Below are 55,812 nucleotides of genomic sequence, written 5' to 3' on the forward strand. Positions count from 1 at the left end.
TTAAAATTTAAATTTTAAGTTATTGAATTTAAATGTTTTTATGAAATCTGTGTCGTATGGCTAACGTAATTCAAAATGTAATAAATATAATAATTTGTTACACCAAACATTTATCGAATAAATGTTTTAAATACCACTTAACTCAAATCAGACAACATAAGTCGCAGGCCGATTTATTTAGCCTGCGAATTATTTTCAGAGCAAAAGGGGAAGCGTGGCGCTGGCTGTTTGCTGGCTAATGTCGCCGTAATGACTATCCAGCGCAATCATGGACGTGGTCAGCAGCTCGACCAGCAGCATGACCCCAACCTTAGCATTGAGCGCGCCTGCACTTAGAGGGCCTTCTGGTTTGGCGGCAACCAGCTGCATGTCGCTCAGAGACGCCAGCGGGCTGCGGGGCGTATTGCTGAGCGCCAGAACCTTAACGCCGCGCTTGCGGGCAAGCTTCACCACGTGGAGTAAATCCCGCGTTGAACCCGAACTAGAGATGGCCACAACCAGCGTATCTTTCGAAAGCGTTGTCGCATTCATGGCTGCGCGGTGCATATCGCTAAACAGCTGTGCGGGCTTGCCCAGCCGCAACAGCTTGTAATGCAGATACTCTCCGAGGATCGCGCTGGCCGCGACGCCATAAATCTGCACGGATTGCGCCTGGTGCAGCGCCAGCGCCGCCTTTTCAAGCAGGGTGCGGTCGAGGAGTCTGGCGGTATCCTGCAAAGCCTGCACCGACTCATCCACCACGTTATCAATCTCATCCCCCGCCTGACGCGCGGGCTGGCCCTGCTGAATATCCAGCGCAAGCGCCATTTTAAATTCGTTATAGCCCTTGCAGCCCAGCGTCCGGCAAAGGCGCGTGACGCTGGCCTCGCTGGTGTGGCTCTCGCGCGCCAGCTCGGTGATAGTCAGGTAGAGCACCCGGGCTGGATCGCTGAGGACAAACTCACCGAGTTTTTGTTGCGTTGGGCTGTACCCGGAAGCCTCCTGGCGTAGCTTCAGCAGCAGGTTTTCATGGTCTGACATGCTCGATCCTTAATGCGTTTCTCTGCGACTAGTGTGGCGGAAAGCGGGGGAAAGATGCCAGTCATTTTGAAAAAGTATGATCGTCGTCCTGGTTTTTGATGATAATTTTCACTATTAGATTTTTATATGGTAAAAATTTTCATCGTTTAATGAGGGGATGAAAAAATGATGCAAATATTCAGTGGGGCTTCTTCAGGAGGATGGTTTGAAAAAGCGCAGCGCTTTGGCAAATCCTTTATGCTGCCGATTGCCGTGTTGCCCGCGGCGGGTCTGCTGCTGGGGATAGGCGGCGCGTTATCGAATCCCAACACGCTGGCAGCCTATCCGTTTTTAGACGTGAGCTGGCTTCAGGCCATTTTCACCATCATGAGCAGCGCAGGATCCATCGTGTTTGCGAACCTCTCGGTGTTGTTTGCCGTTGGGGTGGCCGTCGGGCTGGCAAAAAGCGATAAGGGCACGGCGGGTCTGGCGGCGCTACTTGCGTTTCTGGTGATGAATGCCACCATCAACGCGCTGCTGATCCTCACCGGCAAACTGGCGCATGAGAACCCGGGCGCCGTGGGGCAGGGTATGACGCTGGGTATTCAGACGCTGGAAACCGGCGTCTTTGGCGGCGTGGTGATTGGGCTGGTGACCTGCACGCTCCATCACCGGTTTAATAAAATTGCGCTTCCGCAGTTCCTCGGGTTCTTTGGCGGCTCGCGCTTTGTTCCCATCGTCAGCTCGCTGGCGGCGATACTCGTCGGCGCACTCATGACCGTGGTCTGGCCGCATTTCCAGAAACTGATTTTTGGTCTCGGTGGGCTGGTGGATGCCACCGGCTATCTGGGCACGCTGCTGTACGGCTTTATCTTACGCATGCTGGGCCCGTTTGGTTTGCACCACATCTTCTATCTGCCGTTCTGGACCACCGCGCTCGGCGGCAGTGAGATTGTTAACGGTCACCTCGTTGAGGGAACACAGCGGATTTTCTTCGCCCAGCTGGCCGACCCGAACACGCAGCATTTCTATGAGGGCACGTCGCGCTTCATGTCCGGGCGCTTTATTACGATGATGTTTGGCCTGCTCGGCGCGTGTCTGGCGATGTACCACACGGCAAAACCGGAGAACAAAAAGCGCGTTGCCGGGCTGCTGCTCTCTGCGGCGCTAACCTCGTTCCTGACCGGGATTACCGAGCCTATCGAGTTTTCCTTCCTGTTTATTGCGCCGGTGCTTTACGTCATTCATGCGCTGTTTGACGGCCTGGCGTTCATGCTCGCACACATGCTGCATATCACCATCGGGCAAACCTTCTCCGGCGGTTTTATCGACTTCGTGCTGTTCGGCATTTTGCAGGGGGAGGCCAAAACCAACTGGATGTTCGTTCCGCTGGTGGGCGTGCCGTGGTTCTTCCTTTACTACTTCACCTTCCGCTATCTGATTAACCGTTTCGATTTTGCCACGCCGGGTCGGGAAAAGGAGGCGATGGTCAGTGAAGCGACCTTCTCGCAGAGCGAGCGCGCCGTTGCGGTGATCGCGGGATTAGGCGGAAAAGAGAATCTGGAAGAGGTGGACTGCTGCGCCACGCGTCTTCGCGTTACGGTGAAGGACGGCAGCAAAGTGAATGACGCGGCGCTGAAAGCCACCGGCGCGCGCGGCGTTATCGTGCGCGGTAACGGTGTTCAGGTCATTTATGGCCCGCACGTCACGATTATCAAAAACGAAGTGGAAGAGATCTTATCGTAATGAAAACTGTACTGGATAACCTGAAGGGAAAACTGGTCGTCTCCTGTCAGGCGCTGGAAAATGAACCGCTGCACAGCCCGTTTATTATGTCGCGGATGGCGCTGGCGGCGGCGCAGGGCGGAGCCGCCGCCATTCGTGCCAACAGCGTGGTGGATATCGAGGCCATTAAGCAGCAGGTCTCTTTGCCTGTTATCGGCATCATCAAACGGGATTACCCGGAAAGCGAGGTGTTTATCACCGCCACGATGAAAGAGGTGGATGAGCTCATGGCCGCCTCTCCGGAAATCATTGCGCTTGATGCGACGGCGCGTGAGCGTCCCGGTGGAGAATCCCTGGAAACGCTGGTCACGCGCATTCGCTCGCGCTACCCCTCGGTACTGCTGATGGCGGATATTTCCACCGTGGGCGAAGCCGTGACGGCGCAGGCGCTTGGCTTTGACTGCGTCGGCACCACGCTTTACGGCTATACGGCGGAAACGGCGGGCCATTCGCTTCCGGAAAATGACTGCGCGTTCCTGAAGGCCGTGCTGGCCGCCGTGACGGTTCCCGTGATTGCCGAAGGCAACGTGGATACGCCTGAACGTGCGGCCAGATGCCTGGCGCTGGGCGCGCATACGGTCGTCGTCGGCGGCGCGATCACCCGTCCACAGCAAATTACCGAGCGTTTTATGGCGGCGATTGGCGCGCAAAGCACCGATGGAGCATGACCATCCGGCGGGGATCTGCGATACTTATCGTTTATCCCCTTTACTGAGATGACTATGCAGTACCCGATTAACGAGATGTTCCAGACCCTGCAAGGCGAGGGTTACTTTACCGGCGTTCCCGCTATTTTCATTCGTTTACAGGGATGCCCGGTTGGCTGTGCCTGGTGTGATACCAAACATACGTGGGACAAGCTCGCAGATCGGGAAGTGTCGCTGTTTAGCATTCTGGCGAAAACCAAAGAGAGCGATAAGTGGGGCGCGGGCAGTTCTGAAGATCTGCTGGCCATTATTGGTCGTCAGGGCTGGACGGCGCGCCACGTCGTGATCACCGGCGGTGAACCCTGCATCCACGATCTGACGCCGCTGACCGAGCTGCTCGAAAAGAACGGCTACAGTTGCCAGATTGAAACCAGCGGCACCCATGAAGTGCGCTGTTCACACACGGCCTGGGTGACGGTATCGCCAAAAGTGAATATGCGCGGCGGGTATGACGTGCTGTCTCAGGCGCTGGAACGCGCGGATGAGATTAAGCACCCGGTAGGGCGCGTGCGTGATATTGAAGCGCTGGATGAACTGCTGGCCACGCTGACGGATGAAAAGCAGCGCGTCATTGCGCTACAGCCGATCAGCCAGAAAGACGACGCGACGCGTCTGTGCATTGAAACCTGTATTGCGCGTAACTGGCGCCTGTCGATGCAGACGCACAAGTACCTGAATATTGCATAAAAAAGCCCGGTGGCGCTAGCGCTTACCGGGCCTACGGTTCGAGGCTCTTGTAGGCCGGGTAAGCGTCAGCGCCACCCGGCAAGCATCACTCCCCGCGATAGATACAGCCAGCGGTGCAGGTCTCTTTGATCATCACCGCGCTCAGCAGCGGCACCAGCGGCTTCATCTGATCCCAAATCCATTTCGCCAGCACTTCGCTGGTCGGGTTTTCAAGGCCCGGAATATCATTCAGGTAGTAATGATCCAGACGATCGTAGGTCGGCTTAAACGCCGCCTTCAGCTCGGCAAAATCCATGATCCAACCGGTATGCGGATCAACTTCACCGGTGATCTCAAGACGCACCATGAACGAATGCCCGTGCAGACGGCCGCATTTATGCCCTTCAGGGACATGCGGAAGGTGGTGGGCGGCTTCGAAGGTGAAATCTTTAAACAGTGTGGTGGACATGATCGCTCTCAGTAATGCGGAAAAAACCGCCGCATAGTACCGGAAAGCACAATTTTTAGCATTAACTAAAACGGCTCTGAAGCCAGGTGTCTCGTTAACAGGCGTTTTTTGTGGTTTTTATCGATAATTTTCAGTGGGTTAATTAATCGTTTTTATCGCTAAGTATGACAACTAAAACAGGTTAGTCCATTTGGTTATTTATTATTTCCATCCCTTCTTTAATTGTTATTATCCTCGCCGTTAACCTTATCTTCAGTTTGGATTTATTCGCTTAAAGTCCGCTTGGCTACTGGAACATAACGACGCATGACAACACAGGCCCCACCTTCAAATTTGCTTCCCCTGAACCCGGAGCAACTGGCGCGCCTTCAGGCTGCCACCTCTGATTTTTCTCCCACTCAGCTTGCCTGGGTCTCCGGTTATTTCTGGGGAATGCTCAATCAGCAGCCTGGCGCTGTGGCGGGTGCACCGGCAACGGCCGTTGAAATTCCGGCCATTACCCTGATTTCCGCCTCGCAGACGGGCAATGCGCGTCGCGTGGCCGAAGCGCTGCGTGACGACCTGCTGGCCGCCAAACTGAACGTGAACCTGGTCAACGCCGGGGATTATAAATTTAAGCAAATCGCGTCAGAAAAACTGCTGGTGATGGTCGCCTCTACCCAGGGCGAAGGTGAACCTGCTGAAGAAGCGGTGGCCCTGCACAAGTTCCTGTTCTCAAAAAAAGCGCCGAAGCTGGATGGCACGGCGTTTGCGGTATTTGGCCTTGGCGATACCTCGTATGAATTCTTCTGCCAGTCCGGTAAAGACTTCGACAGCAGGCTGGCGGAGCTGGGCGCGGAGCGCCTGCTGGACCGCGTTGACGCGGATGTCGAATACCAGACCGCCGCCGCCGAATGGCGTGCCCGCATCGTTGAAGTGTTGAAAGCGCGCGTGCCGAAAGAGACGTCGGCGCAGGCCGCGTTCACCGCGACGGGGGTCGTCAACGACATTCACACCAGCCCGTACACCAAAGAGGCGCCGCTGACGGCGAGCCTGTCGGTGAACCAGAAAATTACCGGCCGCGATTCGGAAAAAGACGTGCGCCATATCGAAATCGATCTCGGCGACTCTGGCCTGCGCTATCAGCCGGGCGACGCGCTGGGTATCTGGTACCAGAACGATCCGGCTCTGGTGAAAGAGCTGGTTGAGCTGCTATGGCTGAAGGGTGACGAGCCCGTCACCGTTGATGGCAAAACCCAGCCGATTTCAGAGGCGCTGCAGTGGCATTTCGAACTGACGGTGAACACCCCGAATATCGTCGAAAATTATGCCACCTTAACGCGCAGCGAATCCCTGCTGCCGCTGGTGGGCGACAAGGCGAAGCTGCAGCATTACGCCGCGACGACGCCAATTGTCGATATGGTCCGTTTCTCTCCGGCTCAGCTGGATGCCGATGCGCTAATCGGCCTGCTGCGACCGCTGACGCCGCGCCTGTACTCCATCGCCTCTTCGCAGGCCGAAGTGGAGAGTGAAGTGCATATTACCGTCGGCGTGGTGCGCTACGACATCGAAGGCCGCGCCCGCGCGGGTGGGGCTTCTAGCTTCCTGGCGGATCGCGTGGAAGAAGAGGGCGAAGTGCGCGTCTTTATCGAGCACAACGACAACTTCCGCCTCCCGGCGAACCCGGAAACACCGGTCATCATGATTGGCCCGGGCACCGGCATTGCGCCGTTCCGCGCCTTTATGCAGCAGCGCGCGGCAGATGAAGCGCCGGGTAAAAACTGGCTGTTCTTCGGCAACCCGCACTTTACCGAAGATTTCCTCTACCAGGTTGAGTGGCAGCGCTACGTGAAAGAAGGCGTACTGACCCGCATCGATCTGGCCTGGTCCCGCGACCAGAAAGAAAAAGTATACGTACAAGACAAACTGCGCGAACAGGGCGCAGAGCTGTGGCGCTGGATCAATGACGGTGCCCACATTTATGTCTGCGGCGACGCCAATCGCATGGCGAAAGACGTTGAGCAGGCACTGCTGGAAGTGATTGCCGAATTCGGCGGTATGGATGCCGAAACGGCGGATGAATTTTTAAGTGAGCTGCGCGTTGAGCGCCGTTATCAGCGAGATGTCTACTAATGAGCGAAAAACATCCAGGGCCACTGGTGGTCGAAGGTAAACTGACAGACGCCGAGCGCATGAAGCTGGAAAGCAACTATCTGCGCGGCACCATTGCTGAAGATCTGAATGACGGTCTCACCGGCGGCTTCAAAGGCGACAACTTCCTGCTGATCCGCTTCCACGGTATGTACCAGCAGGACGATCGCGACATCCGCGCCGAGCGTGCCGAACAGAAGCTGGAGCCGCGTCATGCGATGCTGCTGCGCTGCCGTCTGCCGGGCGGGGTGATCACCACCAGGCAGTGGCAGGCCATCGACAAGTTTGCCGGTGAAAACACGATTTATGGCAGCATCCGCCTGACCAACCGTCAGACCTTCCAGTTCCACGGCATTCTGAAGAAGAACGTGAAGCCGGTGCATCAGATGCTGCACTCGGTCGGGCTGGACGCCCTGGCGACCGCCAACGACATGAACCGTAACGTGCTTTGCACCTCGAACCCGTATGAGTCCGAGCTGCACGCCGAAGCCTATGAGTGGGCGAAGAAGATCTCTGAGCATCTGCTGCCGCGCACCCGCGCCTATGCGGAGATTTGGCTCGATCAGGAAAAAGTCGCGACCACGGACGAAGAACCGATCCTTGGCCAGACCTATCTGCCGCGTAAGTTTAAAACCACGGTGGTGATCCCGCCGCAGAACGATATCGATCTGCACGCCAACGACATGAACTTCGTGGCGATTGCCGAAAACGGCAAGCTGATTGGCTTTAACCTGCTGGTGGGCGGCGGCCTGTCCATTGAACACGGTAATAAGAAAACCTACGCCCGCACCGCGAGCGAGTTCGGCTTCCTGCCGCTGGAGCACACGCTGGCCGTGGCGGAAGCGGTAGTGACCACCCAGCGCGACTGGGGCAACCGTACCGACCGTAAAAACGCGAAAACCAAATACACCCTGGAGCGCGTGGGCGTGGAGACGTTCAAAGAGGAAGTGGAACGTCGTGCAGGCATCAAGTTTGAGCCGATCCGCCCTTACGAATTCACCGGTCGCGGCGATCGCATTGGCTGGGTGAAGGGTATCGATAATAAATGGCACCTGACGCTGTTTATTGAAAACGGCCGTATTCTGGATTATCCGGGCCGTCCGCTCAAAACCGGTCTGCTGGAAATTGCTAAGATCCATAAAGGCGAATTCCGCATTACCGCTAACCAGAATCTCATTATTGCCGGCGTGCCGGAGAGCCAGAAGGCGAAGATCGAGAAGCTGGCGCGCGACCACGGGTTAATGGATGCGGTTAAGCCGCAGCGTGAAAACTCGATGGCCTGCGTGTCGTTCCCGACCTGCCCGCTGGCGATGGCCGAAGCGGAACGTTTCCTGCCGTCATTCACTGACAAGGTTGAAGCGATTCTGGAAAAACATGGTATTCCGGACGAGCATATTGTTATGCGCGTCACCGGCTGTCCGAACGGCTGCGGTCGCGCGATGCTGGCCGAGCTGGGTCTGGTGGGGAAAGCGCCGGGGCGCTATAACCTGCACCTGGGCGGTAACCGTATCGGCACGCGCATTCCGCGTATGTTCCGCGAGAACATTACCGAGCCGGAAATCCTTGATTCCATCGACGAGCTTGTCGGGCGCTGGGCGAAAGAGCGCGAAGCGGGTGAAGGCTTCGGCGACTTTACGGTGCGTGCGGGCATCATTCGCCCGGTGCTCGATCCCGCAAGGGATTTCTGGGAGTAACCACGAGAGGTAATTATGTCCGTACTCGATCTAAACGCCCTTAACGATCTGCCTAAAGTCGAACGCATTCTGGCGCTGGCAGAAACCAATGCCCACCTTGAAAAGCTGGACGCTGAAGGGCGTGTGGCGTGGGCGCTGGAAAACCTGCCGGGAGACTATGTGCTCTCGTCGAGCTTTGGTATTCAGGCGGCGGTCAGCCTGCATCTGGTGAATCAGATCCGTCCGGACATTCCGGTGATCCTCACCGATACCGGCTACCTGTTCCCGGAAACCTACCAGTTTATTGACGAGCTGACGGACAAGCTCAAGCTGAACCTCAAAGTGTACCGCGCGACGAAAAGCGCGGCCTGGCAGGAGGCGCGCTACGGTAAGCTGTGGGAGCAGGGCGTTGAGGGCATTGAGAAATACAATGAGATCAACAAAGTCGAACCGATGAACCGGGCGCTGAAAGAGCTCAATGCGCAGACGTGGTTTGCGGGCCTGCGTCGCGAGCAGTCCGGCAGTCGTGCAACCTTACCGGTTCTGGCGGTCCAGCGCGGGGTGTTTAAAGTGCTGCCGATTATCGACTGGGATAACCGGACGGTGTATCAGTATCTGCAAAAACACGGGCTGAAGTACCATCCGCTGTGGGACCAGGGCTATCTGTCGGTGGGCGACACCCACACCACGCGCAAATGGGAACCGGGAATGGCGGAAGAAGAGACGCGATTCTTTGGGCTGAAGCGCGAGTGCGGGCTGCATGAAGGGTGATAACCTTTTTGCCCGGTGGCGCTGCGCTTACCGGGCCTACAAAGGCTTATCGAGAGGGGTGGGGTGAGGGCATCAGGCCTTAAAAACCTCAGGCTTTCGCCGCCTTCGCCAGCTCCTTCACCAGCGGCAGCATGACTTTCACCACATCACGACTGCGGTGCTCAATCCGCTGAGGCAGCGCGCTGTCAATGTGCTGCTGATTATCCAGCATCACGTTGTGCCAGCTTGTCCCGTCCGGGAAGGGTTTCGATTTAGCCCGCTGCTGATAGCCATCTTTCTTGCCCAACGCCCAGTTTGTCGCTTCCACGTACAGCACCGGAATGCCCGCCTTATCGAAGACTTCCCCGTCGTTGCAGCAGCCTGTTCCGCGTGGGAAAGCAGGATTCCCGCCCGGATTGGTCGTGGCATAAACGCCATGGCTGCGGGCAATCGCCAGCGCCCGGTCGCGCGTCAGTTTCCGCACGGTACCCGGCGTACTCTGCCCGCTGTTGAAATAAAGTTTATCGCCGACGATCAGGTTATCGAGGTTGATCACCAGCAGCGTATTTTTCTTCTCCTCAGCGCTCATGCGCTTAAGGAGATTCTCAGCCCCGAGTTTGCCCTCTTCTTCACCGCTTGTGGCCACGAAACGAATGCCATACCGGGTTGGAATATCTTTCATCCGCTCGGCCAGTTCGAGCATCACGCCCAGGCCCGCCGCGTTGTCGTCCATGCCCTGCAGCGTCAGCCCGCCGAGGTTGTTATCCGTATCGGCATCGCTCATCGGGGCGTAGGTATCAAGGTGCGCCATAATAATAATCTGTTCAGCCGCGCTACCTTCATGCGCCGCGATAACCGTACTGCCGGTCACGTTATGCCAGTTTTTCGTTTTATTTCGTGAGGTATAGACGTAGCGGCTGTGAAACGACCGGATATCGCTCTGATAGCCCATCCCGGCAAACTGCTGGCGAAGATAGTCCGCGGAGAGCATCTCCGCAGGCGAGCCGGTCATGCGGCCAGGAAAGACGGTGGCGATATGCCGCGCCTGCATAGTGGCGATTTCACCATAAGGTTGGTTTTTTGCCTGGGCAGGAAGAATAAAGCAAACGCCGAGCGCCAGGGCAGCAATACGGTGGCGCGTTGCGGAAAACATAGTGAGTCCTTAAAAACAGAGCAAAATATTAACCCGCCTAGTATGAAACTGTGATCGCCCATACACAATTTGAATTGCTCTTAAATGCCCGATATTTCGCATGTTAAGCACTTTTTGGTATTAGCTTTTTCACGGCGTTATTCCATTGAGTAACTACTCATTCCAATTCGTAATTTCATTCGGTCTAAGCCGCCCCCTATAGTCCCTTTATTCCTCGTTGTTAGTGAGTTGTTGCTTGTGGACTATCTGCCCTTATTTGCCGCGATAAAAGAGAAGCCGGTGCTGGTTGTAGGCACGGGTGAAATTGCCGATCGCAAAATCGCGTTTTTGCAGCGCGCAGGGGCGCAGGTGCGGGTAGTGGCAGAAGCGGATTTTGACGAATCACAAATCGATACCGTAGTGCTGGTGATTGCAGCGACCGAAGATCGCGACCTGAACCGGCGGATTTCCGACGCCGCTCAGGCCCGTTACCGCCTGGTGAACGTGGTGGACGACCAGCCGTTATGCTCGTTTATCTTCCCGTCGATCGTTGACCGTTCTCCGCTGCTGGTGGCGATCTCCTCCGGCGGTACCGCACCGGTGCTGGCGCGCGTGCTGCGTGAAAAAATCGAAGCGCTGCTGCCGACCAGCCTCGGGCGCATGGCGGAAAAAGCCAGCTACTGGCGCAACCACCTGAAAACGCGCCTGACCAGCGTAACGGAACGTCGTCGCTTCTGGGAACGCGTATTTCGCGGCCGCTTTGCCAGTCTGATGCATGCCGGTAATGAGACGGCGGCGCAGAAGATCCTTGAGGACGAACTGGATAACCCCGGCAGCACGGGCGGGGAGATCATTCTGGTGGGGGCAGGGCCGGGCGATGCCGGACTTCTGACGCTGCGCGGCCTGCAGGTGCTGCAGGACGCGGACGTGGTGTTCTACGACCATCTGGTCACCGACGGCGTGCGCGAGCTGATCCGTCGCGACGCGGAGCAAATCTGCGTCGGCAAACGGGCTGGCGAGCACTCGGTGCCGCAGCACGACACCAACCAGATGCTGGTTGACGCCGCCAAAGCGGGTAAAACCGTGGTGCGCCTGAAAGGGGGTGATCCGTTTATCTTCGGCCGCGGCGGCGAAGAGTTGCAGGCGGCAGCCGAAGCGGGCATACCGTTCCAGGTGGTGCCCGGCATCACGGCGGCCTCTGCGGTGACGGCCTACGCCGGTATTCCGCTGACCCACCGCGATTACGCCCAGAGCGTCACCTTTGTGACCGGCCACTACAAGGCCGACAGCACGCCGTTCGACTGGTCGCATCTCGCCCAGAGCCGCCAGACGCTGGCGATCTACATGGGCACGATGAAGGCCGCGGACATCAGCGAACAGCTTATTCAGCACGGTCGCGAGGCGACGACGCCCGTTGCCGTCATTTCTCGCGGCACGCGCGTCGATCAGCACGTTGCGACGGGCACGCTGGAACATCTTGCAACCCTGGCGAAAGACGCCCCGATGCCCGCCCTGATCGTGGTGGGTGAAGTGGTGCAGCTGCACAGCACGCTCGCCTGGTTCCAACACACAACCGATACAGAAGGCTTTGGTTCTTCTGTCGTAAATTTGGCTTAAGGAACGGTTATGGACCAAAAACGTCTTACACACCTGCGGCAGCTCGAAGCGGAGAGTATCCATATCATCCGCGAAGTGGCCGCCGAGTTTTCTAACCCGGTGATGATGTACTCCATCGGTAAAGATTCCAGCGTCATGCTGCATCTGGCGCGTAAAGCGTTTTATCCGGGCACGCTGCCGTTCCCGCTGCTGCACGTGGATACCGGCTGGAAATTCCGCGAAATGTACGAGTTCCGCGACCGTACCGCGAAAGCCTATGGCTGCGAGCTGCTGGTGCATAAAAACCCGGAAGGGGTGGCGATGGGCATTAACCCGTTCGTGCACGGCAGCGCCAAGCACACCGATATAATGAAAACTGAAGGGCTGAAGCAGGCGCTGAACAAATACGGTTTTGACGCGGCCTTCGGCGGCGCGCGCCGTGACGAAGAGAAATCCCGCGCCAAAGAGCGTATCTACTCCTTCCGCGACCGCTTCCACCGCTGGGACCCCAAAAACCAGCGCCCGGAGCTGTGGCATAACTACAATGGTCAGATTAATAAAGGCGAAAGCATTCGCGTCTTCCCGCTCTCCAACTGGACCGAGCTGGATATCTGGCAGTACATCTATCTGGAAAACATCGAAATCGTTCCGCTGTATCTGGCCGCCGAGCGCCCGGTGCTGGAGCGCGACGGCATGCTGATGATGATCGACGACGATCGCATCGACCTGCAGCCGGGTGAGGTAATCAAAAAACAGATGGTGCGTTTCCGTACCCTCGGCTGCTGGCCGCTGACCGGCGCGGTGGAGTCCAGCGCGCAGACGCTGCCGGAGATCATCGAAGAGATGCTGGTGTCCACCACCAGCGAGCGACAGGGGCGCGTGATTGACCGCGACCAGGCAGGCTCCATGGAGCTGAAGAAACGTCAGGGTTATTTCTAAGGAGCCGCCATGAACACCACTATTGCTCAACAAATTGCCAACGAAGGCGGCGTGGAAGCGTATCTGCACGCGCAACAACACAAAAGCCTGCTGCGTTTTCTGACCTGCGGCAGCGTGGATGACGGGAAAAGTACCCTGATTGGCCGCCTGCTGCACGATACGCGCCAGATTTATGAAGATCAGCTCTCTTCCCTGCATAACGACAGTAAACGTCACGGCACCCAGGGTGAAAAACTCGACCTGGCCCTGCTGGTGGACGGCCTACAGGCGGAGCGCGAGCAGGGCATCACCATCGACGTGGCCTACCGCTACTTCTCTACCGAGAAGCGCAAATTTATTATCGCTGACACCCCGGGGCACGAGCAGTACACACGCAACATGGCGACCGGCGCGTCCACCTGCGACCTGGCGATCCTGCTGATGGACGCGCGTAAAGGCGTGCTGGATCAGACCCGTCGTCACAGCTTTATCTCGACGCTGCTGGGGATCAAACACCTGGTGGTGGCGGTCAACAAGATGGATCTGGTCAACTTCAGCGAAGAGAAGTTCGAGGAGATCCGTCAGAGCTACCTTACCTTTGCCGAACAGCTGCCGGGCAACCTGGATATTCGCTTTGTGCCGCTCTCGGCGCTGGAAGGGGATAACGTCGCCTCCCAGAGCGCGAACATGCCGTGGTACAGCGGTCCGACGCTGCTGGAAGTGTTGGAAACCGTTGAAATTCAGCGCGTGGTCGATACCCAGCCGATGCGCTTCCCGGTGCAGTACGTGAACCGTCCAAACCTCGATTTCCGCGGTTTCTCAGGCACCCTGGCGTCAGGCTCCGTGAAGGTAGGTCAGCGCGTCAAGGTGTTGCCATCCGGCGTGGAATCGACTATCGCCCGCATCGTCACCTTCGACGGTGACCTGCAGGAAGCGGGCGCCGGTGAAGCCGTAACGCTGGTGCTGAAAGACGAAATTGATATCAGCCGCGGCGACCTGCTGGTCGACGCGCAGGAAACGCTGGCGGCAGTGCAGGGGGCTTCCGTGGACGTGGTCTGGATGGCCGAACAGCCGCTGACCGCTGGCCAGAGCTATGACATCAAAATTGCCGGCAAGAAAACCCGCGCCCGCGTGGACGGTATTCAGTTCCAGGTGGATATCAACAACCTGACCCAGCGTGACGTCACCGAGCTGCCGCTGAACGGCATCGGTCTGGTCGATCTGACCTTCGACGAACCGCTGGTGCTGGATCCGTATCAGCAGAACCCGGTCACGGGAGGGCTGATCTTTATCGACAGGCTGACCAACGTTACCGTCGGGGCCGGTATGGTTCGCGAACCGATTAAACAGGCTGCCGCGACGTCTGAATTCAGCGCCTTCGAGCTGGAACTGAACGCGCTGGTGCGTAAACACTTCCCGCACTGGGGCGCACGCGATCTGCTGGGAGGCAAGTAATGGCCGCCCATGATGAGAACGTCGTCTGGCATCCTCATCCGGTGACCGTCGCCCAGCGCGAACAGCTCCACGGTCACCGTGGGGTTGTGCTGTGGTTTACCGGGCTGTCCGGCTCGGGTAAATCGACGGTGGCAGGCGCGCTGGAAGAGGCGTTGCATCGGCAGGGCGTAAGCACGTACCTGCTGGATGGCGATAACGTGCGTCACGGCCTGTGCAGCGATTTAGGGTTTAGCGACGATGACCGCAAAGAGAACATCCGCCGGGTGGGCGAAGTCGCCAGCCTGATGGCTGACGCCGGGCTGGTGGTGCTGACCGCGTTTATCTCCCCGCACCGCGCCGAGCGCCAGATGGTGCGCGAACGCGTGGGCCAGGATCGCTTTATCGAGGTGTTTGTCGATACGCCGCTGGAGATTTGCGAAGCGCGCGACCCGAAAGGGCTGTACAAGAAAGCGCGTGCCGGAGAGCTGCGCAACTTCACCGGAATTGACGCGGTATACGAAGCGCCTGAATCGCCTGAAATTCACCTGGAAGGTCAACAATTGGTAACAAATTTAGTAAGCCAATTATTAGACCTGCTCAGGCGGGACGATATTATCAGATCCTGAGGCGGTATCGTTCGGGAGCTGTCTTCCCGAACGATGAGTCACGGTCACAGGATTAGCTATGCGCAACAGTGAACATTACATCACCACCACCGGGTCGGAGCCGCTAGCGACCGACGACGAAACGACCTGGTCCTTTCCTGGGGCCATCATTGGCTTCGTCTCATGGCTGCTGGCGCTTGGCATTCCGTTTCTTATCTACGGCGGCAACACGCTGTTCTTCTTTCTCTACACCTGGCCTTTCTTTCTGGCGTTGATGCCCGTGGCGGTTGTTGTCGGCATTGCGCTGCACTCTCTGCTCAACGGCAAGCTCCTCTACAGCACCGTGGTCACGATTATGACGGTGGTTCTGATGTTTGGTCTGTTATTTTTGTGGCTCATGGGCTAACTTCAGCCATAATTCAAACCGTAACCAACTGTGTAACGATATCGTGCAGGACGATTCTGCGGAAAAAATGTGGTACATTTGCCCGCGATGTTGCGGCATCTCTGTTACCCCGGCGTAGTGCTCTGGGGAAGTCTTGGGATGATGATGCCGTTTTTCAGGGGGCAGGATGGGTAAACTAACGCTGCTGTTGCTGGCTTTGCTAATCTGGCTGCAATATTCGCTGTGGTTCGGTAAGAACGGACTGCACGACTATAGCCGGGTGAGCGATGACGTCGCGGCTCAGCAGGCAACAAACGCCAAACTTAAGGCGCGAAACGATCAACTCTTTGCTGAAATTGATGACCTCAATGGCGGGCAAGAGGCGATTGAGGAACGCGCACGCAATGAACTCAGTATGACTAAGCCGGGCGAAACCTTTTATCGTCTGGTTCCGGATGCGTCTAAACGCAATCAGGGCTCAGCACAAAACAATCGATAATCAGGCCCAGGATTACGACATGGCAGTAACTTTTTCGGACGTATGCGCCGTGGTGCCGGCCGCAGGTTTTGGCCGGCGCATGCAGACAGAATGTCCCAAGCAGTACCTCTCTATTGGCGATAAAACGATCCTCGAGCACGCCGTGGCGGCGCTGCTGGCGCACCCGCGGGTGACGCGTGTGATCATCGCTATCAGCCCTGGCGATGCGCGCTTCGCGCAGCTGCCGCTGGCAAATCATCCACACATTACCGTCGTTGACGGTGGCGCCGAGCGCGCCGATTCCGTTCTGGCGGGCCTTCAGGCCGCCGGAAACGCGTCGTGGGTGCTGGTACATGACGCGGCGCGTCCTTGCCTGCATCAGGACGATCTTGCGCGTCTGCTGGCGCTAAGCGAAACAAGCAAGGTTGGCGGGATTCTGGCCGCACCGGTGCGCGACACCATGAAGCGCGCCGAGCCGGGCAAACAGGCTATCGCCCACACCGTAGATCGCGTCGATTTATGGCACGCGCTGACGCCACAATTTTTCCCCCGCGAATTACTCCACGACTGCCTAACGCGAGCGCTTAAAGAAGGTGCGACCATCACGGACGAAGCCTCTGCGCTGGAGTATTGCGGTTTCCACCCTGAGCTTGTTGAAGGACGCGCTGATAATATAAAAGTGACGCGTCCGGAAGATTTACAGCTCGCGGAATTTTATCTTACCCGTTCGACCCATCAGGAGAAGGCATAATGCGAATTGGACACGGTTTTGATGTACACGCCTTTGGCGGAGAAGGCCCAATTATCATTGGCGGCGTGCGCATTCCCTATGAAAAAGGACTGCTGGCGCATTCTGATGGCGACGTGGCACTGCATGCGCTGACCGACGCGCTGTTGGGCGCTGCCGCGCTGGGTGATATCGGCAAGCTGTTCCCGGACACCGACCCGGCATTTAAAGGGGCGGACAGCCGCGAACTGCTGCGCGAAGCGTGGCGCCGCATTCAGGCGAAAGGTTACACCCTCGGCAACGTCGACGTGACGATTATTGCCCAGGCCCCGAAAATGCTGCCGCACATTCCGCAGATGCGCGTGTTTATTGCAGAGGATCTGGGCTGCCATATGGACGACGTGAACGTCAAAGCGACGACGACCGAGAAGCTGGGCTTTACCGGGCGTGGCGAAGGGATTGCCTGTGAGGCCGTGGCGCTGCTGGTGAAGGCGAGCAAATGACGGACTTCGACAACCTGACATACCTGCACGGTAAACCACAGGGGAACGGGGTGCTGAAAGCCAGCCCGGAAGATTTCCTCGTGGTGGAGGATCTGGGCTTTGAGCCGGATGGCGAAGGCGAACATATCCTGGTGCGTATTCTGAAAAATGGCTGCAATACCCGCTTTGTGGCCGACGCGCTGGCAAAATTCCTCAAAATTCATGCCCGCGAAGTGAGCTTTGCCGGACAGAAAGATAAACACGCCGTCACGGAACAGTGGCTCTGCGCGCGCGTTCCCGGCAATACGATGCCTGATTTAAGCAAATTTGAGCTTGAAGGCTGTAAGGTACTGGAATTCGCCCGCCACAAGCGCAAACTGCGTCTGGGGGCGTTGAAGGGGAACGACTTTACGCTGGTGCTGCGTGAAGTGTCCCACCGCGAAGATGTTGAAAAACGTCTGAACGCTATCAGTGAACGCGGCGTACCGAACTACTTTGGCGCGCAGCGCTTTGGCATTGGCGGCAGCAACCTGCAGGGCGCGCTGCGCTGGGCGCAAAGCGATGCACCGGTGCGCGACAGGAATAAACGCAGTTTTTGGTTGTCGGCGGCCCGCAGCGCGTTGTTTAATCAGATTGTGAGCGAAAGGCTGAAAAAACCGGACGCGAATCAAGTTGTTGTTGGCGATGCGCTACAATTAGCGGGACGCGGAAGCTGGTTTGTGGCAACGGCCGAAGAAATGGCCGATGTGCAGTCGCGCGTGGACGCAAAAGCGCTGATGATTACCGCCGCGTTGCCGGGTACGGGCGACTGGGGAACACAGGGCGACGCGCTGGCCGCCGAGCAGTCAGCCGTAGCGGATGCGCCAGAATTACAATCCTTGCTTGTGCGGGAAAAAGTCGAGGCGGCACGCCGCGCGATGCTGCTCTATCCGCAGCAGTTAAGCTGGAACTGGTGGGATGACGTAACCGTCGAGTTACGCTTCTGGCTACCGGCAGGTAGCTTTGCCACCAGTGTTGTCAGGGAACTTATCAACACCTCGGGTGATTATGCGAATATTGCTGAGTAACGATGACGGGATCCACGCGCCAGGCATTCAGACCCTGGCGAAACACCTCCGTGAATTTGCGGACGTGCAGGTCGTGGCGCCCGATCGTAACCGCAGTGGAGCGTCTAACTCTCTGACGCTGGAGTCGTCGCTTCGCACCTTTACCTTTGAAAATGGCGATATTGCCGTACAGATGGGCACGCCAACCGACTGTGTTTTTCTGGGCGTGAACGCGCTGATGCGGCCGCGTCCGGATATCGTTGTTTCCGGCATTAACGCCGGTCCTAATCTCGGTGATGACGTGATTTACTCCGGCACCGTGGCGGCCGCAATGGAAGGGCGCCATCTGGGATTCCCGGCGCTGGCGGTCTCGCTGAACGGCCATACGCACTACGATACCGCCGCCGCGGTGACCTGTTCGATCCTGCGGGCGCTCGGCCGCGAGCCGTTGCGTACCGGGCGCATCCTCAACATCAACGTGCCGGATCTTCCCCTCGACGAAATTAAAGGCATTCGCGTCACCCGTTGCGGGAGTCGACACCCTGCCGATCAGGTCATCCCGCAGCAGGATCCTCGCGGCAACACGCTTTACTGGATTGGCCCTCCCGGCGATAAGTGCGATGCGGGTCCGGATACCGACTTTGCCGCCGTGGATGAAGGCTATGTTTCGGTTACCCCGCTGCACGTAGATTTAACTGCGTATAGCGCGCATGATGTGGTGTCGGGCTGGCTGGATCGCGCAGGAGTGAACGCGCAATGGTAAACAAACGTGTACAAACTCTTCTGGAACAACTCCGCGCGCAGGGGATCCGCGACGAGCACGTGCTTGAAGCGCTTGCTCAGGTTCCGCGTGAGAAATTTGTAGACGAGGCGTTTGAACACAAAGCGTGGGAAAACGTGGCGCTGCCCATCGGACAGGGCCAGACGATTTCGCAGCCTTACATGGTGGCGCGCATGACGGAGCTGCTGGAGCTGACGCCTGACTCCCGCGTGCTGGAGATTGGCACCGGGTCGGGGTATCAAACCGCGATCCTGGCGCATCTGGTTCATCATGTATGCTCCGTTGAGCGGATTAAAGGTTTGCAGTGGCAGGCGCGTCGTCGCCTGAAACAACTTGATTTACACAATGTTTCGACACGACACGGTGATGGATGGCAGGGTTGGAAGGCGCGCGCGCCGTTTGACGCGATCATCGTGACGGCGGCCCCGCCTGAAATTCCTGCGGCCCTGTTGTCGCAGCTGGATGAGGGGGGCATTCTTGTTCTGCCCGTTGGGGACGAGCAGCAGCTTTTGAAGCGCGTTCGTCGGCGCGGCGGCGAGTTTATTATCGACACCGTGGAAGCCGTGCGCTTTGTGCCTCTGGTAAAGGGGGAGTTGGCCTGAGACTCGGAATTATCCAGGGTTATTAAGGCAAATTCAGCGTATGGTGTGGCGCGAAAGATTCGTGTCATCACGGTAAATTTTAAGTCACTGGTAGTTAACACATTCCTGGGGGATAAATGAGCGCGGGAAGCCCTAAATTCACCATCAGCCGTGTTGCGGCATTATCACTGGTTTCGCTCTGGCTGGCAGGCTGTACAAGTTCTAACAACGCGCCTGCGCCCGTCAGTTCTGTCGGCGGAAACAGCGGCTCGGGTAACACGTCCAGCGGAATGTTGATCACTCCTCCGCCTAAAATGGGTACCTCTACGGCGCAACAAAATCCGCCAATCCAGCCGGTTCAGCGTCCAATGACGCAGCCGACACATATTCAGCCAGTGGAACAGCCTGTTCAGACCCAGAATGGCCGCATAGTCTATAACCGTCAGTATGGGAACATTCCGAAAGGCAGCTATACCGGTGGCAGCACTTATACAGTGAAACGCGGCGATACGCTGTTCTACATTGCGTGGATCACCGGGAACGATTTCCGTGACCTCGCGCAGCGCAATAACGTCCAGGCCCCGTATGGTCTGGAAGTGGGGCAAACGCTCCAGGTTGGCAACGCGACGGGCACGCCGCTTACGCCTGGCAACACCGTTTCAGCGGCCGATGTGACGGCTCAAAATAACAGCGTTAAGCCTGCACAAAAATCCACCACGGTGGTTGCTTCACAACCTGTAATTACGTATTCTGAGGATTCAGGTGATCAGACTGCTAACAAAATGTTGCCGAATAATAAAGGGACTGCGACTGTTGTCACAGCACCGGTGACGGCACCTGTGGTTAGCTCTACTGAACCGACTGCCAGCAGTATGACTTCCAGTTCGCCAATCTCTGCATGGCGCTGGCCAACTGACGGCAAGGTTATCGAGAACTTCTCTTCCTCCGAGGGGGGAAATAAAGGGATCGATATCGCAGGGAGTAAAGGACAGGCTATCATCGCGACCGCTGACGGACGCGTTGTGTATGCCGGTAACGCTCTGCGCGGTTACGGTAATCTTATTATCATCAAACATAACGATGATTACCTGAGTGCCTACGCCCATAACGACACAATGCTGGTCCGGGAACAACAAGAAGTTAAGGCGGGGCAAAAAATCGCTACTATGGGTAGCACCGGAACCAGTTCTACACGCTTGCATTTTGAAATTCGTTACAAGGGGAAATCCGTAAACCCGCTGCAGTATTTGCCGCAGCGATAATTTGACGGGGCATGCCAGCCAGGGTGTCTCGTTCAGGGATCACGGGTAGGAGCCACCTTATGAGTCAGAATACGCTGAAAGTTCATGATTTAAATGAAGACGCGGAATTTGATGAGAACGGAGTAGAGGCTTTTGACGAAAAAGCCTTAGTAGAAGAGGAACCCAGTGATAACGATTTGGCTGAAGAAGAGCTGTTATCGCAGGGTGCCACACAGCGTGTACTGGACGCGACTCAGCTTTACCTTGGGGAGATTGGTTACTCCCCACTGCTAACGGCCGAAGAAGAAGTCTATTTCGCACGTCGTGCTTTGCGTGGTGATGTAGCCTCGCGTCGTCGCATGATTGAAAGTAACCTGCGACTGGTCGTGAAAATTGCCCGCCGTTACGGCAATCGTGGTCTGGCTCTGCTGGATCTGATTGAAGAGGGCAACTTAGGTCTCATCCGCGCAGTTGAGAAGTTTGACCCGGAACGCGGGTTCCGTTTCTCAACCTACGCGACCTGGTGGATTCGTCAGACCATCGAACGGGCTATTATGAACCAGACCCGTACGATCCGCCTGCCGATTCACATCGTCAAAGAGTTGAACGTTTATCTGCGTACCGCACGCGAGTTGTCCCATAAACTGGACCACGAGCCAAGCGCAGAAGAGATTGCCGAGCAACTCGATAAACCGGTTGATGACGTTAGCCGTATGCTGCGTCTCAACGAGCGCATTACCTCCGTTGACACCCCGCTGGGTGGCGACTCCGAAAAAGCGCTGCTGGACATCCTGGCCGATGAAAAAGACAACGGTCCGGAAGACACCACGCAGGACGATGACATGAAGCAGAGCATCGTCAAATGGCTGTTCGAGCTGAACGCCAAACAGCGTGAAGTGCTGGCACGTCGTTTCGGTTTACTGGGGTATGAAGCTGCGACACTGGAAGACGTCGGCCGTGAGATTGGTCTGACCCGTGAACGTGTTCGTCAGATTCAGGTTGAAGGTCTGCGCCGCCTGCGTGAAATTCTGCAGGGGCAAGGTCTGAATATCGAAGCGCTGTTCCGCGAATAAGCAACCTTTCGTCAAAAAAGGCCCGTCGTGAGACGGGCCTTTTTCTTTTGCGCTACGGCTTAGTCGTTTCGTGCAGCAGACGCCACACTATCCGATCGCCTTCCTGATTGAGCACCGCGGTTGACCAGCGCACGTTGACGGGCAGGTCCGGCCGGGTTTGCGTCTCCCGGTAGTGGAGCACCGCGCCACGATCCCAGCGCTGGATCGTGGATAATTCGTCAATGACGATCTTCAGTCCTGGACGGCTTCCGCGCTGATTTTCCAGAAAACTGGCAAGACCGATATAGTCGATCTGAACGCCGCCCGGTGGGATCATCATAAAATCCGGGCTGAAGCGGGCGAGCAGGGCGTCGGAATCACCTTCACCTTTTCCTAACCAGCCTTCAAGCGCAATGTGGAGGTCGATAATGTCGTGTTCGAAAGGCGTCATGAATTCTCCTGTCGCAGCTGGGTGAGCACCTGCGTATTGTTAAGACGAAAAATGTACGGTACAACAGGCAGCAGGGTCATGCCTGCGGCAAAAATAAACATCCCGTGCCAGGCGGCGAGCGGTGGCAGCCAGGCCTGCGCCAGGCTCAGTGCCTGCGCCAGCAGCAGGGCTCCGGCAAAAAAGCTCAGCTGACGATTAAGATTCCACAGCGCGCTGGCATCCGGCATCTCTTCCCGGCGCGTCGTCAGAAAAGCGCTGCTCTGAGCCGTACTGCTGCACAGGCTTCCCCCAGCGCCCATTAAGGTAAACGCAACGGCAGGCAGCAGCGTAGCCGAACTGACGTTAATCAAAAGCAGGATACCCGTCGCCTGCAGCAGGCAGCCGATGACGATCAGCGGTCGGGGGCCGATACGGTTAAAATAGCGTCCCGTTGCCGTGATGGCGATAAACGATGCCACGGACCACGGCAGCATGAGCATCCCCGTTGCGGCTGGGCTCATGTTCGCCACGTGCTGAAGATAAAACATGCCCGTGACGTTCACCCCAATAAATACGCCGGGAACGCATAAATAAACAAGCATCGAAAAACGCAAAAGCGGGTCCGCGAGCAACGACAGGTTTAGCAGTCTGGCCGCTTTCATCGCGGGCATCTCGTGTTTAAGCCACAGGCAGGCCAAAACAAAGGTCACGACAGCGACCGGTAGCGTGGCGAAAAATATCCATCGCCAGCTTAGCGTCTGCACCAGCAGGCCTCCGATAGCAGGGGAGCAGGCCGGGGCAAGCAGCGCGACCAGCATCACCGCCGAGGAGAGTCGGGCACGCTCGTGAGGCTTAAACTGTTGCCAGGTCAGCGCCTGTCCGACGGGGATCAGTAAGCCCCCTCCCACGCCCTGGAGTACTCGCCAGGCGATCAGGCTTTCAAGCGTTGCAGACAGGCCCGCCGCTGCGGAGGCTGCGCTGAACAGAAAAAGCGAGAGGAGGATGACGCGCTTAGGCCCGATGCGGCGCGTGAGCACGCTGCTGAACGGGATCACCAGCGTCAGGCCGGCTATGTACCCGTTGCTGACCCAGGCGAGGGCTGAAGGCGTGGTGTTAAAGGCTTGGGCCATTGCCGGGAAGGCGACGCTGGCAATAAACATATTGATTAAATCAAGAAAAAAGCCCAGCAGATAAACAACGGCGACTTTGCTGCGATACGTCATGGTGGATCCTCCGGTGAGGTGGCGTATCGTATCGATCCGGGAAGCACGGATAAACCTGACAAAGCGCGATATACTGTCAAAAATATTTTGACAGTAAAGGGCGTGATGATGATTAACCTGCAGCGGGCTCAGATGTTTGTTGCGGTGGCCGACACGGGCAGTTTCACTGCCGCAGCCGAGGCAATGGGGCTGACAAAAGCCGTGGTCAGCTTCAATATTCGCCAGCTAGAAGATGAGCTGGGCGTTACGTTGCTGCTGCGCTCCACCCGCCGTCTGACGTTAACCGAGGCGGGCGCGCTATTTCATCAGCGCAGCGTGGCGCTTCTGAAGGATGCGGAACGGCTGCAGGATGATGTCCGCGCGAATCATGCGGGGCTCACTGGCGAACTGCGGATCACGACTACGCCCGAGTATGGCTCACAGGTGGTGGTGCCGCTGCTGGCCAGGTTTAGCCAGCAGCACCCGGATCTTCGCGTGCGGCACGTTTCGTCGTCCCTGCATGCCGACCTTATCTCGGAGCGCTTTGACGTAGCCATCCGTCTGGGAACGCTTGCCGATTCGCGCAACCACGCCGCGCTGATTTCGCACTTCTCTATTCTCCCCGTTGCGACGCCCGGGTGGCAGGTTAACCATCCGATCGAAACGCTTGCGCAGCTGGCCCACGCGGACTGGATTATTCACGAGCGTCTGGCCTCGCCGCTGCGCTGGCAGGTGAAGGATGCCAGCGGTGCGCCTGAAACGCTGGAGATAAAAAAAGCGCCGCGCCTGTTTGCCGACAGCGCTCAGGCCCTTATGGCCTTTGCACTTGCTGGCGGAGGTGTGGCGTTACTGCCGGAATGGCTGGCGCGCGATGCGCTTGATGCGGGAAAACTGGTCCCGGTTTTACCGGGATATACCTTTGCGCAGCAGGGCATATATGCGGTTTATCCCGATGCCCGGCACGTGTCGGCGAAGGTGCGCACCTTTATCGATTTTATGCGCGCCAGCGTGAATTAATCGTGCATCATCTTTTTGATGAGCGCGGAGAACTGCTCCCGCTCGGCCTTGTTAAGACGTCCTAAAAACGCCTCATCCACCTCGTTGCCAACCGGTTTACAGCCAGCAAGCAGGGCTTCACCTTCTGGCGTCAGGAAGACAAACCGGCGGCGCTTATCGGCCGGATCGTGCTCGCGTTTGACCAGACCGCGCGCCTCCATGCGGCTGAGCATCTCCGCCAGGGTCGCTTTCGTGCTGACCGCCACTTCGGTCAACGCCACCTGTTCAATACCCGGATGCTCGGCAATAGAGCGCATCACCGCATACTGTGGCTTGGTCAGTTCCGGTAAGGCATGTTGCCACTGCGCGGTATGCTGTTGAAAAAGCTGACGTAACAGGTGGAACGCCTCTTGTCTTAGTTCCATGAACACTCCGACGGAAAAAATCTCTCCCCTATGATAGCCGCTATTGCTCTCAATTTTAACGCGGCATCTTTTAGCCATTCGTGTGATCGTATGCGAACGATCTTGCCAGGAAAACGATCCTGGAGTAGCTTATTTAAAATGTTCGTATGCGAACAAATAATTGAGGTGATGAATGAGATTGATAGTAGGAATGACGGGGGCAACGGGCGCACCGCTGGGCGTGGCGCTGCTGCAGGCGCTGCGGGAAATGCCGGAGGTGGAGACGCATCTGGTGATGTCTAAGTGGGCAAAAACCACCATTGAGCTGGAAACTCCTTACACCGCGCAGGACGTTGCTGCTTTGGCTGACGTTGTCCACAGTCCGGCTGACCAGGCCGCCACCATCTCCTCCGGCTCGTTTCGTACCGACGGGATGATCGTCATTCCCTGCAGCATGAAAACGCTGGCGGGTATCCGCGCGGGCTACGCCGAAGGGCTGGTTGGACGTGCGGCGGACGTGGTGCTGAAAGAGGGGCGCAAGCTGATATTGGTACCTCGTGAAACGCCGCTCAGCACCATTCATCTTGAGAACATGCTTGCCCTTTCCCGCATGGGCGTGGCGATGGTGCCGCCCATGCCTGCCTATTACAACCACCCGCAAACCGCCGATGACATTACCCAGCACATCGTGACCCGCGTGCTCGACCAGTTCGGTCTGGAGCATAAAAAGGCGCGCCGCTGGAACGGGCTGCGGGAGGCGAAACATTTTGCACAGGAGAATAAAGATGGCATTTGATGATTTGAGAAGCTTCCTGCAGGCGCTCGATGAGCAAGGGCAACTGCTGAAAATTGAGGAAGAGGTTAACGCCGAGCCCGATCTGGCGGCGGCAGCCAACGCGACCGGCCGCATTGGCGACGGCGCGCCCGCGCTGTGGTTCGACAACATTCGTGGCTTTACCGATGCCCGCGTGGTGATGAACACCATCGGCTCCTGGCAGAACCACGCCATTTCGATGGGGCTGCCTGCGAACACCCCGGTAAAAAAACAGATCGACGAATTTATCCGCCGCTGGGATAAATTTCCCGTTACACCGGAGCGCCGCGCCAACCCGGCCTGGGCGCAGAATACGGTGGACGGTGAAGACATTAACCTGTTCGATATTCTGCCGCTGTTCCGGCTGAACGACGGCGACGGGGGTTTCTATCTCGATAAAGCGTGCGTCGTCTCGCGCGATCCGCTTGACCCGGATAACTTCGGCAAGCAGAACGTCGGCATCTACCGCATGGAAGTGAAGGGCAAGCGCAAGCTCGGCCTGCAGCCGGTACCGATGCACGATATCGCTCTGCATCTGCACAAAGCCGAAGAGCGCGGCGAAGACCTGCCGATTGCCATTACCCTCGGCAACGATCCGATCATTACCCTGATGGGCGCGACGCCGCTGAAATACGATCAGTCAGAGTATGAAATGGCTGGCGCGCTGCGTGAAAGCCCGTACCCGATTGCCACCGCGCCGTTGACCGGCTTCGATGTGCCATGGGGTTCTGAAGTGATCCTGGAAGGGGTGATTGAAGGCCGCAAGCGTGAAATCGAGGGGCCGTTCGGCGAGTTTACCGGACACTATTCCGGTGGTCGTAACATGACGGTTGTCCGTATCGACAAAGTCTCTTACCGCACCAAACCGATTTTTGAGTCGCTCTACCTCGGCATGCCCTGGACCGAGATTGACTACCTGATGGGGCCGGCTACCTGCGTCCCGCTCTACCAGCAGCTCAAAGCGGAATTCCCGGAAGTGCAGGCGGTGAATGCGATGTATACCCACGGTCTGCTGGCGATTATCTCCACCAAAAAACGCTACGGCGGTTTTGCCCGCGCGGTCGGTTTACGCGCCATGACCACGCCGCACGGCCTCGGCTACGTGAAGATGGTAATTATGGTGGATGAGGATGTCGATCCGTTCAACCTTCCGCAGGTGATGTGGGCGCTGTCGTCGAAAGTGAACCCGGCAGGCGATCTGGTGCAACTGCCGAACATGTCGGTCCTTGAACTCGATCCCGGTTCCAGCCCGGCTGGCATTACCGACAAACTGATTATCGATGCCACCACGCCTGTCGCGCCGGACACCCGGGGCCACTACAGCCAGCCGGTACAGGATCTGCCTGAAACCAAAGCCTGGGCTGAAAAACTGACCGCGATGCTGGCAGCACGTCAATAAGGAGGAAAAGATGATTTGTCCACGTTGTGCCGATGAGCATATTGAAGTGATGGCGACGTCGCCGGTAAAAGGGGTCTGGACCGTTTATCAGTGCCAGCATTGTTTGTATACCTGGCGCGATACCGAACCGCTGCGCCGCACCAGCCGCGAGCACTATCCGGAAGCGTTCCGCATGACGCAGAAGGATATTGATGAGGCGCCGCAGGTGCCGACAATCCCGCCGCTGCTGTAAAAAAAAAGCCCGGTGATGCTGCGCTTACCGGGCCTACGGTTTTGTAGGTCGGGTAAGACGAAGCCGCCACCCGACAAAACAGACCGCAGAAAACTAAACCAGACTCTTCAACCTGTAAATCCACTCCAGCGCCTGACGCGGCGTCAGTGAATCCGGGTCGAGGTTCTCCAGCGCTTCCACCGCAGGCGACGTCTCTTCCGCAGGCACCAGCAGCGACATCTGGGTGCCATCAATCTGCGTCGCCGCCGCATTCGGTGACAGGCTTTCCAGTTCACGCAGTTTCTGACGCGCGCGCTTGATCACGTCCTTCGGTACGCCTGCCAGCGCCGCGACGGCCAGGCCATAGCTCTTGCTCGCCGCGCCATCCTGCACCGTGTGCATGAAGGCAATGGTATCGCCGTGCTCCAGCGCATCCAGATGAACGTTCGCAACCCCTTCCATTTTCTCCGGCAGCTGCGTTAGTTCGAAATAATGGGTGGCAAAAAGCGTCATGGCCTTGATTTTATTCGCAAGGCTTTCCGCACAGGCCCATGCCAGCGACAGACCATCATAGGTTGACGTTCCGCGTCCGACCTCGTCCATCAGCACCAGGCTGTGCTCCGTCGCGTTATGCAGAATGTTTGCCGTTTCGGTCATCTCGACCATGAAGGTTGAGCGTCCGCTCGCCAGATCGTCCGCTGCCCCAACGCGGGTAAAGATGCGGTCGATGGGGCCAATCTCCACGTTTTGCGCCGGGACGTAGCTGCCGATATACGCGAGCAGCGCAATCAGCGCCGTCTGACGCATATAGGTACTCTTACCGCCCATGTTCGGACCGGTAATGATCAACATTCTTCTCTGCGGTGACAGGCTCAGCGGGTTGGCGATGAACGGTTCGTTCAGCACCTGCTCTACCACAGGGTGACGGCCTTCAGTGATGCGAATGCCGGGCTTATCGGTAAAGGTCGGGCAGGTGTAGTTCAGCGTTTCAGCGCGTTCTGCCAGATTGACCAGCACGTCCAGCTCCGCCAGCGCGCTGGCGCTCTGCTGCAGGTCGCCCAGGTGAGGCATCAGCATGTCAAACAGCTCGTCATAAAGCTGTTTTTCCAGCGCCAGCGCCTTGCCTTTCGAGGTGAGGACTTTGTCTTCGTACTCTTTCAGTTCAGGAATGATGTAGCGTTCGGCGTTTTTCAACGTCTGGCGACGCACGTAGTGAATCGGCGCCAGGTGGCTCTGCCCGCGGCTAATCTGAATGTAGTAACCGTGTACCGCGTTATACCCCACTTTCAGGGTGTCGAGCCCAAGACGTTCGCGCTCGCGGATTTCCAGCTTGTCGAGATAGTCCGTCGCACCGTCGGCCAGCGCGCGCCATTCGTCCAGCTCTTCGTTGTAGCCTGGGGCAATCACGCCGCCATCACGCACCAGAACCGGAGGCGCATCGATAATGGCGCGCTCCAGCAGTTCGCGAAGCTCGGTAAATTCGCCCATGGTTTCGCGCAGTTTCTGTACTGGCGCGCTGTCAACGTCACTCAGCTGCGCGCGCAGTTCCGGCAGCTGCTGGAAAGCATGGCGCATCCGCGCGAGGTCACGTGGTCGCGCTGTTCGTAGTGCCAGACGCGCAAGGATACGCTCCAGATCGCCTACCTGACGCAGGACCGGCTGCAGCTCGGTATAACGATCCTGCAGCGCGGCAATCGTCTGCTGACGGCAAACCAGCGTCTCGGTATTGCGGATCGGCATATGCAGCCAGCGTTTCAGCATGCGGCTGCCCATTGGCGTAACCGTACTGTCGAGGACCGACGCGAGCGTATTTTCTACGCCACCCGCCAGGTTCTGCGTGATCTCCAGGTTACGGCGCGTGGCGGCATCCATGATGATGCTGTCCTGCTGGCGCTCCATGGTGATAGATCGGATATGCGGCAGGGCGGTGCGCTGGGTATCTTTCACGTACTGCAGGAGGCAACCTGCCGCACACAGCCCGCGCGGTGCGTTTTCAACGCCAAAGCCAATCAGATCGCGGGTGCCAAACTGCAGATTCAGCTGCTGGCGCGCGGTATCAATTTCGAATTCCCACAGCGGACGACGGCGCAACCCGCGACGACCTTCAATCAGCGCTATTTCAGCGAAATCTTCGGCATAGAGCAATTCTGCAGGGTTGGTGCGCTGCAGTTCGGCAGCCATCGTTTCACGGTCAGCCGGTTCACTCAGACGAAAACGTCCGGAGCTGATATCCAGCGTCGCGTAGCCAAACCCTTTACCGTCCTGCCACAGCGCTGCCAGCAGGTTATCCTGGCGCTCCTGTAACAGGGCTTCATCACTGATGGTGCCAGGCGTGACGATGCGCACGACTTTGCGTTCCACCGGGCCTTTTGAGGTCGCCGGATCGCCGATCTGTTCGCAGATGGCAACGGACTCGCCCTGATTCACCAGCTTCGCCAGGTAGTTTTCTACCGCGTGGTGCGGGATACCTGCCATAGGAATGGGTTCGCCTGCCGATGCGCCACGTTTGGTCAGCGAGATGTCGAGCAGCTGCGATGCACGCTTAGCATCGTCATAAAACAGCTCGTAAAAATCGCCCATACGGTAAAACAGCAGGATTTCCGGATGCTGTGCTTTCAGCTTCAGATACTGCTGCATCATCGGCGTATGTGCGTCGAAATTGTCGATTGTGCTCATGGAGTTATGATGTCCATTTCTTTGAAAATAAACCGTTTTGATGGGCTCAATGGCCGTTTGTTCCTTCTATTGTCGCATGAAAAAAAGGTCCGGCGCAGAAAAATGTCGTGGCTTTACGAGGCATCTTCCGACATTAATTCGATGACAATTTTTCCATGCTCCACGCCCACCCTGACTCGGGAATGGGTCGTAAATCCCGCTTTTTCAAGCCAGTCACCTTTTAAGCTCAGCGCCGCATGCACGCTGTAGCGCTTCGGTATCTTGGTATTGCGGTCTTCATGGCGCTTTCTAAAATATCCCACTTTTAAATGGCGGTAGGGTTTGTTGATAGCAAGTTCTTGCATAGGGTCTCCCGACAACACGGATAAAAGTCATTACTGATGCCTGTATAAAATACCAGTGATTGTCGGGCGGTGCAGGGCTAAAACTGGAATCAGGCTTCAGAAAACCGCATGCAAAAACTGAAATTCTGCATTGAAAGGTGTATTATTTTTGCACTTTATTGTTCGGTAAGTCGCTATGTCCGGTAAACGAATTTCACGCGAAAAAGAGACCATCGCGAAAATGATCGCGCTGTATCAGAAGCAGTGTCCTCAGGCCTCTGCGGAAGAGGGGCACTATCAGGCGCTAAATGCCTATGCCGATAAGCGCCTGGATAAATGCGTTTTCGGGGAGGAAAAGCCTGCCTGTAAACAGTGTCCGGTCCACTGCTACCAGCCTGCCAAACGCGAAGAGATGAAGCAAATTATGCGCTGGGCAGGCCCGCGAATGCTCTGGCGTCACCCGATTCTGACCGTCCGTCATCTGATGGATGATCGTCGTCCCGTACCGGAACTGCCGGAAAAGTATCGTCCGAAAAAGTGACCGGTTCAGCTTCTGAGCGGGCGGCAAATCACGTTCATGGCCAGCGCGCTGCAGAGCGGGAAGAGGGCCAGCAGCAGCCAGGGAAGCATCGCCTGCGTGGAGGGCACCAGGGCGCGATCCAACAGACTGCCAAACAGCAAATTCCCCGTCAGGACCGCGACTCCGCCAGCGGTGGCGAGTGCGCCATAGTGCGCCCCCAGCGTGGACTCTTCGGCAAACCTTGGGATCAGATCCTTTGCCGAGGGTACCAGCAGCATCTGCCCCAGCGTCAACAGCGTCACGAAACAGACCGACGGCAGCAGGCGCAGCCAGCCCTCTGGCGGTGCCGTCGACGCAAACATTGCCACACTTGCAAAGGCGGCGGAGAGCAGCAAAAAGCCCACCGGCAGGATCCTCACCGCGCCCACGCGCCGGGCGAAACGCGCCAGCGGCAGCTGTAACGCCACGATCAGGACAGAGGCCAGCATAAAAAGCGGGCCGAGATCTTTCTCGTTACCGCCGGAACGCTGGATCTCTACCGGCAACGCCAGATAGAGTTGGTTATAGCTCAAAAGCCACGAGCTATAGGCAATAATAAAGGCGACAAAGCGGGGCTGGCGGAATGTCGTCCACCAGGGAACGAGCTTCAGCGTCCGCGAGGCGTGGCGTGACGCGGGCAGGCGAAAGTAGAGCACCACCAGCGCAACGATAAAGACCCCTGCGCCCGCCAGCGCCACCTGGCGAAAGCCCAGGCCGGTGAGCAGGGCGCCGGCAACCGGGCCCAGTACCGCACCGAGTTCCCCGCAGACCGCAAAGAGCGCGAACCACTCCGCCCGGCTTCGTTTACCTTTCGCCTCGCTGTGCGTGCCCGCTTTCGCCAGCAATGCTTCAATCGACGGAGAAAACAGCGCGCCGCCCACGCCTGTCAAACATGCGCCCAGAATAATCGGCCACAGCGATCCTCCGAACGCCAGCAGCAGATACCCCGCAACGCGAACAATACAGCCGCTCAGGATAACGACTTTCGCGCCAAACCTGTCCGAGAGCGCGCCGCCGACGATAAACATCCCCTGCTGAGAGAAGGTGCGCAGGCCGAGGATCAGCCCGATCAGCCCGCCGGAGAGCAGCATGTCGTCGCGCAGGAATATCGCCAGGAAGGGAACAACGGCGTAAAAGCCGATGTTAAAAACAAACTGGCTACCCAGTAAGACGGGCGGCCAGAGCGTGGTGGCAGGGCGAAGGGGCATCGTTGTTCACTCGCCCCTAAACGATAAAGTGAATGTGCTTTTTGCCATGGAACGGTGAGATCTCAATTTTGGTTTTGACCCGGAAGACGTCCCAGAGCAGCGACTCGGACAGGATGTCCTGCGGTGTTCCCGTCGCCACAATGTGCCCTTTCTGCATAACAATCAGCGAGTCGCAGAACATCGAGGCGTGGTTGAGATCGTGGATGGCGACAATGCTGGTGACCGGTAATTCGCTGATCAACTGCATCAGCTGCATCTGATGATGAATGTCCAGGTGGTTGGTCGGTTCATCCAGCAGGATTTCCGTCGGGGTCTGGGCCAGCGCGCGGGCAATGTGGACGCGCTGACGTTCACCGCCGGAGAGGCTCAGCCAGCCCTGGTCGCTTTTATCCAGCATATCCACGCGCTGCAGAGCGGCGGTGACGGTTTCGTCATCGTGCGTGCTCCAGTTGGAAAAGGCGGAGTGGTGCGGAATACGTCCAAGTTTCACCACGTCGCGCACGCGCATGTTGGCGTCAGTCATGCCGTGCTGTTCCACGAAGGCGACCCGGCGGGCAAGCTGTTTTTTGGCGATGCGGGTAATGTCCTGTCCGTCCAGGGTGACGCAGCCAGCATCCGGGCGACGCAGCCCCGCGAGGATACGTAAAAGAGAGGATTTACCGCAGCCGTTAGGGCCAAGCAGTCCTACCGTTTCGCCCCGTGACACCTTCAGCGAGACGTCATTAACGATGACTTTTTTGCCGACCTTCCAGGTAATATTTTCCGCGCAGATGCTCATCACTTATTCCTTGAACGGTAAATAATCACGGCAAAGAAGGGGACGCCAACCAGCGCGGTGACCACGCCGACGGGCAGGCTTTGCGGTGCAATCAGCATGCGTGAGGCAATGTCTGCCAGCACCATCAGGATCGCGCCTGCCAGCGCGCTGGCAATCAGCAGCGTGCGGTGCAGCGGCCCGAACAGGAAACGCATCACGTGCGGCACCACCAGCCCGACAAAGCCGATTGACCCCGCCATGCTGACGATGGTTGCGGTAATCAGCGCGGTGGTGGTAAAGAGCGCCAGGCGCACCCAGGGAACGGCAATGCCCAGCGACGCGGCTGCGTCGTCACCGAACGTAAAGGCATCCAGCGCCCGGGAATAGTAGAGGCAAATGGCTAACCCAATCAGCACCACGACCAGTGCCAGCTGGAATTCAGGCCAGCGTACGCCGCTGAAGCTGCCCAGCAGCCAGAACATCACGTCGCGCGCCTGCTGGGCGCTGGCGGAGGTGCTGATGGTGTAGGCGGTAATGGCGTTGAAAAGCTGCGAGGCGGCGACGCCTGCCAGAATAGTACGTTCATTCCCGCCGCGCGCGCCGTTCGTCAGAAACGCGACAAACGCAAACGCGGCGAATGCCCCGGCGAAGGCACCGGCAGAAAGGGAGACCGCACCGGTGCCGATCCCCAATACGACAACAGAAACCGCCCCGGTCGACGCGCCCGCGGACACGCCGAGCACGTAGGGTTCCGCCAGCGCGTTCTTCAGCAAGCTCTGCAATACGGCACCGCAGATGGCCAGCCCCGCGCCGCAGCAGGCCGCCACCAGCGCGCGGCTCAGGCGAAAGTCCCAGATCACGCTTTCATAGATGCGAGTGAGCGGAACCTCGGTGAGCCCCATTTTATTGCTGATGGCGTAAAACACGTTATCAAGCGGGATGGACAGCTCGCCGACGCTGACGCTCAGGGCGATCACCAGAAATAGCAGTACCAGGGCGAGCAAAGCCGAGGTCGTCAGAACCAGGCTCTGCCGGGCCTGAAGAACGGCGATTGTCATCAGTTCAGCCCCAGCTTTCTGAGCTGTTCGCCGACCTGCTCAGCCCCGTAAATCGTGCGAATCGTCGGGTTCATGGCCTGACCGTCCATCACCACGATGTGGCCTTTTTTCACCGCGTCCAGCTGGCTGACGGCAGGATCGCTCTTCAGGAATTTGATTTTTTCTTCCGCGTTATCCAGCGCCCAGCGGTTGCGGTCCAGGCTGGAGACCACAATCACATCCGGATTGGCGGCAATAATGCTTTCCCAGCCCACGGTTGGCCATTCGGTCTCGGAGGTGATGGCGTTATGCCCGCCCATCAGGCTCGCAATAAACCCGGAGGGGCTATTTTTACCGCCTACGTAGGCGTCCGCAGAGGGGGATGAGCTGGAGAACCAGAAGACAAACGAGAGGTCTTTTTTGTTCTTGCCGAATTCCTTACGCAGGTCGGCCTCACGTTTTTTGAAATCGGCAATCACGGCCTGACCGCGGTCTTCAACGTTAAAGATTTTGGCGAAATCCTCAATCTCCTGATAGAGATACGTCATACCCCACAGTTTCTGGCGGCTGCCGTACATATCGCCCGTGGCTTTTTTGGTCGCGCACATGCCCGGTGACACGTAGCTGTTCACGCCCAGGGTCATCAGATCGTCGCGTTTTGCGACCTTGCTTTCCGGCCCCAGCAACAGCGGCGTTTGGGCGGGGACAAAGTCGGGATTTTGCGCAAGCACGGATTCAAGGGTAGGGATTTCGACCGTCAGGGTTTTGATTTTTGCGTTCTGTTCCGCGAGCTGCGGCAACACTTTCGTCGGCCAGAAGGCGCTGGCCTTCACCTTATCTTCCAGCCCCAGCAGGAGCAAGATTTCGACGGTATTCTGACCCAGGGCCACGACGCGTTCCGGCGCTTTGGTGAATGTCTCTTTATAGCCACAGTTTTCAATGGTCAGAGGATATGTGGTTGCCAGAGCAGAACTGACCGACGCAACCGCCAGGCCTAACGCGCAGATGACCTTCTTCATGAAACGCTACCCTTGATTAATATTATTATTGATGCAAATGAAACTCATTATTAAGGCGGAATTTTATACAGAGGAAACGATTTTGTGTCAATGAGGGACATTGCGCAGGGTAACGAAAGGCGGTGTCAGAGCAACACCGCCGGATTGGGGGGCTTAAACCAGGCTCTCTTTATCAATCCCGAGACGCTTCATGCGTGACAGCAGGGTGGTGCGTTTTAACCCCAGGCGCTGGGCGGCACCTTTTGGCCCGGCGACCACGCCGTTGGTCTCTTTCAGCACGCGCATAATGAGCTGATATTCATCTTCTCCCTCTTTCGCTGTCTCGGCGGCGGGCGCGGTTACGTCAGGAAGCGTAACTTCAGGCAGGGAGAGTTGCAGCACGTTTCCGCGCGTCAGCAGCACCGCGCGTTCGATGACGTTTTCCAGCTCGCGCACGTTGCCGGGCCATTCCATCGATGAAAGGGTACGCAACGTCTCGGCAGGAATACTGTCAATGTTTCGCCCCATCCGGCGCGCGATCTTCGCGGTAAAGGCTTTGACCAGCAGGGGGATATCTTCCGGGCGCTCGCGCAGCGGCGGCAGGAAGATCGGGAAGACGTTCAGACGATAGTAAAGGTCGCTGCGAAACTCGCGGTCGGCGACCATTTTTTTCAGGTCCCGGTTGGTGGCCGCAATCAGCCGCACGTCGGTCTGGATAAGCTTGTTGCTGCCAAGACGTTCAAACTCCTGCTCCTGCAGGACGCGCAGCAGTTTCGGCTGTAGCTCCAGCGGCATATCGCCCACTTCGTCGAGGAACAGCGAGCTTTTGTCCGCCAGCTCAAACCGGCCCAGCCGCTGGCTGCTTGCCCCGGTAAAGGCACCTCGTTCGTGGCCGAACAGGTCGCTTTCCAGCAGCCCTGCGGGCATCGCGGCGCAGTTCATCTTCACCATCCGACGGCTGTTGCGGTTGCTCAGGTTGTGGATGGCGCGGGCAATCAGCTCTTTACCCGTACCGGTTTCGCCCAGAATCAGTACCGTGCTGTCGCTTTGCGCCACCATCTCAACCTGCTTGAGCACGTTGTACATGGCGTCGCTACGTCCGATGATTTCGCCAAACTCGCTGTCCACGTTGTTGAGTTGTTCGGTCAGGGCCAGGTTCTCATCCACCAGCCGCTCCTTCAGACGATGAATTTCCTGATAGGCGAGGGCGTTATCCAGGGCGATGGAAATACGCTCGGCAATCTGGCGCAGCAGCTTCAGGTTGGCGGTGGTGAACACGCCTTCCTCGCACTGCGCCAGCTTCAGCACGCCCAGCATGGTGTTACCGGACATCAGCGGCAGCAGGCACAGGGTCTGAATTTTATTGCCCCAGGTGTTAAACAGCATCCGCTCGTACGGCGCGACCGGGTCCTGCTCGTTCAGGTTGAGCAGGAGGATCTCTTTGCTTTTGAAGACCCGCTCAGAAAGGGTGCCCGCTTCGTCCACTTCGCTCTGCTCGTGCGCCGGGTTGGCTTCATCGAGATAATGCGTGGAGTAGATGTTCAGCTTGCCCTTGCGATGGCCGCGCAGCGCAATGCTGATGGCGTCTATTTTGAAATAGTGGTGGATCTCTTTCGAGACTTCGCTGACCAGCTCGTCCATGTCCAGGCGGGAGAGCACGGCGTTGGTGATGGCGACCAGAATGCGGAAGTTGTCGCGCTCGCGGCTCAGCAGGTCGTAATCGACGTTATTGGTGACGCGGCCTTGGATCTGCTCCGCGACGACGGCCACAATCTGGGTAAAGGTGTGCAGGCGCTCGTATTCCGCCTCGCTCCAGGGCTGGTCGGTCGTGCGGATAAACTCGCAGCCGCCAAAAATCTGGCCCTCAGCCGCCAGCGGCAGCATGCAGTAATGCCCGAAAGGCTGATAGAGGTCGCTCTCCGCCAGCTTCGGCCACGCCTGGCGGAACTCCGCAAAGCTGCAGTGCAGCACTTCAGGCCGGGAGAGTATGCGGCGCACCGGGCCGTGCGCCAGATACGTTTCGTCTTCGTATTCAAACGTTTTGCCATTATCACGCGTCGAGTAGTAGCTCGCGCGCTGCGTTCCGCTATGCCAGAGCACAATCGCGGCGCTGTCCGCCAGCGCCGATTGCCTGACCAGCCGCGTCAGGGCATCGCTCAGCGCACCGAGATCGGGCTGCTGTAAAAGTGTGCGCGTGATGTCAAACAGGCCCTGCTGTCCAAGATCGCTCATCGGTGTATACGGCATATTGCTTTCCAATAGAAACTGGCAAAAAAAGAGACATTCAGTGCTGACCGCTTTTGGCGCGGTTCTAGCAAATACGGGGTAAGGGTTCCGCGTGCGGCAGATCCAGCGTCCGCTTCACGCCATAAAGCCCGGCCAGGCGCACCCCTTTGCGCTCAACCACTTCACCAATCATCGCCGCCTCTTTTCCTGAGGGATGAGCCCGCAGCTGTTCAAGAACGGCTTCCGCGGCCGAGCGTTCAACGCCAATCACCAGTTTGCCTTCGTTGGCAAAGTTGAGCGGGTCAAGGCCCAGCAGTTCGCAAAGCCCGCGAACGGCAGGCTTAACGGGCAGGCTGCGCTCGGTGAGTTCAATCCCGTACCCGCAGCTTGCCGCAAATTCGTGTGCCACGGCATTCACGCCGCCTCGCGTGGCGTCCCGCAGGGCTTTCACGCCGGGAATACCCCGCAGCGTCTGGATCAGCGGGGTGAGCACCGCGCAGTCACTGCGCAGTTCCCCGTCCAGCCCCAGACCTTCGCGCAGGTTAAGGATGGTCGCCCCGTGGCAGCCCAGCGTTCCGGTCACGATCAGCACGTCGCCCACGCTAAGCCGCTTCGCCGCCCAGTGAATATCGGCGGGGATCGCGCCCATGCCGGCGGTGTTGATAAATAGCTTGTCGGCCGCGCCGCGCTGCACCACTTTGGTATCGCCGGTGACGATAGCTATCCCGGCCTCGCGCGCGGTCTGCGCCATGCTGTTGACCACTGTCGTGAGCGTCTCCATCGGTAATCCCTCTTCGAGGATAAACCCGCAGGAGAGGTAGCGCGGAACGGCACCGCTGACCGCCACGTCGTTGGCCGTGCCGCAGACGGCGAGCTTGCCGATATCGCCGCCGGGGAAGAACAGCGGGTCAATCACGTAGCTGTCGGTGGAGAAGGCCAGCCTGTCGCCCTGCGCGGTGAGGGTGGCGAGGTCAATGCGCGCCTGGTCTTCCTGTTCGGCGAGCCAGGGGTTGTTGAAGGCTTCCATAAACAGCCGGTTAATCAACTGCTGCATCGCCTGTCCGCCGCTGCCGTGCGCCATTTCAACCGTATTCATGCTTCACTCTCCTGGTTGCGATACTGATACCACGCGGCACATGCCCCTTCGGAGGAGACCATCAGCGCGCCAAACGCCGTTTGCGGGTTACAGGTATTGCCAAATAATGGGCATTGATGCGGTTTGCATTTACCGGTGAGCACGTCGCCGCAGCGGGCCCGGGGATCGTCGCAAACCTGCTGCGGCTGCGGGCAGAAATGCGCTTCGGCGTCGAACGCGCGATAGGCTGACGTCAGGCGCACGCCGGATTCGGCAATCAGCCCCAGACCACGCCACTCGCTGTCGCCCTCAACGCTGAACACGTCGGCGATCGCCTGCTGCGCCCGTTCATTTCCCTCATCCGGCACCACGCGGCGGTACTGATTTTCCACCGCGCTCAGGGCCGCTATTTTCTGCTCAACCAGCATGGTCACACCTTGCAGTAGATCAAGTGGTTCGAAACCAGCGACCACTAACGGACGATTGTACTGTTCAGCGATAAAACCGTAGGCGTCTGTGCCAATCACCATGCTGACGTGCCCCGGTGCCAGAAAGGCGTCAATGCCGTTTCCCGGCTCTTCCAGCAGGCTGCGCAGCGTGGGAATGAGCGTAATGTGCTGGCAGAAGAAGAAAAAATTCCCGACGCCGCGCGCTTTCGCCTGCTGCAGCGTGATGGCGGTGGCGGGCATGGTGGTTTCAAACCCCAGGCCAAAAAACACCACTTTGCGCGCGGGGTTGTCCTCCGCCAGCGTCAGGGCATCCATCGGCGAATAGACGATCCGGATGTCGGCCCCGCGCGCTTTCGCCTGCAGCAGCGAGCCGGTTTTCCCCGGCACGCGCATCGCGTCGCCAAAGGTGCAGAAAATGACGTCAGGCTGGCTGGCAATTTCGATGCAGCTGTCGATGCGCCCCATCGGCAGCACGCACACCGGGCAGCCGGGGCCGTGGATAAACTCGATGTTCTCCGGCAGCAGCTGGTCGAGGCCAAATTTGAAGATGGCGTGCGTATGTCCGCCGCACACCTCCATGATCCGCAAGGGGTTTTCCGCCGTGTAATCCAGCAGCGCGGCGCGCGTTTTCAGGTGCCCGATAAGCTGCAGCACCTGCTCGGGCGCGCGGTATTCATCAACGTAACGCATGGCTAAAGCTCCTCGCCGTACAGCAGCGCGCCCACGTCAGGCTCCACGTCGAACATGTTTTGCAATGCATCCAGCGTGTCGCGGGCTTCCGCTTCGTTAATCACGCTCATGGCAAACCCCACGTGGACGAGCACCCACTGGCCGAGACGCGATGCGCCCGTTTCATCGCTGCTGCCCACCAGCGTCAGGTCCACGTCGCGCAGGATGCCGCAGACCTCCACTTTGGCCTGGTTCCCGTCAATGGAATGGATTTGTCCCGGTACGCCTATGCACATCGTTCACTCTCCAGCCAGTTCAGCCAGGCATCCATGCCGTCGCCGCGCGTGGCGGAGACCAGCAGGATCTCAATCTCCGGGTTCACTTCCCGGGCGCAGGACAGGCACTTATCCACGTCGAAGTTCAGGTATGGAAGCAGGTCAACTTTGTTCAGCAGCATGATAGACGCGGCGGCAAACATATGCGGGTATTTCAGCGGTTTGTCTTCGCCTTCGGTCACTGAAAGCACCGCCACCTTGTGGCGTTCGCCCAGATCGAAGCTCGCCGGGCAGACCAGGTTGCCGACGTTTTCAATAAACAGAATGCCGTTATCCGCCAGCGGCAGACGCGGGGCGGCGTCGGCAATCATCTGCGCATCCAGGTGGCAGCCTTTGCCGGTATTGACCTGAATCGCCGGGGTGCCGGTTTCGCGAATGCGCGCCGCGTCGTTAACGGTTTGCTGGTCGCCTTCAATCACCGCGCAGGAGACGCGCCCGTTCAGGCGTTTGAGCGTTTCCGTTAATAACGTGGTTTTGCCGGAGCCGGGGCTGGAGACCAGGTTCAGCACCAGCTGTTTGCGGGCGGCAAAGCGCGCGCGGTTGCGGGCGGCGATCTGGTTATTTTTGTCCAGCACGTTGATTTCCACTTCCAGCATCCGGCGCTGGCTGATGCCCGGCGCGTGGGTACCCGCTTCGCCATGGCCGTAGTGCAGATCGCCCGCAGCGGAGCGTTGCGGGGCGAAGGTGATACCGGTCAGCGCCGCAGCAGGCCGCGGGGCAGGCGAAAAGGGCGCGGAGCGAAACGCGGAATGGGGACGGTGTTCATCCCCTTCTATATACAGGTTGCCTTCGGCGCAACCGCAGGTGCTACACATACTTTACTCCTTCTCGATTTCGAGGCGTTGGATCTGCATGCCGTCGTCCGCCACGATGCGAAGACCGGTGCTCTGACACTGCGGACAGCGCTGAACCTTTGATGACAGCAGGGTGACGTACTGCCGGCACTGCTCGCACCAGCACTCCGCCTGCTGCTCTTCAATATGGAGTTCGCAGCCTTCCGCCAGCGTGCCGCGACACACCAGCTCAAAACAGAAATGCAGGGCGCTGGGCTCGACGCAGGAAAACGCCCCGACCTTCAGCCAGACGCCGGTGACGCGCTTCGCGTGGTTTTGCACTGCCTGCTGTTCGATAAGTTCCAGAGCCCGCTGGCAGAGGGTGATTTCGTGCATGACGCCTCCTCAATGAATTGCGCCATTGAATGCAATAACGGTGCCAGCTTGATTTTTGTTAAGGCGTGACGATGTCAACGCTGTCGAAATGACACGTCGACACCGCGGCGTTGACAGCGGTTTTGTAATTAAATCTATTTAAAATCAGTAATATAAAAACTGGCATGGAATCTGCTTAACAGCCGCTATCTCCATTAACCGGATACCTTCTATGACTATTTGGGAAATCAGCGAAAAAGCGGATTACATCGCGCAGCGTCATCAGCAGCTGCAGGACCAGTGGCACCTCTACTGCAACTCTCTGGTTCAGGGCATCACCCTCTCGAAAGCGCGTCTTCACCACGCGATGAGCTGCGCGGCGCAGGGCGACATGCGCTTCGTCCTGTTCGGCCATTTCATCATCAACGTTACCCTGGCGGACAACTTCAACAGCCACACCATTGAGTACCACCTCGAGACAAAAGACGGCGAAAAACAGTGTATTGCGAAGGCGCAGCTGATGGCCGACGGCATGGTGGACGGCCACGTCAGCAACCGCGATCGCCAGCAGGTGCTGGAGCACTATCTGGAAAAAATAGCGCCGGTCTATAACGGCCTGTACGCCGCCGTTGAGCACGATCTCCCGGTCAACCTGAAGCAGCTGATGGATGGAAATACCTCAGCGAACGTGGCCTGACTCCTGCGTGTCGAGAAGTGTCGACAAGACAGTTTTTCGTCAAAAATGACTATCACCAGAGGATAACCCGGTGAACCGTTTTGTAATTGCTGACTCGACGGTCTGTATTGGCTGTCGAACCTGTGAGGCGGCGTGCTCGGAAACGCATCGCCTGCATGGGCTGCAGTCCATGCCGCGCCTGCACGTCATGCGTAATGAAAAAGAGTCTGCCCCGCAGCTCTGCCATCACTGTGAAGACGCCCCCTGCGCGGGCGTCTGCCCTGTGAATGCCATCACCCGCGTGGATGGCGCAGTCCAGCTGAACGAAAGCCTGTGCGTAAGCTGCAAGCTGTGCGGCATTGCCTGCCCGTTCGGCGCGATTGAATTTTCCGGCAGCCGTCCGCTGCATATTCCGGCGAACGCCAACTCGCCAAAAGCCCCGCCCGCACCACCGGCTCCGGCACGCGTAAGTACGCTGCTGGACTGGGTGCCCGGCATCCGTGCCGTTGCGGTGAAATGCGACCTGTGCAGCTTCGATGAGCAGGGGCCGGCCTGCGTGCGCACCTGCCCGACTAAGGCGTTGATTCTGGTTAACATTCGCGACATCGCCCGTACCAGCAAGCGTAAACGCGAGCTGACCATCAACAGTGATTTTGGCGACCTTTCTCTGCTACAGGCGCTTAACGAGGGGGCGAAATGAACGCGGCGATGATGATTACCAGTGCGGTAGCCTGTTTTGCTGGCGCCGCTGTTCTGGCGCTGATCTTCTCATTCCATAAAACCCTGAGCGGCGCGATCGCCGGGCTCGGCGGGGCGGTTGCTAGCCTGATGACGCTGGCAGCAGGCGGCGTTGTCCTGCTCGGCGGCCAGTCCGCTGAGACCGTGATGCCGCTGATTCGCCACAACGTGGAGATCACGCCCCTGAACGCCATCTGGCTGGTGACGTTTGGCCTGTGCGGACTGTTTATCAGCCTGTTCAATATCGACTGGCACCGCCATCCGCACGCCAGGGCTAACGGCCTGCTGGTTAACCTGCTGATGGCGACGGCGGTCTGCACCGTTATCGCCAGCAACCTCGGCGCGCTGGTGGTGATGGCGGAAATCATGGCGCTGTGCGGCGTGTTCCTGACGGGCTGCAGCGCCTCCGGCAAGCTGTGGTTTGCGCTGGGACGCCTCGGAACGCTGCTGCTGGCGCTGGCCTGCTGGCTGGTGTGGCACCGCTTCGGCACGCTGGACTTCGCTGCGCTCAACGGGCATCCGCTGGGGAACGACGTCTGGCTGCTGGGCGTGCTCGGCTTTGGCCTGCTCGCCGGCATCATCCCGCTGCACGGCTGGGTGCCGCAGGCGCATGCGAATGCCTCCGCGCCCGCCGCCGCGCTGTTTTCCGTGGTGGTGATGAAAGTGGGTCTGTTCGGGATTCTGGCGATTACGCTGACCGGCGGACAGCCGCCGCTGTGGTGGGGCGTCGTGCTGCTGATTACGGGCATGATCACCGCGTTCGTCGGCGGCCTGTACGCGCTGATGGAGCACAATATTCAACGCCTGCTGGCGTACCACACGCTGGAAAACATTGGCATTATCCTGCTCGGTATTGGCGCGGGGGTGACCGGGCTGGCGCTCAACCAGCCGGCGCTGATTGCCGCCGGTTTTATCGGCGGTCTTTATCACCTCGTCAACCACAGCCTGTTTAAAAGCACGCTGTTCCTCGGCGCGGGCAGCGTCTGGTTCCGCACCGGCCATCGGGATATCGAAAAGCTGGGCGGGATTGGCAAAAAGATGCCCGTCATTTCGCTGGCGATGCTGGTGGGTCTGATGGCAATGGCCGCGCTGCCGCCGCTGAACGGCTTTGCCGGGGAGTGGGTGATCTACCAGTCCTTCTTCGCGCTCGGCCAGAGCGACGCATTTATCGCACGCCTGCTCGGCCCGCTGCTGGCGGTCGGTCTGGCGATAACCGGGGCGCTGGCGGTGATGTGCATGGCGAAAGTCTACGGCGTGACCTTCCTCGGCGCGCCGCGCACCCGCGAAGCGGAAAACGCCTGCTGCGCACCGTTGTTGATGGGCGTGAGCGTGGTCGCGCTGGCGCTGTGCTGTATCGCGGGCGGCGTCGCCGCGCCGTGGCTGCTGCCGCTGCTGGGCAACGCCATTCCGCTGCCGCTGACCGTGGCGAATACCACCGTCTCTCAGCCCATGATCGCGCTGCTGCTGATTGGCGCACCGCTGCTTCCGTTCGTACTGATGCTGTTCTTCAAGCGCGACCGGCTCGCCTCCCGCTCGCGCGGTGCGGCGTGGGCCTGCGGCTACGAACACGAACAGTCGATGGTTATCACCGCCCACGGTTTTGCCATGCCGGTGAAGGAGAACTTCGCCGCCGTGCTGAAGCTGCGCCACTGGCTGAACCCGGTGGGCTGGGTACCCGGCTGGCAGAGCGCCGCCGCGCCCGCGCTGTTCCGCCGTCTGGCGGTCATCGAGCTGGCGGTGCTGGTGGTCATTGTGATTTCACGAGGAGCCTGACATGAGTCTGTTACTGGCAATTCTTCAGGCGCTGGTGCTGTTCGCCGCCGCGCCGCTGCTGTCGGGCATCACGCGCGTGGCGCGCGCCCGGATGCACAACCGTCGCGGGCCCGGGGTGCTCCAGGAGTACCGCGATCTCTTTAAACTGCTCTCCCGTCAGAGTGTGGCCCCGGACGCCGCAGGCTGGGTCTTCCGCCTGACGCCGTTTGTGATGGTGGGCGTGATGCTGACCATCGCCACCGCGCTGCCGGTGGTGACGGTGGCGTCGCCGCTGTCCGTGCTTGGCGATCTGATCACGCTGATTTACCTCTTCGCCATCGCCCGCTTCTTCTTTGCGATTGCGGGCCTGGACACCGGGAGCCCGTTTACCGGCATCGGTGCCAGCCGCGAGGCGATGCTCGGCGTGCTGGTCGAGCCGATTCTGCTGCTGGGGCTGTGGGTTGCCGCGCAGGTCGCGGATTCCACCCACATCAGCTTTATCACCCACACCGTTTACCACTGGCCGGTGTCCCGCTCGATCCCGCTGGTGCTGGCGCTGTGCGCCTGCGCGTTCGCCACGTTTATTGAGATGGGCAAACTGCCGTTCGATCTGGCGGAAGCCGAGCAGGAGCTGCAGGAGGGGCCGCTTACCGAGTACAGCGGCTACGGCTTCGCGGTGCTGAAGTGGGGCATCAGCCTCAAACAGCTGGTGGTGCTGCAGATGTTTGTCGGCGTCTTCTTCCCGTGGGGGCAGATGACGCACTTTTCCGCGGGCGGTCTGGTGCTGGCCGTCGTGGTTGCCGCCCTCAAGCTGCTGGTCGGCGTGCTGGTGATTGCCCTGTTTGAAAACAGCATGGCGCGCCTGCGTTTTGTGGAAACGTCGCGCATCACCTGGGCCGGTTTTGGTTTTGCATTTTTAGCGTTCGTCTCCTTGCTGGTGGCGTGATTAAAGAGAGTATTTATGTCTGAAGAAAAGAAAGGTCAGCAGTATCTCGCCGCGTTGCATCAGGCTTTCCCCGGCGTGGTGCTGGAGGACTCCTGGCAAACCAAAGACCAGGTAACCGTCACCATTAAGGTGAACTATCTGCCGGAAGTGGTGGAGTTTCTGTACTACCAGCAGGGCGGCTGGCTGTCGGTGCTGTTCGGCAACGACGAGCGCCAGCTGTGTGGCAACTATGCGGTGTACTACGTGATGTCGATGGAGCAGGGCGAAAAGTGCTGGCTCACCGTGCGCGTCGAAGTCGACCCGGCTAAGCCGGAATACCCGTCCGTCACGCCGCGCGTGCCCGCCGCCGTCTGGGGCGAGCGCGAAGTGCGCGACATGTACGGCCTGGTGCCGGTCGGCCTGCCGGACGAGCGCCGCCTGGTGCTGCCGGACGACTGGCCGGACGAACTCTATCCGCTGCGCAAAGACAGCATGGACTACCGCCAGCGCCCGGCGCCGACCACCGAAAGCGAAACCTACGAGTTTATCAACGAGCTCGGCAGCAAGAAGAACAACGTGGTGCCGATCGGCCCGCTGCACGTCACCTCCGACGAACCGGGCCACTTCCGCCTGTTCGTCGACGGCGAGAACATCATCGACGCCGACTACCGCCTGTTCTACGTCCACCGCGGCATGGAAAAGCTGGCGGAAACCCGCATGGGCTACAACGAAGTGACGTTCCTCTCTGACCGCGTGTGCGGCATCTGCGGCTTCGCCCACAGCACCGCCTATACCACCTCGGTGGAGAACGGCATGGGGATCGTGGTGCCGGAGCGCGCGCAGATGATCCGCGCCATTCTGCTGGAGGTGGAGCGCCTGCACTCGCACCTGCTGAACCTCGGCCTGGCCTGCCACTTCGTCGGCTTTGACTCCGGGTTTATGCAGTTCTTCCGCGTGCGCGAGGCGTCAATGAAGATGGCGGAGATCCTCACCGGGGCGCGTAAAACCTACGGCCTGAATCTGATTGGCGGGATCCGCCGCGACCTGCTGAAGGACGACATGATCCAGACCCGCCAGCTGGCGCAGCAGATGCGCCGCGACGTGCAGGAGCTGGTGGACATGCTGCTCAGCACGCCAAACATCGAGCAGCGTACCGTCGGCATCGGCCGCCTTGACCCGGAGATCGCCCGCGACTTCAGCAACGTCGGCCCGATGGTGCGCGCCAGCGGCCACGCCCGCGACACGCGTGCCGATCACCCGTTCGTCGGCTACGGCCTGCTGCCGATGACCGTGCACAGCGAGCAGGGCTGCGACGTCATCTCGCGCCTCAAGGTGCGCATCAACGAGGTGTTCACCGCCCTGAACATGATCGACTTCGGCCTCGATAATCTTCCCGGCGGCCCGCTGATGGTGGAGGGCTTCACCTACATTCCGAACCGCTTTGCCCTCGGCTTTGCCGAAGCGCCGCGCGGGGACGATATCCACTGGAGCATGACCGGCGACAACCAGAAGCTCTACCGCTGGCGCTGCCGCGCGGCCACCTATGCCAACTGGCCAACCCTGCGCTATATGCTGCGCGGCAACACGGTTTCCGATGCGCCGCTGATCATCGGTAGCCTCGACCCGTGCTACTCGTGCACCGACCGCATGACCGTGGTGGACGTGCGCAAGAAGAAAAGCCAGGTGGTGCCGTATAAAGAGCTTGAGCGCTACAGCATCGAGCGTAAGAACTCGCCGCTGAAATAAGGATTCGTCATGTTTACCTTTATCAAAAAAGTGATCAAAACCGGCACGCAGACCAGCCGCTATCCGCTGGAGCCGATGCCGGTCGACAAAAACTTTCGCGGCAAGCCGGAACACAACCCGCAGCAGTGCATCGGCTGCGCGGCCTGCGTCAACGCCTGTCCGTCGAACGCCTTAACGGTGGAAACGGATCTCAAAACCGGCGAGCTGGCCTGGCAGTTTAACCTCGGGCGCTGCATCTTCTGCGGCCGCTGCGAAGAGGTCTGCCCGACGGTCGCCATTCGCCTGTCGCAGGAATACGAGCTGGCGGTATGGAAGAAGGAGGACTTTCTGCAGCAGTCGCGCTTTGACCTGTGCAGCTGCCGCGTCTGCCAGCGCCCGTTTGCCGTGCAAAAAGAGATCGACTACGCCATCGCGCTGCTGCAGCACAACGGTGACGCCCGCGCGGAGCATCACCGTGAAAGCTTTGAAACCTGCCCGGAGTGCAAGCGTCAGAAGTGCCTGCTGCCGTCCGACCGTATTGATATCACCCGCCATATGAGAGAGGCCAGCTGATGGAAAATTTACTCGGCCCGCGAGACGCTAACGGCATTCCTGTGCCGATGACGGTGGAGGAGTCCATCGCCAGCATGAAGGCGTCGCTGCTGAAAAAAATCAAACGCTCGGCCTACGTCTACCGCGTGGACTGCGGCGGCTGCAACGGCTGCGAGATTGAGATCTTCGCTACGCTGTCGCCGCTGTTTGACGCCGAGCGCTTCGGCATCAAGGTGGTGCCGTCCCCGCGTCATGCGGACATTCTGCTGTTTACCGGGGCCGTCACTCGCGCCATGCGCTCGCCCGCGCTGCGCGCCTGGCAGTCCGCGCCGGACCCGAAAATCTGCATCTCCTACGGGGCCTGCGGCAACAGCGGCGGTATCTTCCACGACCTTTACTGCGTCTGGGGCGGCACCGACAAAATCGTGCCGGTGGACGTCTACATTCCGGGCTGCCCGCCAACGCCTGCCGCGACGCTGTACGGCTTCGCGATGGCGCTTGGCCTGCTGGAGCAGAAAATCCACGCCCGCGAGCCGGGCGAGCTGGACAACCGGCCTGCGGCCATCCTGCACCCGGACATGGTCCAGCCGCTGCGGGTGAAGATTGACCGCACGGCGCGCAGGCTGGCGGGCTATCGCTACGGGCGCCAGATTGCCGATGATTATCTGCGCCTGCTGAGCCAGGGCGACCATCAGGTGGCGCGCTGGCTGGAGGCGGAAAACGATCCGCGTCTCAATGAGATCGTGGCGAACCTGAACAGCATCGTGGATGAGGCGCGTATCCGATGAGTGAAACGGTGGTGTTCAGCCAACTGAGCCGTAAGTTTATTGATGAGAACGATGCCACGCCCGACGCGGCGCAGCAGGTGGTCTATTACAGCCTGGCGATTGGGCATCACCTCGGGGTGATTGACTGCCTGGAGGCGGCGCTGAGCTGCCCGTGGCCCGAGTACCTGGCATGGATCGCCACGCTGGAGGAGGGCAGTACGGCGCGGCGCAAGATGGAGGGCGTGCCGAAGTACGGCGAGATCGTCATCGACGCCAACCACATTGCAATGCTCGCCAACGCCTTTGACGCGGCGCTCGGCAGGCAAACCCCCGAGCAGCAGTCGTGGAGCAAAACGCTGCTTAGCATGCTGCACGATATTCATCAGGAGAGCGCCATCTACCTGATGGTGAGGAGATTACGTGACTGACGTTTTACTGTGTGTCGGCAACAGCATGATGGGCGACGACGGCGCGGGCCCACTGCTGGCAGAGATGTGCGCCGCGAATCCGCAGGGCAGTTGGGTGGTGATTGACGGCGGCAGCGCGCCGGAAAACGACGTGGTCGCCATCCGCGAACTGCGCCCGGAGAGGCTGTTAATCGTCGATGCCACCGATATGGGGCTGAACCCGGGCGAAATCCGCCTGATTGACCCGAACGACATCGCCGAGATGTTTATGATGACCACCCACAATATGCCGCTGAACTACCTTGTCGATCAGATCAGGGACGACGTGGGCGAGGTGCTCTTTTTGGGAATTCAGCCGGACATTGTCGGGTTTTATTACCCGATGACGCCGCCGGTGAAGGAGGCGGTGGAACGGGTCTATTCACGGCTTGCGGAGTGGGTTGAGGACGGTGGTTTTTCTCAGCTCTGAGCAGTGCCAAACCCCTCTCCCTGTGGGAGAGGGAGAGGGGTAAGGACAGGCTACTCCAGATCCGCCCCGTTACTCGCAATCACCTTCTTATACCATCCGAACGATTTCTTGCGTTTCCGCTCCAGCGTGCCGTTTCCGGCGTCGTCGCGGTCAACGTACACAAACCCGTAGCGCTTGCTCATCTCACCGGTTGAGGCCGAGACAAGGTCAATGCAGCCCCAGGTGGTGTAGCCCATCAGCGGCACGCCGTCCTCAATCGCGTCGCCCATCGCGCGGATATGCTCGCGCAGATAGCTGATGCGGTAGTCGTCGTTGATCTCGCCGTTTTCATCAATGACGTCCTTCGCCCCGAGGCCGTTTTCCACCAGGAACAGCGGCTTCTGGTAGCGGTCGTACATCATGTTCATGGTGATGCGCAGGCCGAGCGGGTCGATGCCCCAGCCCCATTCGCTCACCTGAATATGCGGGTTGCGCAGGGACTTCACGATGTTCGCCGCGCTGGTGTTGCCCACGTTCATGTCCGCCGACGCGCAGCGCGAGGCGTAATAGCTGAACGAGACAAAGTCGACGGTGTTTTTCAGCAGGTCGTCGTCGCCCGGATCTTTCACAATCACCACGCCTTTCTCGCGGAACACGCGGGCGGAGTAGGCCGGATAGCTGCCGCGCGCCTGCACGTCGATAAAGAACAGGTTCTCGCGGTCTTTCTCCAGCGCCATCCACACGTCTTCCGGCTTGCAGGAGTAGGGGTAGAAATTGCCGCCCGCCAGCATGCAGCCCACCTGGTTTTCCGGGTTCACCTCGTGGGCGATTTTGGTTGCCAGCGCGCTCGCCACCAGCTCGTGGTGCGCGGCCTGGTATTTCACCTGGTCTTCCTTTTCGCCTTCCTCAAACACCAGCCCCGCGCCGGAGAACGGGCTGTGCAGCATGATGTTGATTTCGTTGAAGGTCAGCCAGTATTTCACCAGCCCGTTAAATTCTTCAAAGCAGGTGCGGGCGTAGCGGGCGAAGAAATCGACCATCCTGCGGTTGCGCCAGGAGCCGTATTCCGTCACCAGGTGCATCGGCACGTCGAAGTGGCAGAGCGTTACCAGCGGCTCGATGTTGTACTTTTTGCACTCCTCGAACACCGCGCGGTAGAAGGCAATGCCCTCTTTGTTCGGCAGCGGTTCGTCGCCGTTGGGGTAGAGGCGGCTCCAGGCAATTGAGGTGCGGAACACCGTAAAGCCCATCTCCGCCATCAGGGCGATGTCTTCTTTATAGCGATGGTAAAAATCAATCGCTTCGTGGCTCGGGTAGAACTCGTCGTCACGCAGCGAAAAACGCTTTTCCTTACCGATCTTCACCGCCAGGCGATTCGCGCCGTGGGGGATCATATCGACGGTCGTTAGTCCTTTGCCGCCTTCACGGTAAGCACCTTCACTCTGGTTGGCGGCAAGCGCGCCGCCCCATAAAAATCCTTGTGGAAAAACAGACATTCTTACCTCGCTTTCAATTTATGCTTTTGCTGCGTTGTTCTGTACCGGTGCGGTCTGCAGGGCGCGCGCTTTTTCAGCCTCGTCTTCGACCGGGATATCCTCAAACCCTAAAAGCAGGGTCAGAACAAACGACAGCACCACTGCCAGCCCCATCACGCCGAACACCCAGACGATGGTCATCGGGTTGGCCGGGTCAAAGAACTGCACGCTGGTGAACAGCCCCGGTGCCGCCATTGAGTGGCTGGCAAGACCGGCCATGCCGGCGACCGCCCCGCAGATAAAGCCGCTGATCAGGCTCGCAATCAGCGGACGTTTCAGACGCACCGCCACGCCGTACAGGGCCGGTTCAGAGATCCCCGCCATAATGGCGGAGGCTGCCGCCGCCAGCGCCGTCTGGCGCAGCTCCGGGTTTTTGGTTTTCCACGCCACCGCCAGCGACGAGCCGCCGAGCGACAGGTTGGCGCCGATTTCCGACGGCATCACCATCCCTTCCTTGCCCGTTTCGGCAATGGTCTGAATGATGGTCGGCGTAAACACGCGATGCATCCCGGTCATCACCAGCAGCGGCCAGAGCGCGCCCATGATGGCGACGGAGAGCCAGCCCAGGTAGCCGTGAATGGTGTAGACCAGCGCGGAAATGGCGCTACCGATCCAGATCCCCAGCGGGCCAATCAGCACGATGGCGAGCGGGGCGGCAATCAGCACGATCAGCATCGGCTTGAGGAAGTTTTTCGTCACCGCCGGGGTAATACGATCCACCCAGCGTTCGATGTATGACAGGCACCAGGTCATCACCAGCGCCGGGATCACCGTGTAGGTGTATTTCACCGCCGTCACCGGAATAAAGGCGAACTCAACGTGCTCGCCCTGCGCGGCTTTCGCCATCAGCTCGATAAAGCTCGGGTGCACCAGCACGCCCGCGATGGCGATGGCCAGCGACATGTTGGTTTTGAATTTCACCGCCGCCGAGGCCGCCACCATCAGCGGCAGGAAGAAGAAGGCGCCGTCGCCGATGACGGTCAGAATAGTGAGCGTCGGCGCGCCTTTTGGCAGCACGCCGGTCATCTCGAGGATCATCGCCAGCAGCTTGACCATCGAGCCGCCGATGATCGCCGGGATCAGCGGAGACATGGTGCCGATCAGCGCGTCGAGGATCCCGGCGCCAACGCGGCGTAAGGTCAACTTCTGCGGACCTTCCGGCACCGCGGGCTGCAGGTCAGCGGGCAGCAGGCTTACCACTTCGCGGTACGCCTGTGAAACCGTGTTGCCAATAATGACCTGGCACTGGTTGTCGTTGCGTACCACGCCGAGCACGCCGCTGATGCTTTTCAGGCGCGCTGCGTCGGTCAGGCTTTCGTCTTTCAGTACGAAACGCAGACGCGTCATGCAGTGGGTGACGGCGACGATGTTCTCTTTGCCGCCCAGCGCGCTGATAACGTCGTTCGCCAGCGCAGCGTAATTTTTGGCCATCGGATGTGATCCTGTTATTGTTGTGAGACATGTAGGAAACCGGTTCCACATAATCATCATGAGTTTCTTTGGATGAAACAAGATCGCTTTTTGACCATTTTTTCGTTTCGTGATGCAGATCGCAATGGTGTAGCAAAAGCGTGATTTCACCGCTGCGACAATTTTTTTGCAGTGCAGTACACTGCGCTCCATCAGATTCAGACGGAATAATAATATGACCACGATGCTTGAAGTGGCGAAGCGGGCAGGCGTTTCGAAAGCCACGGTGTCCCGGGTGCTGTCGGGAAATGGCTACGTCAGCCAGGAGACCAAAGACCGGGTGTTTCAGGCCATTGAAGAGAGCGGCTATCGCCCGAATTTGCTGGCGCGAAACCTGGCAACCAAACGTACCCAGACGCTGGGGCTGGTGGTGACTAATACCCTCTATCACGGCGTCTACTTTAGCGAGCTGCTGTTTCACGCCGCGCGCATGACGGAAGAAAAGGGGCGGCAGCTGATCCTCGCGGACGGCAAGCACAGCGCGGATGAAGAGCGCGAGGCGATCCAGTACCTGCTCGATATGCGCTGCGACGCGGTGATCATCTATCCGCGTTTCCTGAGCGTGGAAGAGATGGATGAGATCGTCGAGAAGTGCGAGCAGCCCATAATGGTGCTCAACCGCCGCCTGCGGAAAAACAGCAGCCACTGCGTCTGGTCAGATCATAAAGCCTCCAGCCAGGAGGCGGTGTCGCAGCTGATTGCGAAAGGGCACCGGGAGATCGCGTTTATCACCGGCTCGCTGGATTCTCCCACCGGGGTTGAGCGTCTCTCCGGCTACAAGGACGCGCTGGCGCAGCACGATATTCCGCTGCGCGAGGGCCTTATTGCGCAGGGGAAGTGGAACCCCGCCAGCGGCGCGGCGGCGGTTTCCGAACTGCTTGCTCGCGGTGAGCGCTTTACGGCGCTGGTGGCGAGCAATGACGATATGGCAATCGGTGCCATGAAGCAGCTGCACGACAGCGGCGTGGCCGCCCCGGACGCGGTGTCGGTGATCGGTTTCGACGACGTGGCCATCGCGCCCTACATCGTGCCGTCGCTTTCCAGCGTGCGTATTCCGGTGACGGAGATGATCAAAGAGACCATCAGCCGACTGATCTTCATGCTCGACGGCGGTGAGTTTAAATATCAGCAAACCTTTTCCGGCGAGCTGGTGCTGCGCGACTCGGTTATTGATGGCCCGCACCGCTGATGTCGACAGCTGTCATCGTCATAAGTGACGATGACAGCGCCGTCGTAATTTTTAAATTCATCTAAATCAATAGGTTAATTATTGGCACGGTTTATGAATATCTCCGCGCATAACTGTAATGCTGGAGAAGCAGATGAACCGTTTTATTATGGCCGATGCCAGTAAGTGTATTGGCTGCCGTACCTGTGAAGTGGCGTGCGTGGTTTCCCATCAGGCGGAGCAGGACTGCGCGTCGCTCACCCCTGACACCTTCCTGCCGCGCATCCACGTCATTAAAGGCGTGAATATTTCCACCGCCGCCATCTGTCGCCAGTGCGAAGACGCACCGTGCGCGAACGTCTGCCCGAACGGGGCGATTAAACGCGAGAAAGGCTTTGTGCACGTCATGCAGGAGCGCTGCATTGGCTGCAAAACCTGCGTGGTCGCCTGCCCGTACGGCGCGATGGAGGTGGTTGTCCGTCCGGTGGTACGCAACAGCGGCATGGGGCTGAGCGTACGTGCGGAGAAAGCCGAAGCCAACAAATGCGATCTTTGCTATCACCGCGACGCCGGTCCGGCCTGCATGGAAGCCTGCCCGACGCATGCGCTGGTCTGCGTGGATCGCGACAAGCTTGAGCAGATGAGCGCCGAAAAGCGCCGTCGCGCGGCATTCGACACGTCGTCATCGCTGCTGTTCTGAACCCTATGTGCAGTAACGGCGTACAGCTGCGCGTGCGCGGCAAGGTGCAGGGCGTGGGGTTTCGCCCCTTCGTCTGGCAGCTGGCGCAGGCGCTTCAGTTGACCGGTGACGTCTGCAATGATGGAGAGGGCGTGCTGGTGCGCCTCGCGGGTAATGGGGGGGCCTTTACCGCGAGGCTGCATCAGGACTGCCCGCCGCTGGCACGCATTGACCACGTTGAAACGCAGCCGTTTACCTGGGCGCAGGTGCCGGAGGACTTTACCATCCGCCACAGCGCGGGCGGGGCGATGGACACCCAGATTGTTCCCGACGCCGCGACCTGTCCGGCGTGCCTGGCTGAAATGCGCGACCCCGGCGAGCGCCGCTATCGCTATCCGTTTATCAACTGCACCCACTGCGGGCCGCGGTTCACCATTATTCACGCCATGCCCTACGACCGCCCGGCCACGGCAATGGCGCCATTCCCGCTCTGTGTGCCGTGTGAAGCAGAGTACCGCAATCCTGCCGACCGCCGTTTTCACGCCCAGCCGGTAGCCTGCCCGGACTGCGGGCCTGCGCTGGAATGGCGTGCGGGCGACATCACCGCTTCCCGTGAGGCTGCGCTGAGCGCGGCGGTGGCGATGCTGAAAAGCGGCGGCATAGTCGCGGTCAAAGGGCTGGGCGGTTTTCATCTCGTCTGCGACGCGCGTAATCCGCAGGCGGTCGCGGCGCTTCGGGTACGCAAGCAGCGTCCCGCGAAGCCGCTGGCGGTGATGATCCCAAACGCGGACGGCGTGCCGGAGGCGATCCAGACGCTTTTATGCTCCTCCGCAGCGCCGATTGTGCTGACCCCAAAAGCCTCGCTTCCCGGGTTTCCCGAAGGGATTGCACCCGGGCTCGATTGTATTGGCATCATGCTTCCCGCTAACCCGCTGCAACACCTTCTGATGATGGACTGCCAGCGCCCGCTGGTGATGACTTCCGGTAACCTCAGCGGCAGACCGCCTGCCATGACCAACCAGCAGGCGCTGGATGAACTCGGCGACATCGCGGACGGCTTCCTGCTGCACAACCGCGATATCCTGCAACGAATGGACGATTCGGTGGTGGATCGGGACGGCGCGATGCTTCGCCGCGCGCGCGGTTTTGTGCCGGATGCCGTCACGTTGCCTGCGGGTTTTGAGAATCTCCCCGCCATGCTATGCACCGGCGCGGAGATGAAAAACACCTTCTGCCTGGTGCGTGGTAGCCAGGCGGTGCTGAGCCAGCATTTTGGCGATCTCGGTGACGAGGGCGTCGAAGCGCAGTGGCGAGGCGCGCTCTCGCTGATGCAGAAAATTTACGCCTTCCAGCCGAAGCGCGTGGTGTGCGACGCCCATCCGGGCTATCACACACAACGATGGGCGCAGGCGCAGGGGCTGCCGGTCGAAACCGTACTGCACCATCACGCCCACGCGGCGGCGTGCCTGGCGGAGAACGGCTGGCCGCTCGACGGCGGAGACGCGATTGCCCTGACGCTGGACGGGATCGGCATGGGCGAGAACGGCGCGCTGTGGGGTGGGGAGTGCCTGCGGGTGAACTATCTCGCGTGCGAGCGTCTGGGCGGGCTGCCTGCCGTTGCGCTGCCGGGGGGCGATCTGGCGGCGCGGCAGCCGTGGCGCAATCTGCTCGCCCACTGCCTGGCGTTTGTCCCTGACTGGCAGCTGTACCCGGAAACGCGCGCGGTTCAGCGTGAAAACTGGCCGCTGCTGGCAACGGCGATCCGGCGCGGCATCAACGCGCCGCAGGCCTCGTCCTGTGGTCGCCTGTTTGATGCGGTCGCCTGCGCGCTGGGTATTGAAACCCAATCCTGGGAAGGTGAAGCGGCCTGCCGGCTGGAAGCGCTGGCCTCGCAGTGCGCGGGCGTCGACCATCCGGTGACGTTGTCTGTCGACAACCTTGCGCTTTTCTGGCGGCAGTGGCTAGCCTGGCAGGCTGAGCCCTGCGAGCGCGCGTGGGCGTTTCACGACGCGCTGGCAAAAGGGCTGGCGGAACTCGCCGCGCGCCATGCCCGACGCCTGTCGCTGTCGACAATCTGTCTCAGCGGCGGCGTGCTGCACAACCGTCTGCTGCGCGCGCGCCTGCGTCATTATCTTTCTGACTTTACGCTTCTTTTTCCTTCGCGCCTGCCCGCAGGTGACGGAGCGATCTCCTTCGGGCAGGCGGCGATCGCCGCTGCCCGGTCATGTTCACAAAGGACTTAAAATGTTACGACTCTTACGCAATGAACCTCGCGCCGCGCTTCTGCTGCTGGCTCTGGTAATGGCAAACCTGCTGGCCTGGGGATGGGCATGGCACGCTTTTAGCGGCAGCACGGCGTTGATGGCCGCCAGCCTGCTGGCGTGGTGCTACGGGCTGCGTCACGCGGTGGACGCTGA

The 55,812-nt window shown here is 59.0% G+C and carries 57 protein-coding genes (1 of these 57 only partly in view); 37 read left to right on the forward strand and 20 right to left on the reverse strand.

Going from position 1 to position 55,812, the window contains the following annotated elements:
• Positions 1 to 195: 195 nt before the first annotated feature.
• Positions 196 to 1,020: a MurR/RpiR family transcriptional regulator gene (locus INF68_RS20700; protein WP_126785852.1), complete on the reverse strand. Its 825-nt coding sequence runs from the start codon at positions 1,018 to 1,020 to the stop codon at positions 196 to 198.
• A 165-nt stretch (positions 1,021 to 1,185) separates the two neighbouring features.
• Here INF68_RS20700 and INF68_RS20705 point away from each other — a divergent pair, with 165 nt between their 5' ends.
• Genes INF68_RS20705 through queE form a run of 3 tightly spaced genes read left to right on the forward strand, consistent with a single transcriptional unit; the run spans position 1,186 to position 4,178 of the window.
• Positions 1,186 to 2,745: a PTS transporter subunit EIIC gene (locus INF68_RS20705; RefSeq protein WP_126785853.1), complete on the forward strand. Its 1,560-nt coding sequence runs from the start codon at positions 1,186 to 1,188 to the stop codon at positions 2,743 to 2,745.
• Positions 2,745 to 3,452 (forward strand): N-acetylmannosamine-6-phosphate 2-epimerase, encoded by a 708-nt coding sequence (locus INF68_RS20710; protein ID WP_029741548.1) that lies wholly within the window; start codon positions 2,745 to 2,747, stop codon positions 3,450 to 3,452. The genes INF68_RS20705 and INF68_RS20710 overlap by 1 nt, the downstream gene beginning before the upstream one ends.
• 54 nt (positions 3,453 to 3,506) lie before the next feature.
• Positions 3,507 to 4,178, forward strand: a complete 672-nt coding sequence (queE, locus tag INF68_RS20715; RefSeq protein ID WP_126785854.1) for a 7-carboxy-7-deazaguanine synthase QueE — start codon at positions 3,507 to 3,509, stop codon at positions 4,176 to 4,178.
• A gap of 85 nt (positions 4,179 to 4,263) precedes the next feature.
• Here queE and queD read toward each other — a convergent pair whose 3' ends face one another.
• Positions 4,264 to 4,626 (reverse strand): 6-carboxytetrahydropterin synthase QueD, encoded by a 363-nt coding sequence (gene queD / locus INF68_RS20720; RefSeq protein WP_023309002.1) that lies wholly within the window; start codon positions 4,624 to 4,626, stop codon positions 4,264 to 4,266.
• Between the two features lie 306 nt (positions 4,627 to 4,932).
• Here queD and cysJ point away from each other — a divergent pair, with 306 nt between their 5' ends.
• From cysJ to cysH, 3 genes are read left to right on the forward strand one after another with little or no spacing between them, the layout of a single operon-like run.
• Positions 4,933 to 6,738, forward strand: coding sequence for an NADPH-dependent assimilatory sulfite reductase flavoprotein subunit (gene cysJ, locus INF68_RS20725; protein ID WP_126785855.1), 1,806 nt, complete (start codon positions 4,933 to 4,935; stop codon positions 6,736 to 6,738).
• Positions 6,738 to 8,450, forward strand: coding sequence for an assimilatory sulfite reductase (NADPH) hemoprotein subunit (gene cysI, locus INF68_RS20730; RefSeq protein ID WP_109844658.1), 1,713 nt, complete (start codon positions 6,738 to 6,740; stop codon positions 8,448 to 8,450). The genes cysJ and cysI overlap by 1 nt, the downstream gene beginning before the upstream one ends.
• Positions 8,451 to 8,465: 15 nt before the next feature.
• A complete protein-coding gene (cysH, locus tag INF68_RS20735; protein WP_109844659.1) occupies positions 8,466 to 9,200 on the forward strand; it encodes a phosphoadenosine phosphosulfate reductase in 735 nt (244 codons plus the stop codon).
• An 88-nt stretch (positions 9,201 to 9,288) separates the two neighbouring features.
• Here the strand turns inward: cysH and INF68_RS20740 are convergent, their stop codons facing one another.
• Positions 9,289 to 10,332 carry an aminopeptidase gene (locus INF68_RS20740; RefSeq protein ID WP_193525411.1) on the reverse strand — a complete coding sequence of 348 codons (1,044 nt, stop codon included), beginning with the start codon at positions 10,330 to 10,332 and terminating at the stop codon, positions 9,289 to 9,291.
• Positions 10,333 to 10,569: 237 nt separating this feature from the next.
• Between INF68_RS20740 and cysG the strand changes: the two genes are divergently transcribed.
• The 13 genes from cysG to rpoS all read left to right on the forward strand — a co-directional run bounded on the left by cysG (position 10,570) and on the right by rpoS (position 21,658).
• On the forward strand, positions 10,570 to 11,928 hold the full coding sequence (gene cysG / locus INF68_RS20745) for a siroheme synthase CysG (RefSeq protein WP_126785856.1): 1,359 nt from the start codon (positions 10,570 to 10,572) through the stop codon (positions 11,926 to 11,928).
• Between the two features lie 9 nt (positions 11,929 to 11,937).
• Complete coding sequence (cysD, locus tag INF68_RS20750) at positions 11,938 to 12,846, forward strand: sulfate adenylyltransferase subunit CysD (RefSeq protein ID WP_006811770.1); 909 nt, start codon at positions 11,938 to 11,940, stop codon at positions 12,844 to 12,846.
• Between the two features lie 9 nt (positions 12,847 to 12,855).
• Complete coding sequence (cysN, locus tag INF68_RS20755) at positions 12,856 to 14,280, forward strand: sulfate adenylyltransferase subunit CysN (protein ID WP_023308996.1); 1,425 nt, start codon at positions 12,856 to 12,858, stop codon at positions 14,278 to 14,280.
• Positions 14,280 to 14,885 (forward strand): adenylyl-sulfate kinase, encoded by a 606-nt coding sequence (gene cysC / locus INF68_RS20760; protein ID WP_126785857.1) that lies wholly within the window; start codon positions 14,280 to 14,282, stop codon positions 14,883 to 14,885. Before cysN ends, cysC begins: the two co-directional genes overlap by 1 nt.
• Before the next feature lie 58 nt (positions 14,886 to 14,943).
• On the forward strand, positions 14,944 to 15,270 hold the full coding sequence (locus INF68_RS20765; RefSeq protein WP_109844662.1) for a DUF3561 family protein: 327 nt from the start codon (positions 14,944 to 14,946) through the stop codon (positions 15,268 to 15,270).
• Between the two features lie 166 nt (positions 15,271 to 15,436).
• Positions 15,437 to 15,748 (forward strand): cell division protein FtsB, encoded by a 312-nt coding sequence (gene ftsB / locus INF68_RS20770; RefSeq protein WP_008499609.1) that lies wholly within the window; start codon positions 15,437 to 15,439, stop codon positions 15,746 to 15,748.
• A gap of 19 nt (positions 15,749 to 15,767) precedes the next feature.
• The gene (gene ispD, locus INF68_RS20775) at positions 15,768 to 16,478 is read left to right on the forward strand and encodes a 2-C-methyl-D-erythritol 4-phosphate cytidylyltransferase (protein ID WP_109844663.1); all 711 of its coding nucleotides are present in this window, start codon (positions 15,768 to 15,770) and stop codon (positions 16,476 to 16,478) included.
• A complete protein-coding gene (gene ispF, locus INF68_RS20780) occupies positions 16,478 to 16,957 on the forward strand; it encodes a 2-C-methyl-D-erythritol 2,4-cyclodiphosphate synthase (RefSeq protein WP_008499607.1) in 480 nt (159 codons plus the stop codon). Before ispD ends, ispF begins: the two co-directional genes overlap by 1 nt.
• Complete coding sequence (truD, locus tag INF68_RS20785) at positions 16,954 to 18,003, forward strand: tRNA pseudouridine(13) synthase TruD (protein WP_023308991.1); 1,050 nt, start codon at positions 16,954 to 16,956, stop codon at positions 18,001 to 18,003. The genes ispF and truD overlap by 4 nt, the downstream gene beginning before the upstream one ends.
• A complete protein-coding gene (gene surE / locus INF68_RS20790; RefSeq protein WP_023308990.1) occupies positions 17,984 to 18,745 on the forward strand; it encodes a 5'/3'-nucleotidase SurE in 762 nt (253 codons plus the stop codon). The genes truD and surE overlap by 20 nt, the downstream gene beginning before the upstream one ends.
• On the forward strand, positions 18,739 to 19,365 hold the full coding sequence (locus tag INF68_RS20795) for a protein-L-isoaspartate(D-aspartate) O-methyltransferase (protein WP_023333224.1): 627 nt from the start codon (positions 18,739 to 18,741) through the stop codon (positions 19,363 to 19,365). Before surE ends, INF68_RS20795 begins: the two co-directional genes overlap by 7 nt.
• Positions 19,366 to 19,481: 116 nt before the next feature.
• Positions 19,482 to 20,606, forward strand: a complete 1,125-nt coding sequence (gene nlpD / locus INF68_RS20800) for a murein hydrolase activator NlpD (RefSeq protein ID WP_126785859.1) — start codon at positions 19,482 to 19,484, stop codon at positions 20,604 to 20,606.
• 59 nt (positions 20,607 to 20,665) lie between these two features.
• Complete coding sequence (rpoS, locus tag INF68_RS20805) at positions 20,666 to 21,658, forward strand: RNA polymerase sigma factor RpoS (RefSeq protein ID WP_008499600.1); 993 nt, start codon at positions 20,666 to 20,668, stop codon at positions 21,656 to 21,658.
• A 52-nt stretch (positions 21,659 to 21,710) separates the two neighbouring features.
• Here the strand turns inward: rpoS and INF68_RS20810 are convergent, their stop codons facing one another.
• Positions 21,711 to 22,088 (reverse strand): DUF4440 domain-containing protein, encoded by a 378-nt coding sequence (locus INF68_RS20810; protein WP_126785860.1) that lies wholly within the window; start codon positions 22,086 to 22,088, stop codon positions 21,711 to 21,713.
• The gene (locus tag INF68_RS20815) at positions 22,085 to 23,290 is read right to left on the reverse strand and encodes an MFS transporter (protein WP_126785861.1); all 1,206 of its coding nucleotides are present in this window, start codon (positions 23,288 to 23,290) and stop codon (positions 22,085 to 22,087) included. The genes INF68_RS20810 and INF68_RS20815 overlap by 4 nt, the downstream gene beginning before the upstream one ends.
• A gap of 108 nt (positions 23,291 to 23,398) precedes the next feature.
• On the opposite strand from INF68_RS20815, the gene INF68_RS20820 reads away from it, so the two are divergent.
• Positions 23,399 to 24,286: a LysR family transcriptional regulator gene (locus INF68_RS20820; RefSeq protein WP_109844682.1), complete on the forward strand. Its 888-nt coding sequence runs from the start codon at positions 23,399 to 23,401 to the stop codon at positions 24,284 to 24,286.
• Here the strand turns inward: INF68_RS20820 and INF68_RS20825 are convergent.
• Positions 24,283 to 24,690, reverse strand: a complete 408-nt coding sequence (locus tag INF68_RS20825) for a MarR family winged helix-turn-helix transcriptional regulator (RefSeq protein ID WP_023308984.1) — start codon at positions 24,688 to 24,690, stop codon at positions 24,283 to 24,285. The two genes, INF68_RS20820 and INF68_RS20825, sit on opposite strands and share 4 nt — an antisense overlap.
• Positions 24,691 to 24,862: 172 nt before the next feature.
• Here INF68_RS20825 and INF68_RS20830 point away from each other — a divergent pair, with 172 nt between their 5' ends.
• Genes INF68_RS20830 through INF68_RS20840 form a run of 3 tightly spaced genes read left to right on the forward strand, consistent with a single transcriptional unit; the run spans position 24,863 to position 27,114 of the window.
• Positions 24,863 to 25,465, forward strand: coding sequence for a non-oxidative hydroxyarylic acid decarboxylases subunit B (locus INF68_RS20830; RefSeq protein ID WP_126785862.1), 603 nt, complete (start codon positions 24,863 to 24,865; stop codon positions 25,463 to 25,465).
• A complete protein-coding gene (locus INF68_RS20835; RefSeq protein WP_047348031.1) occupies positions 25,455 to 26,882 on the forward strand; it encodes a non-oxidative hydroxyarylic acid decarboxylases subunit C in 1,428 nt (475 codons plus the stop codon). The genes INF68_RS20830 and INF68_RS20835 overlap by 11 nt, the downstream gene beginning before the upstream one ends.
• A 10-nt stretch (positions 26,883 to 26,892) precedes the next feature.
• Positions 26,893 to 27,114, forward strand: coding sequence for a non-oxidative hydroxyarylic acid decarboxylases subunit D (locus INF68_RS20840; RefSeq protein ID WP_003862116.1), 222 nt, complete (start codon positions 26,893 to 26,895; stop codon positions 27,112 to 27,114).
• Between the two features lie 93 nt (positions 27,115 to 27,207).
• Here INF68_RS20840 and mutS read toward each other — a convergent pair whose 3' ends face one another.
• Together mutS and INF68_RS20850 are read right to left on the reverse strand one after the other, a co-directional pair.
• A complete protein-coding gene (gene mutS / locus INF68_RS20845) occupies positions 27,208 to 29,769 on the reverse strand; it encodes a DNA mismatch repair protein MutS (RefSeq protein WP_126785863.1) in 2,562 nt (853 codons plus the stop codon).
• Between the two features lie 113 nt (positions 29,770 to 29,882).
• Complete coding sequence (locus INF68_RS20850; RefSeq protein ID WP_126785864.1) at positions 29,883 to 30,113, reverse strand: SymE family type I addiction module toxin; 231 nt, start codon at positions 30,111 to 30,113, stop codon at positions 29,883 to 29,885.
• A 175-nt stretch (positions 30,114 to 30,288) separates the two neighbouring features.
• On the opposite strand from INF68_RS20850, the gene INF68_RS20855 reads away from it, so the two are divergent.
• The gene (locus tag INF68_RS20855; RefSeq protein WP_045418265.1) at positions 30,289 to 30,633 is read left to right on the forward strand and encodes a nitrous oxide-stimulated promoter family protein; all 345 of its coding nucleotides are present in this window, start codon (positions 30,289 to 30,291) and stop codon (positions 30,631 to 30,633) included.
• Positions 30,634 to 30,638: 5 nt separating this feature from the next.
• On the opposite strand, the gene INF68_RS20860 is transcribed toward INF68_RS20855, so the two are convergent.
• From INF68_RS20860 to hypA, 10 genes are all read right to left on the reverse strand, one after another.
• Positions 30,639 to 31,859, reverse strand: coding sequence for an MFS transporter (locus INF68_RS20860; protein ID WP_126785865.1), 1,221 nt, complete (start codon positions 31,857 to 31,859; stop codon positions 30,639 to 30,641).
• 16 nt (positions 31,860 to 31,875) lie between these two features.
• Positions 31,876 to 32,637, reverse strand: a complete 762-nt coding sequence (locus INF68_RS20865; RefSeq protein ID WP_045908495.1) for an ABC transporter ATP-binding protein — start codon at positions 32,635 to 32,637, stop codon at positions 31,876 to 31,878.
• Positions 32,637 to 33,674: an iron ABC transporter permease gene (locus INF68_RS20870; RefSeq protein ID WP_045908496.1), complete on the reverse strand. Its 1,038-nt coding sequence runs from the start codon at positions 33,672 to 33,674 to the stop codon at positions 32,637 to 32,639. The genes INF68_RS20865 and INF68_RS20870 overlap by 1 nt, the downstream gene beginning before the upstream one ends.
• Positions 33,674 to 34,672, reverse strand: coding sequence for an ABC transporter substrate-binding protein (locus tag INF68_RS20875; protein WP_109844669.1), 999 nt, complete (start codon positions 34,670 to 34,672; stop codon positions 33,674 to 33,676). Before INF68_RS20875 ends, INF68_RS20870 begins: the two co-directional genes overlap by 1 nt.
• Positions 34,673 to 34,825: 153 nt before the next feature.
• Positions 34,826 to 36,898, reverse strand: coding sequence for a formate hydrogenlyase transcriptional activator FlhA (gene flhA / locus INF68_RS20880; protein WP_126785866.1), 2,073 nt, complete (start codon positions 36,896 to 36,898; stop codon positions 34,826 to 34,828).
• A gap of 64 nt (positions 36,899 to 36,962) precedes the next feature.
• The gene (hypE, locus tag INF68_RS20885) at positions 36,963 to 37,973 is read right to left on the reverse strand and encodes a hydrogenase expression/formation protein HypE (RefSeq protein WP_126785867.1); all 1,011 of its coding nucleotides are present in this window, start codon (positions 37,971 to 37,973) and stop codon (positions 36,963 to 36,965) included.
• Positions 37,970 to 39,091 (reverse strand): hydrogenase formation protein HypD, encoded by a 1,122-nt coding sequence (hypD, locus tag INF68_RS20890; protein WP_126785868.1) that lies wholly within the window; start codon positions 39,089 to 39,091, stop codon positions 37,970 to 37,972. Before hypD ends, hypE begins: the two co-directional genes overlap by 4 nt.
• Positions 39,092 to 39,093: 2 nt before the next feature.
• A complete protein-coding gene (locus tag INF68_RS20895; protein ID WP_126785869.1) occupies positions 39,094 to 39,366 on the reverse strand; it encodes a HypC/HybG/HupF family hydrogenase formation chaperone in 273 nt (90 codons plus the stop codon).
• Positions 39,357 to 40,220, reverse strand: a complete 864-nt coding sequence (gene hypB, locus INF68_RS20900; RefSeq protein ID WP_193525412.1) for a hydrogenase nickel incorporation protein HypB — start codon at positions 40,218 to 40,220, stop codon at positions 39,357 to 39,359. The genes INF68_RS20895 and hypB overlap by 10 nt, the downstream gene beginning before the upstream one ends.
• A gap of 3 nt (positions 40,221 to 40,223) precedes the next feature.
• Positions 40,224 to 40,574 carry a hydrogenase maturation nickel metallochaperone HypA gene (gene hypA, locus INF68_RS20905; protein ID WP_126785871.1) on the reverse strand — a complete coding sequence of 117 codons (351 nt, stop codon included), beginning with the start codon at positions 40,572 to 40,574 and terminating at the stop codon, positions 40,224 to 40,226.
• A 211-nt stretch (positions 40,575 to 40,785) separates the two neighbouring features.
• On the opposite strand from hypA, the gene hycA reads away from it, so the two are divergent.
• From hycA to hycI, 9 genes are all read left to right on the forward strand, one after another.
• On the forward strand, positions 40,786 to 41,250 hold the full coding sequence (gene hycA, locus INF68_RS20910; RefSeq protein ID WP_045404197.1) for a formate hydrogenlyase regulator HycA: 465 nt from the start codon (positions 40,786 to 40,788) through the stop codon (positions 41,248 to 41,250).
• Positions 41,251 to 41,320: 70 nt separating this feature from the next.
• A complete protein-coding gene (locus INF68_RS20915; protein ID WP_023308971.1) occupies positions 41,321 to 41,929 on the forward strand; it encodes a 4Fe-4S dicluster domain-containing protein in 609 nt (202 codons plus the stop codon).
• Positions 41,926 to 43,740 carry a formate hydrogenlyase subunit 3 gene (hycC, locus tag INF68_RS20920; RefSeq protein ID WP_126785872.1) on the forward strand — a complete coding sequence of 605 codons (1,815 nt, stop codon included), beginning with the start codon at positions 41,926 to 41,928 and terminating at the stop codon, positions 43,738 to 43,740. Before INF68_RS20915 ends, hycC begins: the two co-directional genes overlap by 4 nt.
• 1 nt (position 43,741) lies before the next feature.
• The gene (locus INF68_RS20925; protein ID WP_126785873.1) at positions 43,742 to 44,665 is read left to right on the forward strand and encodes a respiratory chain complex I subunit 1 family protein; all 924 of its coding nucleotides are present in this window, start codon (positions 43,742 to 43,744) and stop codon (positions 44,663 to 44,665) included.
• A gap of 15 nt (positions 44,666 to 44,680) precedes the next feature.
• Positions 44,681 to 46,390 carry an NADH-quinone oxidoreductase subunit C gene (locus tag INF68_RS20930; RefSeq protein ID WP_126785874.1) on the forward strand — a complete coding sequence of 570 codons (1,710 nt, stop codon included), beginning with the start codon at positions 44,681 to 44,683 and terminating at the stop codon, positions 46,388 to 46,390.
• Positions 46,391 to 46,399: 9 nt separating this feature from the next.
• The gene (locus INF68_RS20935; protein ID WP_121424513.1) at positions 46,400 to 46,942 is read left to right on the forward strand and encodes a formate hydrogenlyase complex iron-sulfur subunit; all 543 of its coding nucleotides are present in this window, start codon (positions 46,400 to 46,402) and stop codon (positions 46,940 to 46,942) included.
• Complete coding sequence (locus INF68_RS20940) at positions 46,942 to 47,709, forward strand: NADH-quinone oxidoreductase subunit B family protein (RefSeq protein ID WP_033146382.1); 768 nt, start codon at positions 46,942 to 46,944, stop codon at positions 47,707 to 47,709. Before INF68_RS20935 ends, INF68_RS20940 begins: the two co-directional genes overlap by 1 nt.
• On the forward strand, positions 47,706 to 48,116 hold the full coding sequence (locus INF68_RS20945) for a formate hydrogenlyase maturation HycH family protein (protein ID WP_109844679.1): 411 nt from the start codon (positions 47,706 to 47,708) through the stop codon (positions 48,114 to 48,116). Before INF68_RS20940 ends, INF68_RS20945 begins: the two co-directional genes overlap by 4 nt.
• Positions 48,109 to 48,564: a hydrogenase maturation peptidase HycI gene (hycI, locus tag INF68_RS20950; protein WP_126785875.1), complete on the forward strand. Its 456-nt coding sequence runs from the start codon at positions 48,109 to 48,111 to the stop codon at positions 48,562 to 48,564. Before INF68_RS20945 ends, hycI begins: the two co-directional genes overlap by 8 nt.
• 50 nt (positions 48,565 to 48,614) lie before the next feature.
• Here the strand turns inward: hycI and INF68_RS20955 are convergent, their stop codons facing one another.
• Positions 48,615 to 50,039, reverse strand: coding sequence for a 6-phospho-beta-glucosidase (locus tag INF68_RS20955; RefSeq protein WP_126785876.1), 1,425 nt, complete (start codon positions 50,037 to 50,039; stop codon positions 48,615 to 48,617).
• A gap of 18 nt (positions 50,040 to 50,057) precedes the next feature.
• Complete coding sequence (gene ascF / locus INF68_RS20960; RefSeq protein ID WP_045355796.1) at positions 50,058 to 51,509, reverse strand: PTS cellobiose/arbutin/salicin transporter subunit IIBC; 1,452 nt, start codon at positions 51,507 to 51,509, stop codon at positions 50,058 to 50,060.
• A gap of 214 nt (positions 51,510 to 51,723) precedes the next feature.
• Here ascF and INF68_RS20965 point away from each other — a divergent pair, with 214 nt between their 5' ends.
• The 4 genes from INF68_RS20965 to INF68_RS20980 form a co-directional block, all read left to right on the forward strand.
• Positions 51,724 to 52,737 (forward strand): LacI family DNA-binding transcriptional regulator, encoded by a 1,014-nt coding sequence (locus tag INF68_RS20965; protein ID WP_126785877.1) that lies wholly within the window; start codon positions 51,724 to 51,726, stop codon positions 52,735 to 52,737.
• 133 nt (positions 52,738 to 52,870) lie between these two features.
• Positions 52,871 to 53,416, forward strand: coding sequence for an electron transport protein HydN (hydN, locus tag INF68_RS20970; RefSeq protein WP_023308960.1), 546 nt, complete (start codon positions 52,871 to 52,873; stop codon positions 53,414 to 53,416).
• 5 nt (positions 53,417 to 53,421) lie between these two features.
• On the forward strand, positions 53,422 to 55,638 hold the full coding sequence (gene hypF, locus INF68_RS20975) for a carbamoyltransferase HypF (RefSeq protein WP_126785878.1): 2,217 nt from the start codon (positions 53,422 to 53,424) through the stop codon (positions 55,636 to 55,638).
• A gap of 1 nt (position 55,639) precedes the next feature.
• Positions 55,640 to 55,812, forward strand: partial view of a HoxN/HupN/NixA family nickel/cobalt transporter gene (locus INF68_RS20980; protein WP_029742064.1) — the 5' portion only. 850 nt of this gene lie beyond the right edge of the window; the window shows 173 of its 1,023 coding nt (coding positions 1-173); the start codon lies at positions 55,640 to 55,642; its stop codon lies beyond the right edge, outside the window.

It is taken from the genome of Enterobacter cloacae complex sp. P16RS2, assembly GCF_014982155.1.
GTDB lineage: Bacteria > Pseudomonadota > Gammaproteobacteria > Enterobacterales > Enterobacteriaceae > Enterobacter > Enterobacter cloacae_M.

Coding starts and splice junctions, on each gene's coding strand:
- INF68_RS20700 (WP_126785852.1), bottom strand. CDS start 1,020: ATGTCAGACCATGAAAACCTGCTGCTGAAGCTACGCCAGGAGGCTTCC.
- INF68_RS20705 (WP_126785853.1), top strand. CDS start 1,186: ATGATGCAAATATTCAGTGGGGCTTCTTCAGGAGGATGGTTTGAAAAA.
- INF68_RS20710 (WP_029741548.1), top strand. CDS start 2,745: ATGAAAACTGTACTGGATAACCTGAAGGGAAAACTGGTCGTCTCCTGT.
- queE (WP_126785854.1), top strand. CDS start 3,507: ATGCAGTACCCGATTAACGAGATGTTCCAGACCCTGCAAGGCGAGGGT.
- queD (WP_023309002.1), bottom strand. CDS start 4,626: ATGTCCACCACACTGTTTAAAGATTTCACCTTCGAAGCCGCCCACCAC.
- cysJ (WP_126785855.1), top strand. CDS start 4,933: ATGACAACACAGGCCCCACCTTCAAATTTGCTTCCCCTGAACCCGGAG.
- cysI (WP_109844658.1), top strand. CDS start 6,738: ATGAGCGAAAAACATCCAGGGCCACTGGTGGTCGAAGGTAAACTGACA.
- cysH (WP_109844659.1), top strand. CDS start 8,466: ATGTCCGTACTCGATCTAAACGCCCTTAACGATCTGCCTAAAGTCGAA.
- INF68_RS20740 (WP_193525411.1), bottom strand. CDS start 10,332: ATGTTTTCCGCAACGCGCCACCGTATTGCTGCCCTGGCGCTCGGCGTT.
- cysD (WP_006811770.1), top strand. CDS start 11,938: ATGGACCAAAAACGTCTTACACACCTGCGGCAGCTCGAAGCGGAGAGT.
- cysN (WP_023308996.1), top strand. CDS start 12,856: ATGAACACCACTATTGCTCAACAAATTGCCAACGAAGGCGGCGTGGAA.
- cysC (WP_126785857.1), top strand. CDS start 14,280: ATGGCCGCCCATGATGAGAACGTCGTCTGGCATCCTCATCCGGTGACC.
- INF68_RS20765 (WP_109844662.1), top strand. CDS start 14,944: ATGCGCAACAGTGAACATTACATCACCACCACCGGGTCGGAGCCGCTA.
- ftsB (WP_008499609.1), top strand. CDS start 15,437: ATGGGTAAACTAACGCTGCTGTTGCTGGCTTTGCTAATCTGGCTGCAA.
- ispD (WP_109844663.1), top strand. CDS start 15,768: ATGGCAGTAACTTTTTCGGACGTATGCGCCGTGGTGCCGGCCGCAGGT.
- ispF (WP_008499607.1), top strand. CDS start 16,478: ATGCGAATTGGACACGGTTTTGATGTACACGCCTTTGGCGGAGAAGGC.
- truD (WP_023308991.1), top strand. CDS start 16,954: ATGACGGACTTCGACAACCTGACATACCTGCACGGTAAACCACAGGGG.
- surE (WP_023308990.1), top strand. CDS start 17,984: ATGCGAATATTGCTGAGTAACGATGACGGGATCCACGCGCCAGGCATT.
- INF68_RS20795 (WP_023333224.1), top strand. CDS start 18,739: ATGGTAAACAAACGTGTACAAACTCTTCTGGAACAACTCCGCGCGCAG.
- nlpD (WP_126785859.1), top strand. CDS start 19,482: ATGAGCGCGGGAAGCCCTAAATTCACCATCAGCCGTGTTGCGGCATTA.
- rpoS (WP_008499600.1), top strand. CDS start 20,666: ATGAGTCAGAATACGCTGAAAGTTCATGATTTAAATGAAGACGCGGAA.
- INF68_RS20810 (WP_126785860.1), bottom strand. CDS start 22,088: ATGACGCCTTTCGAACACGACATTATCGACCTCCACATTGCGCTTGAA.
- INF68_RS20815 (WP_126785861.1), bottom strand. CDS start 23,290: ATGACGTATCGCAGCAAAGTCGCCGTTGTTTATCTGCTGGGCTTTTTT.
- INF68_RS20820 (WP_109844682.1), top strand. CDS start 23,399: ATGATTAACCTGCAGCGGGCTCAGATGTTTGTTGCGGTGGCCGACACG.
- INF68_RS20825 (WP_023308984.1), bottom strand. CDS start 24,690: ATGGAACTAAGACAAGAGGCGTTCCACCTGTTACGTCAGCTTTTTCAA.
- INF68_RS20830 (WP_126785862.1), top strand. CDS start 24,863: ATGAGATTGATAGTAGGAATGACGGGGGCAACGGGCGCACCGCTGGGC.
- INF68_RS20835 (WP_047348031.1), top strand. CDS start 25,455: ATGGCATTTGATGATTTGAGAAGCTTCCTGCAGGCGCTCGATGAGCAA.
- INF68_RS20840 (WP_003862116.1), top strand. CDS start 26,893: ATGATTTGTCCACGTTGTGCCGATGAGCATATTGAAGTGATGGCGACG.
- mutS (WP_126785863.1), bottom strand. CDS start 29,769: ATGAGCACAATCGACAATTTCGACGCACATACGCCGATGATGCAGCAG.
- INF68_RS20850 (WP_126785864.1), bottom strand. CDS start 30,113: ATGCAAGAACTTGCTATCAACAAACCCTACCGCCATTTAAAAGTGGGA.
- INF68_RS20855 (WP_045418265.1), top strand. CDS start 30,289: ATGTCCGGTAAACGAATTTCACGCGAAAAAGAGACCATCGCGAAAATG.
- INF68_RS20860 (WP_126785865.1), bottom strand. CDS start 31,859: ATGCCCCTTCGCCCTGCCACCACGCTCTGGCCGCCCGTCTTACTGGGT.
- INF68_RS20865 (WP_045908495.1), bottom strand. CDS start 32,637: ATGAGCATCTGCGCGGAAAATATTACCTGGAAGGTCGGCAAAAAAGTC.
- INF68_RS20870 (WP_045908496.1), bottom strand. CDS start 33,674: ATGACAATCGCCGTTCTTCAGGCCCGGCAGAGCCTGGTTCTGACGACC.
- INF68_RS20875 (WP_109844669.1), bottom strand. CDS start 34,672: ATGAAGAAGGTCATCTGCGCGTTAGGCCTGGCGGTTGCGTCGGTCAGT.
- flhA (WP_126785866.1), bottom strand. CDS start 36,898: ATGCCGTATACACCGATGAGCGATCTTGGACAGCAGGGCCTGTTTGAC.
- hypE (WP_126785867.1), bottom strand. CDS start 37,973: ATGAATACGGTTGAAATGGCGCACGGCAGCGGCGGACAGGCGATGCAG.
- hypD (WP_126785868.1), bottom strand. CDS start 39,091: ATGCGTTACGTTGATGAATACCGCGCGCCCGAGCAGGTGCTGCAGCTT.
- INF68_RS20895 (WP_126785869.1), bottom strand. CDS start 39,366: ATGTGCATAGGCGTACCGGGACAAATCCATTCCATTGACGGGAACCAG.
- hypB (WP_193525412.1), bottom strand. CDS start 40,220: ATGTGTAGCACCTGCGGTTGCGCCGAAGGCAACCTGTATATAGAAGGG.
- hypA (WP_126785871.1), bottom strand. CDS start 40,574: ATGCACGAAATCACCCTCTGCCAGCGGGCTCTGGAACTTATCGAACAG.
- hycA (WP_045404197.1), top strand. CDS start 40,786: ATGACTATTTGGGAAATCAGCGAAAAAGCGGATTACATCGCGCAGCGT.
- hycC (WP_126785872.1), top strand. CDS start 41,926: ATGAACGCGGCGATGATGATTACCAGTGCGGTAGCCTGTTTTGCTGGC.
- INF68_RS20925 (WP_126785873.1), top strand. CDS start 43,742: ATGAGTCTGTTACTGGCAATTCTTCAGGCGCTGGTGCTGTTCGCCGCC.
- INF68_RS20930 (WP_126785874.1), top strand. CDS start 44,681: ATGTCTGAAGAAAAGAAAGGTCAGCAGTATCTCGCCGCGTTGCATCAG.
- INF68_RS20935 (WP_121424513.1), top strand. CDS start 46,400: ATGTTTACCTTTATCAAAAAAGTGATCAAAACCGGCACGCAGACCAGC.
- INF68_RS20940 (WP_033146382.1), top strand. CDS start 46,942: ATGGAAAATTTACTCGGCCCGCGAGACGCTAACGGCATTCCTGTGCCG.
- INF68_RS20945 (WP_109844679.1), top strand. CDS start 47,706: ATGAGTGAAACGGTGGTGTTCAGCCAACTGAGCCGTAAGTTTATTGAT.
- INF68_RS20955 (WP_126785876.1), bottom strand. CDS start 50,039: ATGTCTGTTTTTCCACAAGGATTTTTATGGGGCGGCGCGCTTGCCGCC.
- ascF (WP_045355796.1), bottom strand. CDS start 51,509: ATGGCCAAAAATTACGCTGCGCTGGCGAACGACGTTATCAGCGCGCTG.
- INF68_RS20965 (WP_126785877.1), top strand. CDS start 51,724: ATGACCACGATGCTTGAAGTGGCGAAGCGGGCAGGCGTTTCGAAAGCC.
- hydN (WP_023308960.1), top strand. CDS start 52,871: ATGAACCGTTTTATTATGGCCGATGCCAGTAAGTGTATTGGCTGCCGT.
- hypF (WP_126785878.1), top strand. CDS start 53,422: ATGTGCAGTAACGGCGTACAGCTGCGCGTGCGCGGCAAGGTGCAGGGC.